This window comes from Micromonospora sp. NPDC048040 (genome assembly GCF_055587185.1).
This window is the reverse complement of the sequence record NZ_JBVJGT010000004.1, coordinates 190096-245034: the sequence shown is the minus strand read 5'-3', so window position 1 is coordinate 245034 and position 54939 is coordinate 190096. Positions and strand designations below refer to the sequence as shown.

The window sequence follows — 54939 nt, the reverse complement described above, 5'->3', positions numbered from 1 at the left end:
CGTCGACCCGCCGACGCAGGTCGCCGCCTACACGGCCGCCACCGACGAGGCGCTCGCCGCCGGGCACACCGGGCTGCGCGTGGCCGCGGAGGCCACCGAGCTGGTCCGCACCCCGGCCCAGCTGGAGAGCTTCACCCGCTACGAGCACCTCGTCGACCGCTACATGCGCACCCGGCCGTTCTCGGCCATGTGCGCCTACCACCGGCCCGGGCTGGGCGACCGGGCGGTCGCCCAGCTCGCCTGCCTGCACCCGGCCAGCAACGTCGACGACGTGCTGTTCAAGTTGTACGCCGTCGCGCCCGCCGACGGGCACGCCGCGCTGGCCGGCGAGCTGGACCTGTCCAACCACGAGCTGTTCCGCGCCGCCCTGGACCGCGCCGACCTGCGCCCCACCGACGGTGAGCTGGTGCTGTCCGCGGCCGGGCTGCGCTTCCTCGACCACCGCGCCCTGACCCACCTCGCCGAGTACGCGCGCCGCCGCGGCGCGACCGCCGTGCTGCGCACCTCCCGCTCGGCGGCGGCCCGGCTGGTCGACCTGCTGGACCTGCCGGGCATCCGGGTGGAGGTCGCGCGATGAGGACCGGCGCGGCCGCCCAGCACCACGGCTACTACCACGAGGCCGTCCGGTACGACTCCGACGACGAACTGCTCGCCGTGGTGGTGCCGTTCCTGCTCGGCGGCGTCGAGGCGGGCGAGCCCACCTACGTGGCCCTGGGCGAGCGCACCGGCGGGCTGGTCCGCTCGGCGCTGCCCGCCGGCCGCGGGGTGGAGTTTCTGCCCGGCGGCGACGTCTACACCCGGCCCGCCTCCGCCATCCGGTCCTACCGGGAACTCCTCGCGGCACAGGTGGCCGCCGGCGCCCGGCAGATCCGGATCCTCGGCGAGGTGCCCCCGGCCGCGTTCGGCGCGACGTGGGACTGGTGGGCCCGGTACGAGTCGGCGATCAACCACGCCTACGACGACTTCCCGCTGTGGAGCATGTGCGCGTACGACACCCGGTGCACGCCGCCGGAGGTGCTGGCGGACGTGGCCCGCACGCATCCCCGGTTCGCGACCGCCGACGGCCGGCACATGCCGAGCACGACCTGGACGTCACCGACGGATTACCTGCGGGAGACCCGGCGGGTCGTGCCCGACCCCCTCCAGGCGGAGCCGCCGGTCGTCGAGCTGACCGACCCGACGGCGGCCGAGGCGCGCGCCGCCGTGCACAAGGCCGACCGGGGCCAGGTGTCGGCCGACGACGTGGACGATCTCGTCGTCGCGGTCAGCGAGATCGTCACCAACGCGCTGCGCCACGGCCGGCCGCCGGTCCTGCTGCGCGTCTGGTCCGGCGACGACCGCATCGTGGCGACGGTCCGCGACGGCGGCGACGGGCCGGGGGATCCGTTCTGCGGGCTGCTCCCCGCGTCCGGCGGCGCCCCGGGCGGGCTGGGCCTGTGGATCACCTACCAGTCGTGCAGCCACGTGACCTGGCACCGCGACGGCGAGGGCTTCACGCTCCGGCTGACGGCCGGGAACCCGCACGCCGCCCGCTGACCGACCGGCGCTCTGCCGGGGGCGGCGTCACCGCCCCCAGGGCTCGGCCGGTCGGCAGTCACCGCCGGGCCGGCCGTACACCACCGTGCCGGCGGGGTCGACGTAGCAGTGCTCGAACTCGTTCGAGGGCTGGAACAACCGGCGGCGGTCGATCTCGGCGCCGGCGGCGTCGTAGCTGACCAGGCGCGGCCCGTCCTCGTCGAGGTCGGCCCCGACCGTCATGACGGCGAAGACGCCACCGGAGATCCGGGCGGTGGTGGTCTTCCCGTCGCCGTGTTCCAGCACCAGGCGGGCGACCCGGGAGCTGACCCGGCCGCTGACCGTCACGTCGCCACCGGACCGCTCCGTGGAGGTGAGCAGGAGCCGTTGCACCGGGCCGGGGAGCAGGTCGTGCGAGGGCCAGCGGTCGACGGAGCGCGCGCCCGACACCTCCGCGCCCGCCGGCCGGTCGACGTCGCAGGTCACGTAGCCCCTGTCGGTCAGGAAGAACACGACCGCGCCGTCGCCCCGCTCGGCCGCCATCGCCAGATCGGCCATGGTCGGCTGCACCTCCCCGTCCCGCGGGCCCCACTCCAGGCACTGCCGCGCGGCGGCCCGCAGGGTGGGCGACAACTCGCCGTACCCCATCGCCAGCACCTCCACCGTCTCGACGTCGGAGGGCTCCCGCACGGCGAATCCGGCCGCGACCACCGCCAGCGCGGTCAGGCCCACGGCGAACCGCAGGCGGATCCGTCCCGTCGTCGGGCGGCCGACCGCACGGAGGACGTCGGCCCGTAACCGATTCGCCACCCGGGGCGGCAGGTCCCGCTCGCCGGGCGGTTCGAGAGCCCTCGTCATCGCTGCTCCTCCTCGTTCTCGTCGGTGACCAGCCGCGCCAGCCGTTTCCGGGCGCGGCTGACGCGGGACCGGACGGCGACCTCGCTGACGCCGAGGGCCGCCGCCGCGTTCGCGTACGACACCCCCGACCAGAGGCAGAGCGCGACGGCCTCCCGCTCCGCCCGGGGCAGCCGTCGGGCGGCGGCCAGGATCGCCCTCATCCGCCGCTCGTCGTCCAGCCGCTGCGCGATCTCCTCGGCCGGGTCGTCCGCCGCCTGCCGGTCGGCCGGCAGCCGGCGCAGCAGCGCCGCCCACCGCCGCGCCGAGCGCCACTCGGTGCGTACGGCGTTGCTTGCCACCACCAGCAGCCAGGGCAGCACCGACCCGTCCACCAGGCGTGCCGCGTCCCGCCTCCGCCAGGCGACCAGGAAGGTGGCCTGGGTGACGTCCTCCGCCGTGCACCAGGAGCCGGTCAGCCGGAAGGCGTGGTTGTAGACCGCCCGCGAGTGGCGGTCGAAGAGCCGCCCGAACGCGCCCTCGTCGCCGGCGGCGACCGCCGGCCAGAGCTCCTCGTCGCAGGGCGGGGTCTCGGTCTTCACACCCCACTATTGCCGGGTCGCCCGGTGTTGTTGCGGCAGCCGCCCGCCGGCACCCGGACCGCCGACCGGGCGGTCGCCGGGCGGGGCCGCCACGCGTCCACGGGCCGCGGCCGGCACCGGTGGCAGCGGGCGGCGAGGACGGGCCGGCGGAGGTCCGGGACGCCCGGTCGGGTCACCGGCGGGCCAGCCAGCGCGGCGCGCAGCTCGCCCATGCCGGCGCCGCCGGCCATCCGGCCGCCACCGATGCGGGACATCGAGCGCCCGTCGCCGCGCAGCCGCGGCAGCTGGTACGCGATCTGCGCCAGCTCCACCTGCACGCGGCCCTCGCTGGTGCGGGCGTGCTCGGCGAAGATGTCCAGGATCAGCGCGGTCCGGTCGACCACGCGTACGCCGACCCGCTCCTCCAGGTTGCGCACCTGGCCCGGGGTCAGCTCGCCGTCGGCGATGACCAGGTCGGCGCCGGTCCGCTCGGCCAACGCCGCCAGCTCGTCGACGGTGCCGGAGCCGACGAAGGTGGCCGGGTCGGGGCGGGGCCGGTTCTGCACCACCTCGTCGACGACGGCGAGCCCGTCGGTGTCGGCGAGCCGGCGCAGCTCGGACAGCGACACCTGCGTCCCCGGCCCGGTGTCGCCCGCCTCGTGCTGGTGCACCGCGACCAGCACCGCCGTCGGCCGCTCCGCCGGCGTGCCGGAGCCGTTGCCCAGCAACCACGATCCCGCCATCACGAAACCTCGCATCACCTCGCGCCGGCCCCCGATCTACCCCGGACCGGGCGAAGCATGCCGACGCCGTCGGCCGGGGAGAGCCGGCGTGCGGCGGGCTCTGGTGGCACCCGTCACGACCGGCGGACGGCGGGCAGGCGCGGGGGTACGTTCGGCGGGCAGGCGACGATCGTTTCGGGCGCGCCGGAGCAGACCCCAGGAGGACGCGGCCGTGCCGGACGCCGAGGAACTGATCAGCGATGCCCTCGCGGCGGTACGCGGCGCCGACGTACGCCTCGCCGAGCGGCAGCTGGACCGGTTGATGATCGGCACCGGCGCGGCGGACGGCGCGGCGGACGTCGACGCCGCGCTCCTGCGCCGCCTGGTCCGCGGGGTCGGCCGGTTGGTGCCGCGCGGCTGGCAGCCGGTGGACCTGGCCCGACTCGCCACCCGCCGGCTCGGTGCCCGGTCGGCCGGGCTGGTGACCGACGCGCTCGCGGCGCACCGCCGCGACCTGACCGGGCCGGTGCCTCCGTGGTGGGACGACCAGCTCCGCGACCTCGGCGCGCGGGTGTGGTGGGACGCCGACGAGGGCCACCTGGCCGCGTGGTCGGCCCGCGCCGGGTGGGACCGGTTCACCGCGCTGCGCGCGGCGGTCGACGCGTTGGCCCTGGTCGACGGGCTCCCGCCGGTCGCCGTGCTGCGCCCGCCGCCCGGCGCCACCGGGGCGGTCGCCGCACGCGGCGGGTCGCGCGGCGGCTCGCGGATGCTCGACCGGGTGCGGGCGCTGCTGGCCAAGGCGGAGTCGACCACCTACCCGGCCGAGGCGGAGGCGCTGACCGGCAAGGCCCAGGAGCTGATCGCCCGGCACAGCATCGACCAGGCGCTGCTGGCGGGCGTCGCCGAGCGCGCCGACCAGCCCGGCGGGGTGCGTCTCGGCACCGACCCCCCGTACGCGGGCGCCAAGGCGCTGCTGGTGCAGGAGGTGGCGGCGGCGAACCGCTGCGAGGCGGTGTGGTCCGACGACCTGGGCTTCACCACCGTGCTGGGCTGGCCGGCCGACCTGGAGGCGGTCGAGCTGCTCTACACCTCGCTGCTGGTGCAGGCCACCGCCGCGATGCTGCGCGGCCGGAGCGAGCGACGGGCCAAGGGTGCCGGCCGGCGCACCCGGGACTACGACGAGTCCTTCCTCAACGCCTTCGCGCTGCGGATCGGCGAGCGGCTGCGGGCGGCCACCGAGGACGCGGACCGGCAGGCGGCCACCGAGGCCGGGCCGGAGCGGCTGCTGCCGGTGCTCGCCACCCGCGCCGAGGCGGTGCGCGAACGCCTCGACACGCTCTTCCCCGGCGTCACCCGGGCCCGGCTCACCGTCCGCGACGCCGACGGCTGGTCGTCCGGCACCTCCGCCGCCGACCGCGCCTCGCTCGGCGGCGGCCCCAGCCCGAAGCGCCAGGTACGCGGCCGGCGCTGAGAATCTTCCCGCACCGCTGTCGGATCCGGCGGGTCGGCTCCGACCCCTCACCGGAGACGCGTCACCATGGGCGCGGCCGAGCCGACGAGGAGCACCCGATGAAGTACATGCTGCTGATCTGGAACCGTCCCGGGTTCGCCGAGGAGCTGTCGGAGCAGGAACGCACCGCGCTCTTCGGCGAGGTCGACGAGATCATGCGCGAGCTGACGGAGTCCGGCGAGCTGGTCGGCGGCCAGGCGCTGGCCGACCCGTCGCAGGCGCGTACGGTGCGGCTGGCCGGTGACCGGCCGGAGGTGACCGATGGGCCGTTCATGGAGAGCAAGGAGCAGTTCGCCGGCTACCTGATGGTCGACTGCGACGGCCCCGAGCGGGCCGCCGAGATCGCCAGCCGCTGGCCGGACGTGCGGCTGGGCTTCGGCGCGCTGGAGGTGCGGGCGGTCATGAACGAGGCCGGGACGGACATGTGAGCGGACGGCACGTCGAGGACCTGCTGCGCGACCTGGCGCCGCAGGTCCTCGGCCTGCTCGTCCGCCGACACGGCCAGTTCGACGCGGCCGAGGACGCCGTGCAGGAGGCGCTGCTCGCCGCCGCCATGCAGTGGCCGGAACAGGGCGTGCCGGACAACCCCCGGGCCTGGCTGCTCACCGTCGCCGGCCGCCGGTTGACCGACGAGTGGCGCAGCGAGCGGGCCCGCCGGGACCGGGAGGTCGCGGTGGCCGTCCGCGAGCCGGCGTACGCGACGGTCGCGCCCGCGGCCGACGAGGAGCCGCCGGCCGGGGACGACACCCTGACCCTGCTGTTCCTCTGCTGCCACCCGGCGCTGGCCCGGTCCGCGCAGGTCGCGCTGACGCTGCGCGCGGTCGGCGGCCTGACCACCGCGCAGATCGCCAGGGCACACCTGGTGCCCGAGGCGACCATGAGCCAGCGCATCCGCCGGGCCAAGCAGCGGATCGAGGCTGCCGGGGCCCGGTTCCACATGCCCTCGTCCGGGGATCGGGACGAGCGGCTGCGGGCCGTGCTCCAGGTGCTCTACCTGATCTTCAACGAGGGCTACACCGCCTCCGGCGGGCCGGACCTGCACCGGGCCGACCTGACCGCCGAGGCGATCCGGTTGGCCCGCACGCTGCACCGGCTGCTCCCCGACGACGGCGAGGTGAGCGGGCTGCTGGCGCTGATGCTGCTCACCGACTCGCACCGGGCGGCCCGGACCGGGCCGGCCGGCGAGCTGGTCCCGCTCGCCGAGCAGGACCGCGACCGCTGGGACGCCGCCGCCATCGCGGAGGGGATCGCCCTGGTCACCGAGGCGCTGACGTGGTCGCCGCCCGGCCCGTACCAGCTCCAGGCGGCGATCGCCGCGGTGCACGCCGAGGCGTCGTCGGCGGAGCTGACGGACTGGCCGCAGATCCTGGCGCTCTACCGGCTGCTCGCCCGGATCACCCCGAACCCGATGATCACCCTCAACCAGGCGGTCGCGGTGGCCATGGTGGACGGTCCCCGCGCCGGTCTGGCCCTGCTCGCCCCGCTCGACGCCGACGACCGCACCGCCGGGCACCACCGGCTGGCCGCCGTCCGCGCCCACCTGCTGGAGCTGGCCGGCGAGCCGCGGGCGGCGCGGGCGGCGTACCTGGCGGCGGCCCGGGGCACGACGAGCCTGCCGGAGCAGCGCTACCTGGAGCTGCGCGCCGCCCGGCTGGCGACACCGACGAGTCCCGGCGGGCCCGGCCGAGAGCCGCGCTGACGGGCGCGCCGGCCGGCGTGCGGCACGGGGGCGCACGCCGGCCGGCGCTCCGTCAGGCGACCGGGACGGCCGGACAGCGGGTGTCGCGGGCGGGCACGTCGACCGAGATCAGATAGCGGTCGACCGCGTCCTGCACGCAGGTGCTGCGGGTGTAGTTGCCGTGCCCCCAACCCTCGTAGGTCAGCAGCACCCCCGAGCGGCCGAGCTGCCGCGCCACGTTCGTCGCCCAGTTGTGGCCGCTCGCCGGGTCGTGCCGGGTGTTGGCGAGCAGCAGCGGCACGTCGGTGCGGACCCGCAGCCGGTGCTGCGGGTTGGCGACCGGGGCCGGCGTGCCGAGGCACGTCGCGATCGCCAGCAGCCCCTGCGGGTAGCGCAGGTCGGGCGATATCCGGGCCATCCGGCGCAGGTGGGCGGCGTACTCCCGGTGGTCGCGGACCGGCAGGTGCCAGTCGGCACAGAAGACCGCGAAGGGGTGCGGCCGCACGGCGTCCTCGCCCGCGGCAGCGGCGGTGGCGGGGAGCCCGGTGGGAGCGGGCGGGGTCGCCCGCAGGGCCACGATGTCCCGGGCCAGTCCGGCCCAGTCCGGGCCGTACAGCGCGCGTTGGGCGAGCCGGCTGAGGTCGTACGGGGTCAGCGCCGCCCCGGGCCGGTCCGGGTCCGCCAGCTCGCCCCGCTCCGCGCGGGGGAACAGGCCCGCCCAGGCGGCCCGGACGTCCTCGCCGTGCAACGGGCAGCTCGGCGTACGGGCGCACCAGGCGACGAACTCGTCGAAGGAGTCCTGCGCGGCGGCGCCCTGGGTGTCGAGGAACGCCCGGGTGCCGAGGCTGTGGTCGACCACGCTCTCCAACACCATGGCCCGGACCCGGTGCGGGAACTCCTCGGCGTACTGCGCGCCGAACAGGGTGCCGTACGAGCTGCCGTGGAAGGTGAGCCGGGGCTCGCCGAGCGCCGCCCGGACGGCGTCCAGGTCCCGCGCGGCGCTGCGGGTGTCGACGTGGTCGAACAAGGGCCCGGTCCGCTGCCGGCAGTCCTCACGGAGCAGCGCGTTGTCGGCCAGGGTGGCGTCGAACCGGGCCTGGTCTGTGATGACCTGGGGCTGCCGATCGAGCAGCGCCGCCGAGCAGAGCACGGGGTTGCTCCGGCCGATGCCGCGCGGGTCGAAGCTGACGATGTCGAACCGGCGGCGCAGGTCGTCGCTGAACCGGTCGTTCCGGATGATCCGCCGGACGCCGGAGTCCCCCGGCCCGCCCGGGCCGAACACCAGCGAACCGATCCTGGCGGCCGGGTCGGTGGCGGCGCGGCGGGCCAGGTGGAGCGTGAACCGGTCGCCGTCCGGCCGGTCCCAGTCGACGGGGAGCGACAGGGTGCCGCACTCGGCGGTGCGGTCCTCCGCGCAGGGCTGCCAGGCGATGCCCGGCGCGGCGGCCGGCGCCGGTGGGGCGGCCAGGACGGGCGCGGGCGCCGGCAGGCCCGCCGCCAGCAGCGCGGCGGTCGCGCCGAGCGCCAGCGCCCGGAGCCGGAGCGGACGCCGGGGTCCGCCCTCCGCGTCCTGTCGGCCCGGGTCGCCCACGACGTCGGGCACCCGGGGTCGGTCGCCGCCACGAGGGGCGGACTTGCGTACGCGCAGCACGAGATGCTGTCCTCTCCGTCGAAGGAGCGTTGCGATGAGAACTCGCCCACGGGCGAGGTGGTGCTGCTTCCACCCGGGCTGTCGAGTTGGCGCTCGACGGCCCGGGGCCTTTCCGCTGCGCTAGTCGACGTCCTTCAGGACGCGTTCCAGCGACACCAACCGGGACTCCATCCCGCCGAGCCGGCCGTCGAGGGCCGCCAGCACCCGGGCGGAGGCCGCCTGGGCCTCGACGGCGGTCTGGGCGAGCCGCCGGTACTCCTCCTCGCGGGCCCCCGCCGCCCGGGCCCGCCGGGTCTTGGCGACCTGCACGATCGTCACCGTGATCACGCTGACGAGCAGGGCGAAGATCCCGATCGCCCCGACCACCTCGGTCCAGTCGTGCTCGCTCATGCCCGCCGTCCCTCGTCCTCGTCCGGCCCCGCGCCGGATCCGGCGGTGAGCGTGTCGGCCGCCACCGCGATGGCGGCAGGCGTGAGCGTGTACGCGAACGGACTCACCTCGTAGTACTTCATGGCCTTCCCGTCCTCCGACAACTCCAGGTGCGCGGACACGAGGCCGGCCGCCGCGAGCCTGCGCAGGTGCACCTGCACCAGCGCCCGGCTGATGCCGAGCTCGCGGGCGAGTTCGCTGACGTACGCGCGGCGTCGCGCCAGCACGGCGACCACCCGCATCCGGTGCGGGTTGGCCAACGTGGCCAGTACGCGCACCAGTTCGTCGCCGGTGGCCGTCGGACCAGCGCTCATGACCAGCCCTTGCACATGCAAACGGACGCTAGCGGGTCAGCCGCCGGCGCGTCACCAGTGGACGGTCGATCTCAGGGACGGGTGGGGGATGCCCCCTGGTCCTCCCCCGGAGCCACCGGAGATCGGCACAGGGGTCGGCTCAGGCGTGGCACTCGCGGGTCAGCCGCGCCGGGATGCCGGTGAAGGTGGTGCTCATCCACGCGGCCGGGCGGGACGCCCGGGAGCCGGCGTCGATCCGGTCTGCGGTGTCCTCGATCAGGGCGCGGATCTGCGGGTCGGCGGCCCGGCGGGCCTGGGCGCGTACGTCGTCGGCCAGGTCGGCCAGGTTGCGCCGGAGCTGGTCGGTGACCTGCTCGCCGGTGAGGTCACGGCGGACCGAGGCCGTCGAGTCGGTGGCGATCTTCTGGCTGCCGGTGAGGATGACCCGGTCCACCTGCCGGCAGACGTCGGCGGTGTTGGCGGCCGTCGTGGCGACCGGGGACGGGCTCGCGGTGGCACCCGCCGGAGCTGTCGGGCTCGCCGACGACGCGGCGGTCGGTGCGCCGGCCTCCTCCTGGGGGGCGTCCTGGCAGCCCACGGCCAGCACCCCGAGCGCCACCGTGGTGGCGGCGCGCCGCGCGTACACGACGGATCGGGACATGGGCCCTCTCGTTTCGCGGGTCTCGGCCGTCCGGCGGACGGCACGGGGTCGACCGACGCCGGGCGGCGAGACGTCGTCCTGCCAACGAGCGGGGTCGCCTCCGGGACACGTCGGCCGTCGCGCCGCGACACACGGTCCGCCGGGCCGGCGAGGGCCGGCCCGGCGGTTCGCGCGTACGAGGGTCAGCTCCTGAATGCGTCCTTGACCTTCTCGCCCGCCTGCTTCAGCTTGGCGCTGGTCTGGTCGTTGCGCCCCTCGGCCTCGAGCCGCTCGTTGTCGGTGGCCCGGCCGGCGCCCTCCTTCAGCTTGCCGGCGGCGTCCTCGGTCGCGTTGTTGATCTTGTCGTCGAAGCCCATGTCAACCTCCGATTGGCAGTGCCGGTAGGTCCTCGGGGTACCCCGCCCGGCCGGCGCCCAACCGCCCCGACCGCCCACCGTCAACGCGGCGACCCGCGTCGGGTCCGTGCCGACCGCGGCCGGTCGGCGGACAAGGGTCCTGCGAGGACCGCCCCGAACGACCGCGCCGCCGGCCCCCTTCAGGGAGGACCGGCGGCGCGGTGGGCAGGGTCAGGCGACCGGGCGGAAGCCGCGCAGCCGCAGGCTGTTGGCGACGACGAAGACCGAGGAGAAGGCCATCGCGGCGCCAGCGATCATCGGGTTCAACAGGCCCGCGGCCGCCAGCGGCAGGGCCGCCACGTTGTAGGCGAAGGCCCAGAACAGGTTGCCCTTGATGATGCCGAGGGTGCGCCGGGAGAGCCGGATCGCGTCCACGGCGGCCATCAGGTCGCCCCGCACCAGGGTCAGGTCGGACGCCTCGATCGCCACGTCGGTGCCGGTGCCCATGGCCAGGCCCAGGTCGGCCTGGGCCAGCGCGGCGGCGTCGTTGACGCCGTCGCCGACCATCGCCACGGTCCGCCCCTCGCCCTGGAGCCGTCGCACCACGTCGACCTTGTCGGCGGGCAGCACCTCGGCGATCACCTCGTCGATGCCCACCTCGGCGGCCACCGCGCGGGCGACCGTGGTGTTGTCGCCGGTCAGCAGCACCGGGGTCAGACCCAGCTCCCGGAGCCGCGCGACCGCCGCCCGGCTCGTCGGCTTGACGACGTCGGCCACCGCGAGCACGCCCCGGGCCCGCCCGTCCCAGCCGGCCAGCACGGCCGTCCGTCCCTCGGCCTCCGCCGTGGTCGCCGCCCGCGCCACCTCCTCCGGTACGTCGAGGCCGCGCTCGCGCAGCAGCCGGAGCCGTCCGACCAGCACCTCGCGGCCGTCCACCGTGCCGGTCACGCCGAGCCCCTCGACGTTGGCGAAGCCGGTCACCGGCAACAGCGCACCCTCCTCGGCCGCGCCGGCGGCGACCGCCTGGGCGATCGGGTGCTCGGACGCGGCCTCCAGCGCCCCGGCCAGCCGGAGCAGCTCCGCCCGGTCCTCGCCGGCCGCCGGGAGCACGTCCACCAGGGTCATCCGACCGGTGGTGACGGTGCCGGTCTTGTCCAGCACGACGGTGTCCACCTGCTTCGTGGACTCCAGCACCTCCGGACCCTTGATCAGGATGCCGAGCTGGGCACCGCGGCCGGTGCCGACGAGCAGGGCGGTCGGCGTGGCCAGCCCGAGGGCGCACGGGCAGGCGATGATCAGCACCGCCACGGCGGCCGTGAAGGCGGCCGTCGCGCCCGCCCCGGTGCCGAGCCACCAGCCGAGGGTGCCCGCCGCGAGGGCGATCACGATCGGCACGAAGACGCCCGAGATCCGGTCGGCGAGGCGCTGCACCGCCGCCTTGCCGGTCTGCGCCTGCTCGACCAGCCGGGCCATCTGCGCCAGCTGGGTGTCGCCACCGATCCGGGTGGCGGTGACGACGAGGCGTCCGCCGGCGTTGACGGTGGCGCCGACGACGGTGTCGCCGGGGCCGACCTCGACCGGGACGGACTCGCCGGTGAGCATGCTCGCGTCGACCGCGGAGGTGCCCTCGTCGACCACCCCGTCCGTGGCGACCTTCTCGCCGGGCCGGACCACGAACCGGTCCCCCACCGCGAGCTGGTCCACCGGGATCCGGGTCTCCACGCCGTCGCGTAGCACCGCGACGTCCTTGGCGCCCAGCTCGAGCAGGGCGCGCAGGGCCGCCCCGGCGGTCCGCTTCGCGCGGGCCTCGAAGTAGCGGCCGGCGAGGATGAACGCCGTCACCCCGGCCGCCGCCTCCAGGTAGATGTTGCCGGCGCCGTCGGTGCGGCTGATGTCGAGGGTGAACGGGTGGGTCATCCCCGGCTCCCCGGCGGTGCCGAGGAAGAGCGCCCAGACCGACCAGCCGAACGCGGCCAGGGTGCCGAGCGAGACCAGGGTGTCCATGGTCGCCGCGCCGTGCCGCAGGTTGACCCAGGCCGCCCGGTGGAACGGCAGGCCGCCGTAGACGACGACCGGGGCGGCCAGGGTCAGCGACAGCCACTGCCAGTAGGTGAACTGCCAGGCGGGCACCATCGCCAGCGCGATCACCGGCACGGTGAGCACGAGCGATACCCACAGCCGGGTACGCAGGCCGCGCAGCTCGTCCACGGGCTCGGCGGCCGGCTCCGCGCCGGCGGGTGCGGGCGGGGGCGGCAGGGCGGCGGTGTAGCCGGTCTTCTCCACCGTCGCGATCAGGTCGTCCGGGCTGACGTCGTCGGTGTACCGGACGCTGGCCTTCTCGGTGGCGTAGTTGACCGTGGCGGTCACGCCGTCCATCCGGTTCAGCTTCTTCTCGATCCGGGAGGCGCAGGAGGCGCAGGTCATCCCGCCGATCGCCAGCTCGATCTGGTTGGGTGCCATCTGCAGCGGCTTGGTGGTGGTCATCACGGTCCCGTCAGTTGTGCCCGTGACCGGGGGCGCCGTGGCCGGCGTCGGCGGTCGGGGAGCTCGTGGCGGCGGGCGTGCGCGCCGCCGGGGTGCCCGTCGCGGCCGGCGAGGCCGACCCCGTCGGGGTGCCGGCGACGACGGTGAACTCGGCGGTGCGCACCACGCCGCCGTGCTTGAAGTCCAGGTAGAGCCGGTAGGCGCCGGCCGACGGCACCTCGGCGAAGAACCTCACCTCGGGGCCGGGCTTCGTCCGCCCGTCGCCCGGCTCGCCGTCGGGGTGCACGTGCAGGTACGCCAGGTCGCCCTGACGCAGCGCCACCAGGTGGCCGTACGCGCCCAGGTAGGGCTCCAGGTCGGTGACCGGCGCGCCGTCGCGGTTGACGGTCAGGGTCAGCTCGGCGGTGCGGCCGGGCTGCGGGGCACCGGTGAGGGTGACGGTGTAGCCGTCGACCGTCGTGCTGGCCGCCGGGGCGGGCAGCGGCTGCTCGGTCAGCGCCCCGGGAACGGTCACGTCGACGCCGAGGGTCAGCGCCTCGCCCCCGGTGGGGGTGAAGTCCGCGAACGCCCGCCAGACGCCGGGCCCGCCCAGCGGCGAGTCGACCCGCCAGGTGCCGTCCGCCGTCATCTCCGGGTGCACGTGCCGGAAGCCGGACAGGTCGCGGCGGGCCACGATCAGGTGCATGCGCTTGTCGTGCGCCACGTCGTACGCGGTGACCGGCCGGCCGTCCGGGCCGGTGACCTGGAAGGCGAACTGCCCGGCCGGGGCGTCGACCGGTCGGAGGGTGTAGCCGCGGTCGGAGACGAGCAGTCCACCGGGCAGGTGGGCCGCCGCGCCGCCCTCGTCGCCCCCGTGGCCGGCCCCGCCGGTGTCCCCGTGGCCGTCCGCGGCGTCGTGGCCGGTCCCGGCGGCCGGGGCCACGGGGCCGGCCACCTGGCCGACCCCGTACGCCGCGCCGAAGACCGCCGCGAGACCGAGGACGAAACCGCTCAGTTTCGTCGCCGTGTTCATGGTGTACCTCGGTTTCCCCGTGCCCGCCGTCAGGCGCCGACGAGGTCGTAGCCGGCCTCGTCGACGGCGGCGCGCACGGTGTCGGTGTCCAGTGGGCTTTCGCTGGTGACGGTGACCCGCCCGGTGGCGAGGTCGACCTGGACGTCGCTGACGCCCGGGATGGCGCCGACCTCGGCGCAGACCGAGCTGACGCAGTGCCCGCAGGTCATGCCCTGCACCTGGTACGTCGTGGTGACCATCGAACTCTCCTCTCGACGCCTCCAGCATATACCCCCCAGGGGTAATGAGGAGGCGGACGGATGCCTGCCCTGCGTACCGATACCCGGTGGGGGTATCGGACACGGAGGACAGTACCATACCCCCGAGGGGTACGCTATCCTGGATCGCATGACCACACCGACGCCCGCCCCGACCAGGGGCTACACCGCCAGCAAGGACCAGTTGCTCGCGCGGCTGCGCCGCGTCGAGGGGCAGGTCCGCGGCATCGAGAAGATGGTCGACGACGACCGCTACTGCATCGACGTGCTCACGCAGATCTCCGCGATCCAGGCCGCCCTGGACAAGGTCGCCCTCGGCCTGCTCGACGGGCACGCCCGGCACTGCATGCACGAAGGGGCGGCCGAGGGCCGGGCCGACGAGATGGCCACCGAGATGATGGCCGCCGTCGGCCGCCTCATGAAGCGCGGCTGACCCGGCCGGCGGTGCCCCGGCGCTCGCCCGGTACGAGCGCCGGGGCGGCCCGGGTCAGAGCCGGTCGAGGATCTTCTCCATCGTGTCGATCTCGGCCTGCTGGGTGGTGACGATCTGCTGGGCCAGGGCCTTGGCCTCCGCGTTCACACCCCGGGCCAGCTCGTCCCGGGCCATGGTGACGGCACCCTCGTGGTGCGCGATCATCATGGTCAGGAACTGCCGGTCGAACTCCCGCCCGGAGGCCGCCGCCAACTTCTCCATGTCGGCGTCGGACATCATGCCGGGCATGCCGTGGTCCATGTGCGGCGTCTCGGCGCCGGGCGACGGCACCGGCCGCCCCCAGGCCGACAACCAGCCGCTCATGGTGGCGATCTCGGGCGCCTGGGCGGCCTTGATCTCCCCGGCGAGCCGCTTGACCTCCGGGTCCGCCGCCCGCGTGGCGGCCAGCTCCGCCATCTCCACCGCCTGCCGGTGGTGCGGAATCATCATCTGGGCGAACATCGCGTCGGCGTCGCCGAAGGCGGCCGCGCCGGACGCGGTGGCCGCCGGCCCGCTGGTGGCGGGCGTGCCGTGCCCCGCGCCCGGGGACGAGTGCCCGTCGCCGCCGCAGGCGGTCAGGACTAGGGCGGCGGTGACGGTCGCGCCGGCCAGGGCGGCACGGCGCGCAATGGTACGAGTAGTCACGTCTGGGCCTTTCGGTGTCAAAACGTACGCAGCAGGACGGGGACGCGGACCGGCTGACCGGGCCGCGCCGGGGCGTCCTATCTGCGCAGCACCGAGACCGTGGCGAGCCGCAGGCCGACCGGCCGGGACGGCGGGGCACGGGGCGACCGGGCCGGCCCGCCCGACCCCTGGCCCGCCAGGCCGGCGGCCTGCACGCCGGCCAGCAGCAGCACGGCGAGCAGCAGCGGAACGGCGAGCGCGCCCAGCACCGCCAGGCACACGCCCCACCAGGGCAGCTCGCCGCCCGCCCCGCCGGACGGGAGGAACCGCTCGTGCGGGCAGTCGCCCGGGCAGCCCACGACGCCGGACAGCGCCGCCGGGACGACGTACGCGATGGCGGGGTCCTGACCGAGCGGCGCGGCGGTGTCGTGGCGGGGCAGCGCGGCGGTGACCTGACTGAGCGGCGCAAAGGTGTCGTGACGGGGCAGCGCCTGCGCCGCGCCGCCGTGCGCACCGGCTGCGGCAACGGCGTGCGCGGAAACCTCGGCGGGATGGCCCACGGCGTGCGAGCCGTGGCCGAGGGTGTGCATCGCGGCCAGGCCGAACAGCGTGCCGACGAGCAGCAGCAGCCGGACCCATCGCCCCGCCGTCACTGTCGCCGCCGCCCGCACACCGACCACGGTAGCCCCCGGGGCCGGCGCGTCTGGGGGCGACCGGCGCACCCGGCGGCGAATCCACCCCGGACGAGACCGCCGTGTCGGCCACGACGGGACCGTCGACCCGCGGTGACCGGGCGGCGACCAGCGGTCGCCGGACGGGACGGCCCGCGGCCGACACCAGCCCTCACGACCTGCGGCCGGATGTCGGGATGGCTACCATTCGGCCGGTGGCCTCCGCACTCCGCGCCGCCCGCACCGCTGCCCCGACCGGGCGGCGGTATCGAGCGACCGCGACCGGCCGGGCCGGGCCGTCGCGGTGCGTGACCGGCCCGCCACCACAGGGCGATCCACGGCGGCGGCCACCCGGGCACGCCGAACCGACCGGCCCGCCGGCACGTACCCCGCCCTGGATTCGTTGGGAGACACTCGATGGGCGCCGACCACACCCGTCCCGCACCGTCCGCCCCGCCGGGGGTGCGACGGATCCTCGTCGCGACGGTGGTGCCCCTCTTCGTCGCCACCCTGATCGCGGCCCTGCTGCTCTGGCCGTGGGACGCCCCGGACGCCGCGCCCGGCACCGATCCGCCCCGCCACCACGGCACGGTGACCCGGGTGGTGACGGAGCCGTGCCCGCCCACCCCGGAGGCGCCGGAGGGCGCCCCGGGCGCCGCGGAGGGCCCCTGCGGCACCGTGACCGTACGCGTCGACGACGGCCCCGACGCCGGCCAGCAGGTGGAGACGCCCGTACCGGCAGGGCCGGGGGCGCCGACGGTCGCGGTCGGCGACGAGATCATTCTGGTCCAGCTCACCGATCCCGCCGACCCCTCGGCGAGCGCCTACAACATCGCCGAGCACCAGCGCGGCGAGCCGCTGCTCTGGTTGGTGGTGCTCTTCGCCGCCGCGATCGTCGCGTTCGGGCGGTGGCGGGGGCTCGCGGCGCTGGCCGGCCTGGCGGCGAGCTTCGCCATCCTGCTGACCTTCGTGCTGCCCGGCATCAGCGCCGGCAGCCCACCGCTGCTGGTCGCGGTCGTCGGCGCGGCACTGATCATGTTCGTGGTGCTCTACCTGACGCACGGGGTGACCGCGCAGACCTCGGTCGCCGTGCTCGGCACGCTGGGCAGCCTGGTGCTGACGGGCGTGCTCGGCACGATCGCCACCGCGGCGACCCACCTGACCGGGTTCGGCACCGAGGACGCCACCACGCTGTCGATGTTCCAGGCCGACGTCGACCTGCACGGCCTGCTGCTCGCCGGGATCATCATCGGCTCGCTCGGCGTGCTCGACGACGTCACCGTGACGCAGGCCGCGACGGTCACCGAGCTGGCGCACGCCAACCCGGGGCTGTCCCGGATGCAGCTGTACCGGGCGGCCACCCGGGTCGGCCGCGCGCACATCGCCTCGACGGTGAACACCATCGTGCTGGCGTACGCCGGGGCCTCGCTGCCGGTGCTGCTCCTGCTGACCGCCGACTCCCGGGCGGTGAGCCAGATCCTGACCAGCGAGTTCCTGGCCCAGGAGATCGTCCGCAGCGCGGTCGCCACCCTGGGCCTGATCGCCGCCGTGCCGCTGACCACCGGGCTCGCGGCCGTGGTGACCACGGCCGGCCGGCGCGGCGGTGAGTCAGCCGACCGCGGCGCACCGCCGACCCCGCCTGCTCCCCGACCGGCGGCCGACCGGTCCGAGGCGCTGGAGGCCCTCAGCGGGCCGCGCGCCGGAAACACCCCCTCCGCCGCCCCCGCCGGGTGGCCCGACCGCGACGGGAGCACGGACACCGCATGGTGAAACTCCTCAGCGTGACCGATCAGGACGTCCCGCCTGATAAACGCGTCACTGCTCACCCTCCGCCGTTACGAAATAACGCATTTAGTCGGCTTAGGGACGTAGATCCCCGGCAGGGCTCTCGGGTAACCTCGCTGCCGGTCACCGCCGAAGGCGCGCAGCGGCGCCTGCGGTGCCGCCGCCCAATCGCCGCCAGGCGAGCCGGGGACCCAGGTACGTGGGGTGAATCCGCGACAGCGGTAGGGGCCACTTCCGCCCCGAACCCGTCAGCTAACCCGGTCGGCGGTCGACGGAAGGGAAAAATGTGACGGCACCCCTACGCCGCTGGTTGACACCTGTGGTGGCCGTGATCGCCGCCCTGGCCGTCTTCGCCGGGCCCCTCCCGGCGGCGGCCGCACCCACCCCACCGCCCCAGCCCTCCGGCCACGGGGACGACGAGCCCAAGCTGCTCAACGACCTGATCGAGACGCGGAACCGCAACTACGTCCAGGCCAAGGCGAAGCTCGCGAAGTCGAAGAAGCGCCAACTGGAACTGGCCCTGGAGGTCGACCGGGCGCAGGCCGACCTGGCAGCGCTGGCCCCACAGGTGAGCCAGATCGCCGCCCAGTCCTACCGGACCGGGCGGATCGGCGCGGTGTCGATGCTGCTGGACACCGCCAGCCCCGACTCGTTCGTCAAGCGCGCCGCCGCCCTCGACGAGCTGAACCTGGTCAACTCCAAGAAACTCGCCGAGGTGAACGCGGTCAAGAACCGCGCCGAGCAGGCCAAGCTGGCGCTCGACGCCGAGGTTCGCGAGCAGACGAAGCTGACCAACGAGATGGCCCGCGGCAAGCGCGAGGCGGAGAAGGCGCTCGCACTGGTCGGCGGCAGGGGGCTGACCAGCGGCAAGGTGGTCGCCACCTCGCCGGTGGCCCGGATGGCACCGGGTCGTACTGCCGACGGCGACTGGAAGCCCCTGTCCTGCACCGAGGACGACCCCACCACCTCCGGCTGCATCACCGCGCGCACGCTGCACATGTACAAGGAGGTCAAGCGGGCCGGCTTCAACCGCTTCGTCGGCTGTTACCGCTCCGGCGGGCCGTACGAGCATCCGAAGGGCCGGGCCTGCGACTGGTCGCTGCAGAGGAGTGGCTTCTCCCCCTGGCACAACGACGACACCTACATGTACGGCAACAACCTGACCGCGTTCCTGGTCCGTAACGCCGACCGGCTCGGCATCTACTACGTGATCTGGAACCGGCAGATCTGGTTCCCGGCGACCGGCTGGAAGTCCTACAGCGGCCCGTCGAACCATACGGACCACGTGCACGTGTCGCTGCTCTGACGGCAGCCAACGACAGGGCCGCCCCGCAGTCGCGGGGCGGCCCTGTCGGCGTCTGTCGCCGTGTCGGCGTCCGTGACCCTGCTTGCGTCCACGGCCTGTGGTCGCCCGTGGCCCTGCCGACGCCTGTGGCCCTCGTCGCCGGGCGTCGTCGGGCGTCCGGGCCGGGCCGCCGGGCGAGCGCGGGAACCGGTCAGGCGAGGGCGGCGCTGGCGGCCGGCTGTGCCCCGTCGACCGCGCCCGGCCCGGTGGGCGCGGCGGCGACCCCCCGCGGCTCGCCGGTCGGCACGGCGGTGACCGCCCGCGCCTCGCCGGCGGCCAGCCGGTACGACATGCCCACGACGGCGCAGCGCCCGGCGGCAACCTCGGCGGCGAGTACGGCCGACCTGTCCAGCATCGCCTCGACGGTCTGCGCGATGTGGATGTCGACGATCCGGTCGATGTCGTCCACGCCCTCGGCGGCGGCGCGGCGCAGGCTGGGCACCACGGCGTCCACCACGGCGCGCAGGTGCCCGGCCGGGGGCGCGCCGGTGGCGTCCGCCGCACGGGCCGCCTGGACGGCCCCGCAGGAGTCGTGCCCGAGGACCACCACCAGCGGCGTGCGCAGGACCGTCACGGCGTACTCGACGCTGCCCAGCACCTCGGGGCCGACCGTGTGCCCGGCGGTGCGCACCACGAAGAGGTCGCCGAGGCCGCGGTCGAAGATGATCTCCGCGGCGAGCCGGGAGTCGGAGCAGCCGACGATCACCGCGAACGGGTGCTGCCCGTCCGCGACCGCGGCACGATGCCCGGCGTCCTGGTTGGGGTGGCGTGGAGTGCCGGTGACGAACCGGTGGTTGCCGGCCTGCAACTCGGCGAACGCCTGCTCCGGGTCGCCGGGAGTGGGGAGCGCGTCCCGCACGGCGGTCGAGCCCCCCGGTGCCGGCTCCGACGGCTTCCGCTCCGGGCCCGGCTGCGCGCCGGGAGATCCGGGACGACTCATCTCCCTCACCTCGTCCCTCACGTGAACGACCTGGTCATCCCGGCCGACGCTGGACGCGGGCAGTCCCCACGGTCACACGCACTCGAAGGTACGTCAAGGGATGCGTGATATGCATTTCATATGTTCGCGCCCGGCTGCGGACGCCGGGCGGGCCTCCCGCACGAGGGCGCGGCGGAAACCCGAAAGGCGCGCCATACGATGACGACATGGCGACGACAGGGGAGAACGGGAGCACCCGGAACTGGACGTTCCTCACGAACCACGGGCACGTGCTGCTCGCCATCGCCCGCAACCCCACCGCCCGGCTGCGCGACGTCGCGGACGAGGTGGGCGTCACCGAACGGGCCGCCCAGGCGATCGTCGCGGACCTGGAGGCCGGCGGCTATCTGAACCGCACCCGGGTGGGCCGGCGTAACGAGTACACGATCAACCCGGCCGGGCGGTTCCGGCACCCCGCCGAGGCCGACCGGCAGGTGGGTGACCTGCTCGCCCTCTTCACCGACATGACGCCCGAGAGCGCCGACCGCCCCTGACGCCGGAGGCGGCGGCCACCGCCGCCGACGCGCGACGGTAATCTCACCGCGTGCGCGAGAGTTTCCGACCGGGCGGGACCGAGCCGGCCCGCCGTCCTGGGCGCGGCGCCCGCGCCGTCCTCTGTGGAGCAGCCGCGGTCCTGCTCGGCACCGCCGTCGTCGCCCCGTCGCCCGCCGCAGCGGCGGTCCCCCGCTGCGGCCCTGCCGGCGAGGCCGCTCCCGCCGAGAAACCGTGGCCGATGCACCGGCTCGAACCGGAATCGGCCTGGCGGCTCTCCCGGGGCGCCGGCGTCACCGTCGCGGTCATCGACTCCGGCGTCTCGGCCAGCCACCCCGTCCTGCAGGGCCAGGTCAAGGTGGGCCGGGACTTCAACGGCCTGTCGCAGCAGCAGGGCCGCTGCGACCTGGCCGGGCATGGCACGATCATCGCCGGCATCATCGCCGGGCGGGACGACACCGGCGGGCCGTTCACCGGCATCGCGCCGCAGGCCAAGATCCTTCCGGTACGCGTCCTGCCCGACACCAAGACCAGGGTCGACGAGGAACTGCCCGGGCAGATCGCCGAGGCGATCGAGTGGTCGGTGCGAAACGGCGCCGACGTGATCAACCTGTCGCTGACGACCCTGGACACGGAGCGACTCAAGTCGGCCGTCGACTACGCCCTCGGCCAGGGCGTCATCGTGGTGGCCGCCGCCGGCAACCGGCAGGAGAACCAGCAGGACCGTGCCAAGTTTCCGGCCGCGTACGAGGGCGTGATCGCGGTCGCCGGGGTGGACGAGCAGGGCGGGCACGTGGACAGCTCGGTGGCCCGGGACTACGTCTCCATCGCGGCGCCCGGGCTGAACATCCTCGGTCCCGCGCCCGGCGGCACGGGCTACCTGTTCCTGCCGCAGGGCGGCACCAGCTTCGCCGCCGCGTACGTCTCCGGGGTGGCCGCGCTGGTCCGGGCCGCCCACCCGAACCTCACTCCGGCCCAGGTGAAGGATCGGCTGATCCGGACGGCCGACAGCCCGCCGGAGGGGCGGAACGCCGAGGTCGGCCACGGCGTGGTGAACCCGTACCGGGCGGTGGCGACCCTGCTCGGCACCCGTACCGACCCGCCGGCCGGCGCGATGCCGCCGCCGCCCCCCACCACGGACCCGCTGGCCTGGCAGGGCACCGTCGCGGTGTGGGTCGCCGCCGTCGGCGCGCTCCTCGCCACGCTGCTGCTGGCCGTCAAGCCGATCCTGATCCGCGGCCGGCGCCGGGGCTGGCGCCCGGGCCGCCGCCCGGCCGGGCCCGACACCGCCCCCACCGCCTGACGCCGACACATCCGACGGCGGAAACGGGAGCGGGCGGAGTACCGGACCCGGCCGCGGCGGAGACGGCCCACGTCGCCGGTCGACGGCGCGGAGGATGCCGGACAGCGCCGAGCGCCGCCCACCACGTCAGGTGGACGGCGCTCGGCAGGACGATGTCAGCGCAGGATGCCGGGCGTGCCGCCGCCGTCCGCGCCCCAGACGTCCTCGTCCTCCTCCAGCCAGGTGTTGCGGGGAAGCTCCTCCTCGCCGTAGCCGGCGCCGCCGGCGCCACCCATCCCGGCGATGCCGGCGCCGCGTACGCCGGCGCCCTTGGCGCCCGCGCGACCGCCACCACGGCCGGCGTTGCCGGCCGCGCCGCCGCCCATCATCGGCCCCATGCCGCCCGCGCCGAGCTTGCCGGCGCCGAGCTTGCCGCCCCGGCCGCCGCCCCTGTTGGCGCCGGCCGCGCCGCCGCCCATCATGGGCATCATGTTGGGGGTCACCGGGCGGCCGAGCGAGCCGCCGCCCGGGATCGGGCCCCCGCCGCCCAACCCACCACCGCCGCCGCCGCCCAACCCACCGGAGCCGAGACCCGACGTCCCCGGCAGCCCACCGCCGCCGAGGCCGGGCGTGGTCGGGGCGGCACCGGCCAGACCGCTGCCGTAGTCGTCGGGGAGGCTGTCGGTGCTCGGCGTGTAGCCGCCGCTCGGGTCGTAGCCGCCGCCGGTGAGGTCGGGGTGCGTGCTGGAGCCGATCCCCGTGTTCCCCGTGCCGGGCATGTCGGCCGAGTTGAGCGACGGCGTGCCGCCCATGCCCGGCATGCCGCCGGTGGAGGGCATCCCGCCCATGCCCGGCACCTTGCCGGTGCTGCCGGCGCCGGGGCCACCGCCGATGTTCGGGGTCTCGACCTCCGGGGTCTGGGTGCCGAGCGGGGTGGTCTGGCCGGGCGTGCCGGAGTCGATCGTCGTGTACTCGCCGCTGACCTGGTTGTAGACCTTGGCCGCGTCCTCGGACTTGTCGTTGATCCAGTCCGCGAGCGAGGTGAGCGGGTCGAGCAGGCCGAGGAAGTCGGGCTTGACCTTCATCTCGAAGAAGCCGGTGCTGATCACGAGGCGGCCGTTGCGCGCCTCCAGCACGTCGTTGACGCAACTCGCGGGGATGGGAAACTCGGCCTGCGCGGCGCTCAGCTTGTCGGCCGCGTCATTGAGCGACCGGACGATGCCGTTCTGGCTCTCGGCGTCCTCGACGATCCGGCCGGTGTCCTTCGCGATCTGCTTGATGTGGGTCTTGAAGGAGTCGTACGCCGGCCCCTTCCACACCTCACCCAGATCGGTGACGTTCTTCTCCAGGCTCTCCTTGACGGAGTTCAGGTTCTTCAGCAGTTGGTCCCAGCCCAGCGCGGCACTGGCGACGTCGCCCGGCCGGCCCGCAATGACGACCTGCTGGCACATCTCTTCCCAGCTCGGCATCCTGTCACCCTCCCCGTTCAGCCGTTGGATCCGCTGGTGGAGGCTTCGCTGAAGGCGCGCTCCATCTCGGCCGCGGACATGGCGTTGGCCTTCTCCGCCGTCTCGTAGTTCTCCTTGACCTCACGCAGCGCGTTCGCCGCCTTGTAGAGGTCCTGGGCGAGCTTGCGGACGTTCTGCTGCGTGGTGGTGAACAGGCTGGAGTGCTTGCGGGCAAGGTCTCCGGCCCGGTCGAATCCGCCGAGCGGGCTCGATCCACCGCCACCCACGGCATTCACGCCGGCGGCGCCGGTGGCGCCGCCCATCTTGTCCTGGATCTCGACCATCGTGTACGACTGCTTGTTCAGGAAGGAGGCGTGCGACTCGAGCCACTCGATGGCGCTGTCCAGGCTGGACGCGTCCCACTCGGTGTTGTCGCCGCTCTCGCCCGCCCCCGGCACCAGGCCGGAGGGCGTCTGCGCCCGGTTGACGTTGTCCATCGTGATGCCGCTGATGTGCACGGTGGGTGCCAGCGGGGTGATGGGCATGTAGGGGGTGTCCACCCGGATCTCGTCCGGCTGCTCCGTCCTGTCCACCCGTGGGCTCGTCCGGTCTTCCGTCATCGGTTCCTCCCCGTCGCCGACTGACAATCTGGCTTACTGCTGGTGCCCGCCGGGAGCCGGCGGAGGTGGCGGTGCCGCCGGTGCGGCACCCTGCGGCGGCCAGGCACCGCTCTGGGGCGACGGCGGCGCGCCGTTCGGGTGGGGTCCGCCGGTGGGCGTCGGGCCGTAGCCGGGCGGGGGACCCGCCTGGGGCGGGACCGGTAGCCCCGTCGTCAGACCGCCGGGCGGCGGATAACCGGGCGGGCCGACCTGCGGATTGGCGGGTGGCATCCCCGGTGCGCCGCCGGGTGGCGGGTAGCCGGAGGGTGGCGGGTAGCCGGGGGGTGGCGGGTAACCGGGCGGGCCGGCCTGTGGGCCGCCGGGCGGCGCGAACCCGGGCGGGCCCGGGGGCGTCGGCTTCCGCCGGGACCGGCGCACCAGCACGATCACGAGGATCAGCAGGGCGAGGGGAACAGCCAGGCAGAGCCCCGCCTGGATCAGCGCGCCGGTGCCCTTCTTCATGCTGATCGACACGGCCGGACCGTCGTCCTCCGCCGGGTCGGCCGCGCCCACCGAGGGGCCGGCGGACGGGCCGGCGCCGACGAGCAGCGGGTGCGCGTCCACCGCCGGCACGGAACGGGTCAGTGCGGCGAGCGGGTCGACCGCGCCGAAGCCGTACTGGCTGTCGCGGCCGGCCGGGCCCTTGTCGCGGGCGGTGCGGATCAGCCGGTTCACCACGTTGGCCGCGTCGAGGTCCGGGTACTTCGCGCGCACCAGCGCCGCCACGCCGGACATGATGGCGGCGGCGTCGCTGGTGCCGCTGCCGAGGCCGTAGCCGTTGGGCGAGACCGACGTGGGCCTGGGGGAAATGATCTTTTCCATCGGAGCGGCGAGCACGGCCTCCCGGCCGGTGACGCTCTCCCCGAAGAACTCGCCGTTCTTCCCCAGCCCGGTCACCGCGATGACGCCAGGGATGTTCGCCGGGCTGGTGACGATGCGGTCGTTCTGCTTCCGGTTGCCGGCGGAGGCGACCAGCACGACGTCCTTGTCCAAGGCGTACCGGACGGCCGCGATCAGGTCGGGCGGCGCTGCCGCGCCGGTGCCGACGGACATGCTGATCACGTCCGCGCCGGCGTCAGCCGCCCAGCGGATGCCCTCCGAGAGGTCACCCGAGTTGAAGGAGTCGCCCATGGAGACGGGCAGGATCTTCGCCGCCGGGGCGATGCCCAGGTGACGCATGGCGCCACCACCCTTGGACGCGATGATCCCCGCCATCGCCGAGCCGTGGGCCAACCTGGCGTCGTCGTCGCGGCGGCCATCGGGGGCCGCACCGGCCGCCACACCCTTACCCGGCAGGACCTGGCCGCGCAGATCGGGCAGGTTCGCGTTGACGCCGGTGTCGATGACGGCAACGGTGACACCCTTGCCCTTGGTGATCTTGTGGGCCTGGGGGATCTTCAGCGAGTCGAGGTACCACTGGAGGTCACGCACGGTGTTGGCGCGTGCCGGATCGGGCGCGACCAGCGGGCCGGTCCCGGCGCCGACGGCCAACGCCACCGCGGCGGCGGCCACCCTGAGCAACGGCCGTGAAGGCTTCCCCGTACGCATGAATCCCCCAGGACCTATCGGCGCACAACGCGTCGCGGCTCCGGCCCGGTCGAACCGGACCGGAGCCGCGTCGGCGTTTGCGTCAGTTCCACGCCTTGGCGTTGCTCATCTCGGTGCTGACGTAGTTCTCGCGGGCGATGCCCACCGCGCCACCGATCTCGTTCAGGATCTTGTTGATGTCCCGAACGGCGGCGTCCCACTGTGCCTGGTGCTGCTCGTACGCGGCACGGTCCTCACCGTCCCACTGGAGCTTCGACAGCATCGAACGCAGCGTGTCCAGCTTCTCGTCGATGGTCCGCGAGATGGCCTGCATCTGCTGGTTGCTGCTCTCGAGGACGGCGTAATCAACCTTGATGCTCATGAGTTCCTCCCCTGCTCGTGTCGGCGGATCACGGGTTGAGTGCAGAGTGGAACTTGTCCAGCATCTGCTGCTGCTCTTCGTCGTTGACCTGGTGCGTCGTACCCGACTTGTCGAGCAGGTCGGCGATGTTGTCCATCGCCGTCAGCAGCTTGGCCGTGTCCTCGTTCCAGCGCTGCATGAGCGACTGGAAGCCGGTGGACGCCTGACCCTTCCAGGCGATGGCCAGGTCGTCGACCACGTTCCACAGCTTCTTCAGCTCGCCGTCGACCTCGCTGCGCGTGGACCGCACGTCACTCGCGGCGGTATGTAGAGTCGCTGCTTCGACCTCGAACGCCATGCTTCACACCCTTCCGTCATCTTGTGGCGGCGCAAGTGCCGCGCCCCTCCCCCGCGGCAAGGCAATCACCCCACCGACGGACACTCCTGCGGAAGACCGTAGCGGACGTCGTCCAGTCCGCGCAGCCCTCCCCCGGGCGGCACCGACGGCCACCCGGAAACCCGCTCCCCCTTACGAGGAACGGAAGTACGAGCGGACGTGCAGCACCAGGCCCACCACGAACATGACGGCCAGCATCGATGCCAGCGCCCACTGCGTCGCGTCGTCCGCCAGGGTGCCGAGCGCGACCGCGAACGCAGCCACCCCGCTGAGCAGGACGATCTCCATCGCGCGCCTGGCAATCCGCGAACGGGACATCTGCGCGACCAGCCCGAGGACGAGGAACACCGGGATGGTCGCCAACGCGTACACGAACAAGCCTGTCTGCCACACGATGCCACCCACCTTCCGGCCTGACACTCAGGCCGTGTAAAACCCCGAATCCTGCACCCAGTCGATCTTGATGTCCTTGATGTCGGGGTCGGGCCCCGTCGCGAAGCCCGGCTTGGACTCGGCGGTGAACTGGTGCACGTCGGCGCCGCGGAACGAGCTCGTGATGGTGGAGAACAACGACCCGATGTCCTGGAAGACGAGTGCGATGATGGCCAGGCTGGCGGTGAGGCCCGCCACTCCGATCGCGTTCGCCAGCGGAACGGTCGCCGGGAACGCCTGGAGGGCCACGGCCGCGATGACCGCGATCAGGATCGTCCACAGCACCTGACACAGCGCGTCGATCACGGCGTTGTAGTGCTCCTGGATGCCCTGCAACGCATCCTTGTTGGCGGTCAGCGCCGTGGCGAGCGCCGCGACCTCCATGTTGAGCTGCTGCACGAACTTGTCGAACGCCTCGCGGTCCTCGAAGTTCCACTCCTTGTCGGACGGCGGCACGCTCTCCATCGCCTTGCCGAACTGGTCACCGCCGAGATAGGCGGCCGCTTCCTCCCAGTTCTTGACGGCCTTGGAGATCTCTTCGTTGTCGAAGGACTCCAGGTGGATGAGGGCGGCGATGACCACACCCGCACCGACCAACCAGACCCAGTTGGCCCGCGCGGCTCCGGCCAGCGTACGGACCGGCGCGGTCTGCGCGGCGACACTGTGCGTCCCCACCACCGAGCCCGAGGAATTGGCGATCAGGATCTCCGGCATCAGCGCCTCCCTGCGTCCTGTGCCCGCGCGATCACTTGACCACCCAGGGCTGGTCCGACTTCTCCCAGTTGCTTGCGGTCTTCTCGAGGTTGTCGGCGGCCTTCTGGAGGTGCTCGACGCCCTTGCTCAGGTTGTCGACGTGCTCGTCGATCACCGCGTTGTGCCGGTTGACGGCACCGATGCCCAGGATGGTCATGGACAGGCTGGAGAGCTTGACCTCGTCCAGCTTCTCCTTCGCGTTCCGCAGGAAGGCCTTCGGGCCGTCCTCGGCGGCGAGCTTCTTCGCGGCACCCTTGATCGCGCCGACATCGACCGTGTTCGCCACTGTCCTCCCCTTCCCCGTCAGCCGCGCAGCCGGCGCATCGGGTCGTTGATGTCGACCCCGAAGTGGCGGAACCACTCCTCCGGAGTCACCTTCCCGGCCTCGGCCCGCCGGACCAGGTCCGCGCCGCCGACCATCTCCTCCACCAGCTCGCGCTGCCGCTCGGCGTGCGCGGCGTAGGCGGCGTCGATCGCGGCCTGGAGCGACTCGACCAGGCCGAAGCTGTCCAGCCGCATGGCCCGGGGGTTGAGCTGGATGTCGCCGACCTTCATGTCGCCGTCGACGGTGACCTGGACCAGGCCGTCCGGGCTCTCCCCGGTGACCCGCAGCTCGGCGCGCTGCTGCTGGAAGTCCGCCAACCGACGCTGCTGCTCCTGCGCCTGCCGCAGGAGCCCCTCGAGACCGGCCGCTCCCGCGCCGGGCGTCCACGATGTACTCAACACGGTCCTCTCGTCGGCTGCGACGCTCGTGCCGCAGGTTACCGGATGCGGTCATTCCCGGCCGGCCCCGCAGCCGGCCGGCTCGTCAGCTGGGCTCCGACCAGGCGGTCTGGATGAGCTGCTGGCCGTCCCGACGGCGCACCAGGGTGCCCCGGCCCGGCGGCTGCGGGCTCGGCCGCAACGTGCCGAAGACCGCGCCCTCCTCCCGGTTGCCGGACATCAGCAGGCCGGGCTGGTCCAGCTCGCGCAGGCGCTGGAGAACCGGCTCGTAGAGGGCCCGGGCGACGCCACCCACCCGTCGGGTGATGATCAGGTGCAGGCCGATGTCGCGGGCCTGGGGCAGCAGCTCGTGCAGGGCGCTGAGCGGGTTGTTGCCGCCCGAGGCGACCAGGTCGTAGTCGTCGACCAGGATGTAGAGGTCCGGCCCCTTCCACCAGCTCCGGTCGCGCAGCTGCGCGGTGGTGACGTCCGGGCCGGGCAGCCGGTTGGACAGCGCGCTGCGGATCGAGCCGAGCCCCTGCGCGAACACCTGGTTCGAGGGCGCGTAGTCGAGCAGGTGGTCCCCCTCGACGGCACCGAGCAGGCCACGCCGGTAGTCGGCGATGACCAGCCGGGCCTGCGCCGGCGTGTACCGCTCGGTGATGCCCCGCGCGATGAGCCGCAGCACGTTGGTCTTGCCGCACTCGGCGTCGCCGAAGACCGTCAGGTGCGGCTCGTTGACGAGGTCGAGGTAGACCGGGGCCAGCGCCGACTCGTTGACGCCGATGGGCAGGCCCGGCGCCGACCGGTCGACGACCCGGGCCAGCTCGCTGGCGGGCAGCTTGCGCGGCAGCAGCCGCACCCTCGGGGCCGGCCGGCCGGGCCAGGCCGACGCGACCTGCTTGGACAGCGCGACGGACGCCTCGGTCAGGTCGTCGATGTCGCGGCGCCCGTCGATCCGGGAGATGGCGGTGAGGAAGTGCAGCTTGTCGCGGGTCAGGCCGCGCCCGGGCGAGCCGGTCGGGACGTTCGCCGCCGCCCGCCGGTCGATCTCCGACTCGTTCGGGTCACCGAGGCGCAGCTCCAGCTTCGTGCCGAGCAGGTCCCGCATGTTGATCCGGATCTCCGCCCACCGCACGGCCGTCAGCACCACGTGCACGCCGAAGCCCAGGCCCCGGTTGGCGAGGGTCGTGATGGTCTGCTCCAGCTCCTCGTACTCCTGGCGCAGCGTGTTCCAGCCGTCCACGACGAGGAAGACGTCACCGAACGGGTCGTCGGCGAACTCGCCGGCCGCCCGGCGGCGGCGGTAGCTGGCCACCGAGTCGATGCCGTGCTGGGCGAACCGGGCCTCGCGCTCGTCGAGGACGGCCACCACCTCGGCCACGGTGCGGCGCACCGCCTCGGTGTCCCGCCGCCCGGCCACGCCGGCCATGTGCGGCAGCCCGTCCAGGCTGCGCAGCGCGCCACCACCGAAGTCGAGGCAGAAGAACTGCACCTCGCGCGGGGTGTGGGTGAGCGCGAGCGACGCGAGCATGGAGCGCAGCATGGTGCTCTTGCCGCTCAGCGAGGCGCCGACGATCACCACGTTGCCGCCCGCGCCGGACAGGTTGACCAACATCGGGTCACGGCGCTGCTCGTACGGCCGGTCCACGATGCCGATCGGAGCGGCGAGCTGCCCGCGACCGCGCCACGAGGCGGTGCAGAGGCCGTACTTCGGGTCGGCGGTCAGCGGCGGAAGCAGCTCGCCCAGCCCCGGCGGCTCGGCCAGCGGCGGCAGCCAGACCTGGTGCGCGGGGCGGCCCCGCCCCTTGAGCCGGTCGATCAGCACGTCGAGCATCGCCACGGCCTTGCCCTCGCCGGTCTGCTCCGGCTCGGGCTCGGTCGGCGCCGGCAGGGTCGGGTTCTGCACCGGCACGAAGTCCACCCCGTACCGGACGATCCGGCGCTGCACCATCGCCCGCGACGACGCGACGGCCTGCCCCGGCGCCCGGTACGGCCCGGACACGTACGCCGCCCGGAACCGCAGCATGGTGCTGGTGTCGGTCTTCAGGTAGCCGTGGCCGGGCGCGCTGGGCAGCTCGTACGCGTCGGGCACGCCGAGCACGATCCGGCTCTCCACGGCCGAGAAGGTCCGCAGACCGATCCGGTACGACAGGTGGGTGTCCAGGCCGCGCAGCTTGCCCTCCTCCAGCCGCTGGCTGGCCAGCAGCAGGTGCACGCCGAGCGACCGGCCGAGCCGGCCGATCATCACGAAGAGATCGATGAAGTCGGGCTTGGCGGCGAGCATCTCGCTGAACTCGTCACAGATGATCAGCAGGCTGGGCATCGGATCCAGCGGTTCGCCGGCCGCCCGGGCCTTCTCGTAGTCGTAGCGCGAGACGTAGTTGCCGGCGGCCCGCAACACCTCCTGGCGGCGGTTCATCTCGCCGGCCAGCGCGTCCCGCATCCGGTCGACCAGCGGCAGTTCGTCCGCCAGGTTGGTGATCACCGCGCTGGTGTGCGGCAGCGCCTCCAGCGAGGCGAAGGTGGCACCACCCTTGAAGTCCACCAGGACGAAGTTCAGTTCCTCGGAGGAGTGCGTCACGGCCAGCGCGCCGACGATCGTCCGCAGCAGCTCGCTCTTGCCGGAACCGGTCGCGCCGATCACCAGGCCGTGCGGGCCCATGCCCTCGTGCGCGGACTCCTTGAAGTCCAGCTCGACCACGTTGCCGTCGGGCCCGACGCCCAGCGGGATCCGCAGCCGGTCCCGTTGGCTGCGCGGACGCCAGGTCTGCTGCACGTCGACCGCGGCGGCGTCGCCGACACCGAGCAGGTCGGGCAGCTCCATGCTGCGCGCCAGCGGCTCGTCCGACGTGGTCTGCTGCTGCGAGAGCCGGTACGGGGCGATCTGCCGGGCCAGCCCCTCGGCGGCGGCCTCGCCGAGCCGGTCCGGCGTGCCGAGGCGGGACGAGGACGTGCCGCGCACCAGGTCGAGGGAGGTGCCGTCGCCCACGTCGAGGCAGAGCAGCCAGCGGCCCGCGTCCCGGGGCACGGTGCCGGAGAGGTCGATCACGGTCGCGCCGAGCAGGCCCGGCCCCATGAGCTGGCAGGTCGCCGAGACCTCACCGCCGTCGATCACCACCACGAGGTGCGCCGCGGTGGTCAGCGGCTTCGCCTCGGGGGCGAACCGGGGCCGGCCGGCCAGGTCGCCGGCGAGCGCCTCCTCGGCCTCGGCGAGGCTGGCGAAGACCATCCGGCGGGCGCCCGCCGCGTCCGTCCGGGCGCTGTGGTGGTTGTGCGGCAGCCACTTGACCCAGTCCCAGGACGGCTGCCGGTCCGGGGCGGCCACGATCGCGATGACCAGGTCGTCCGGGGCGTGGAAGGTGGCCAGCTGGCCCAGGGCGGCCCGGGTCAGGTCGAGCACCGGCGCCCGGTCGCCGCGCAGCACCACCCGGCTGAACGCCCGCACCGAGAGCGCGGTCGGCAGGTCCGGCACGGTCGAGTGGGCGCGGACGAAGCGGCGCAGCGCGATGGCGCTCATCGGCTCCAGGTCCTCGACCGGCTTGGTCTCCGGCGGAACGATCTCCACGGCGAGGCGCTGCGGGCCGGTGGCGATCCGGGTCTCGCCGAAGTCGTCCTCGGTGATCCGGCGCTCCCACAGACGGCGGGAGGCGGCGATCGACCAGAGCGCGTCCGGTTCCGGGTGCCGCCAGGCCATCGCCGCCCGCTGCTGCTCGGCCGCGCGCCGGGTGCGCTTGCGCATCTGCGCCAGGTAGCGCATGTAGTCGCGCCGCTCGGCGTTCAGCTCGGCCTTGTCGTCGTTGCCGTGGCTGAGCGACCCGATCGCCATGCCCAGCATCGAGACGCCGAAGAGGCCACCGGCGATGTACGTCATCGTGCCGCCGCCCCGGCCCGCGTAGAGGAACGCCATCGCGCCCACGCCGCAGACCATGGGCAGGATCATCAGCAGCTGCCCCATCCCGCGTGGGGTCGGTTCGGGCAGCTCCGGAGGCGATTCCAGCACCACCTCGCCTCGCGGCAGCGCAGGCCCCGGCTGACGCGGGAGCCGGCGGAACACCACCGTGCTCACGGCTGTCTCCTCCCCAGAAGCGGCCCTGATGAAGTTTTGTGCGGGACCGGAGTCGTCGGGTGGGCATCGTACGTGCCCGCCATCGTAGGTAATCTCCCGTGGGCGTCAGGAACCCATGCGTCGGTACCGCCGGCCAGGGGCGATCGTAGAAGAGCGCGAGGAGGCCATGTGGCGACGAAGACGGCGACCGGCGGCCTGAGCCGGATCACCATCGTGGCGCCCCGTACCCGGATGGACCTCGCGCTACCGTCGGACGTACCGCTCGCCGACCTGCTGCCCACCCTGCTGCGCTACGCGGGTGAGGACCTGGCCGACGAGGGCGTCCGGCACGGCGGCTGGAGCCTGGCCCGGCTCGGCGGGCAGCCGCTGGACGGCGGTCGCACCCCGGCCCAGCTCGGCATCCGCGACGGCGAGGTGCTCTACTTCAACCCGCGGTCCGCCTCCGCACCGGAGATCGTCTTCGACGACGTCGTCGACGCGGTGGCCACCGCCACCAACCAGCGCCCGGGCGCGTGGCAGGTCGGCACCACCCGGTCCTTCGCGGTGCTGTTCGCCGCGGCGGCGCTCGGCGCCGGCGCGGTGGCGGCGCTCTTCACCGGGCCGCCGCACCTCCCGGGCGCGCTGGCCGCGCTGGTCGTCGCGGTCGCCCTGGTGGTCACCGCCGCCGTGCTGTCCCGGGCCGCCGCCGACAGCGCCACCGGGTCGGTGCTCGGGGTCGTCGGCCTGGCGTACGCGGGCGTCGGCGGCCTGCTGCTGCTCGCCGGCGACCGCCCGTTGACGGAGCTGGCCGCCCCGCACGTGCTCCTCGCCGCCACGGCGGTGGTGCTCTGCGCCGCGGTGGCCGCGCTGGCCGTCGGCGACCGGCTCCCGCTGTTCTTCGGCGCGGTCGGGGTCGGCGCCGCCACGGGCATCGGCGCGCTACTCAGCCTCGCGTTCGAGAAGGTCGACGCGCCGGAAGCCGCCGCGGTCGTCGCGGCGATCGCGTTCGGCGCGGTGCCGGCCCTGCCGATGGCGGCCTACCGGCTGGCCCGGCTGCCCGTCCCGTCCATCCCGACCGGCCCCGACGACCTGAAGTCCGACACCGAGTCGGTGGACGGCCGGCGGGTGCTCCAGCTCAGCGAGCGGGCCGACGAGTTCCTCACCGGCCTGCTCTGGACGGTGTCGCTGCTGGTGCTCGGCGCCCAGGTGATCCTCGCGTTCGACGGCCGGCTCGCCGCCGTGCTGCTCTGCCTCGTGCTGGCCCTGCTGTCGCTGCTGCGCGCGCGGCCGTTCCTCGGCCGTGCCCAGCGCACCCCGGTGCTGTTCGCCGGCACCGCGGGCCTCGGCCTGACCGCCGCGGCCACGTTCGGCAACGGCTCGACGGGCACCCGCCTCGGCCTGGTCCTCGGCGGCCTGGTGCTCGCGGCCGTGGTGAGCCTCATCTACGGGCTCACCGTGGCCGGCAAGCGGATCTCCCCGGTCTGGGGCCGGCTGCTCGACATCGTGGAGATCCTGCTGATCATCGCGCTGGTGCCGCTGGCCGTCTGGGTCGTCGGCCTCTACGGCTGGATCGTCAACCTCCGCCCCTGATCCCCGGCAACACCCGCGGAGCCAACCTCCTCGTCGACGGCCCCGACCCTTCGCCCTGGCCCCACCCCGGCCGGGCTCGCCCCTGGCCCGCCGGGCCGGCTCACCGGCCCGTGACGAGCGCCGGGCAGGCGTGGCCGGCCGGGCCGTCAGGCGGCCGGGTCGAGGGTGGTGACGACGGTGGCGACCGGGGCGGTGGCGTAGACGCCGGGGCCGTGCTGGCCGTCCACCGGGCGGGTCGGCGCGCCGGCGCGGCGCGCCACCTCCCGCACCGCCTTGACCAGCGCCTCCACGTGGTTGTCCAGCGCCGCCACGCGGAGCAGGGGCGGGGCGACCCGCCCGCCCGGCAGCACCACGGCGGCCAGCGTGTGCGACGGGGCGGACGTCGCCGTCACCGCGTCCACCAGCGGGCCGAACGGTGCGTCGCCCCGGGGCCGCAGCGCCAGGCAGCGTTGCGTCCAGCCGCCGCCGCGCAGCCCGGTCCAGGTCTCCGCCTGCGGGGTGGGTGCCAGGTCCAGCCCGGCTCCCGAGACGACCGCCGCGCGCAGCTCGTCACGGCCGAGCGGCCGGTGGACGAGCCCGGCCGCGGTCAGCGCCTTGCCCAGCCGCCCGATCCCGGCAGCCAGCGTGCGGTGCACCCCCGGCATCCCGCCACCCCGGGTGACCGTCTCGACGCGGGCGTCCCGCACGGAGAGCCGCAGCGCCACCCAGACCGTCCGGTGGGCCGCCGGCGGCGCCCCCGGCGCCGGGTACCAGACCAGGGTGTGCGAGACCACCTGGGCCCGGGTGACCGGGCCGGTGAAGTCGGCGAGCACGCGCAGCGCCCGGTCCACGACACCCGCCTCGACCGAGCCGGCGGGAGCCCCCGCGCGGCCCTGCACCGCCACCGCGGCGAACCAGCCCTGCGCGTCCTGTCCGATGCCGAGCCGGGTCCCCCGGTCAGTGAGTTCTATCACATTCAGCTCGGGGGCCAGCGCCGCCAGCCGTGGATCCGCCGCGCGGCCGGCCGTGACCGTGCTCCTGGCGGCCTCCCGGCGCCGGCCCAGCCGCCGGCGCAGCAGCAGGTCCTCGTACCACCAGCGGCCACCCCGGCGGGCGAAGGCCGCGATCACGACCACCACCGACAGCAACGCCACGGTGCCGGCGAGCCAGGGCGGCCCGCCCAGCGCCGCCCAGACGGCCAGGGCGCAGAGTTCCAGCAGCACGAGCTGGCCCACGGCCACCGGCCCGATGCGACCGCGGTCGCGCCGGTCGGCCGGGATCACCGGCCGCTGGGCGACGCCGGACGGCTGTGGTGCCGGACGACCGGGTGGCGCCTGAACCTGCGTCATCGCTGACAGTCCTCTCTGGACGGCGGAGCGTCCGCCGGTTCGGGTCGGGCGCTGGTCCCGGTGACCCGTCGACGGCCCCTTATCGTAGGGAAGCCCGCGACACCGACTCGGACCTGCTCGTCGCGGACCCACCCCCGCCGGAGGTAAGTCATGCGGACCCGCCGCGATCAGGTGCAGGCGTACCGCTTCGTCACCCGCCGGATCGTCTCGGCGCTTTTGTCGGGCGACCCGGAGACCAGCAACCTGCCGATGCGGCGGCTCGGCATGGCGGTCTTCGGCAGCGTGATCGCCGCTGCGGTGGTGCTCGGCGGCGTCGGCGCGTACGGGCAGTTCACCGGCAACACGGCGCCGCTGGAGCCGAACACCCTGGTGATCGAGCGGGAGACCGGGGCGACGTACGTGTTCGTGGACGGGCAACTGCATCCCACGCTCAACTACACCTCGGCCCGTCTGATCATCAACGAGCCGGCCCCGCAGGTGCGCACGATGTCCCAGGCGTCGATCCGCGAGCGGCCCCGCGGCCGTACGGTCGGCATCGTCGGCGCCCCGGACGCGCTGCCGGACCGGAAGTCGCTGACCGGCCTGCCCTGGTCCGTGTGCGACGTGCCCGACCCGGCCGACCCCCGCCGTTCCGGCAGCACCCAGGTCGTGATCAACCGTCCGCTCCCCGGCGGGGTGCCGCTCGGCGACCGCGCGGTGCTGGTGGAGGTGGACGGCCAGCGGCACCTGCTCACCGGGAACGCCCGGTTGCAGGTGACGGGCGGCGACTCCGCGCTCGCCGCGCTGCGGATGGCCAACGCGCCCCGTCTCCCCGTGGGCCAGCAGCTGCTCAACGCCGTGCCGGCCGGGCCGATCCTGCGCAAGCCCGCCATCGCGGGCGCGGACGAGGCCAGCACCCGGACCGAACGCCCGGCCAAGGTGGGCCAGGTGTTCCGGGCGGCGGGGCAGCACTACGTGCTCACCCGGGAGGGCCTCAGCGCGATCGGCGAACTCAGCGCGCTGCTGCTGCTGCGCGACGGCGGCGAGGTCACCGACATCACCCCCGCGCAGGCCGGCAAGCTGCTGACCGACCAGCGGGTGGAGGAGTCGGGGATGCCGCAGGCCCTGCCCACGCTGCACCAGGTCACTGTGGGCCGGACGGCGATCTGCGCGACCTACCGGGAGGGGGTCAACGGCGGTCCGCCCACCACCACGCTGGAGGTCTTCGACCGCGCGCCGCAGGAGCTGGTCGCGGCCGTTCCGGTGCGGCAGACCGGGCGCGACGGCGTGCGTACCGCCGAGGCCGTGCTGCTGCCCGGCGGCAAGGGCGTGCTCGTGCAGGCCGCTCCAGGGTCCGGCGAGAGCGGCACGCCCGCCGCCGGCGCCACCGTCTACCTGATCAGCGCCCAGGGGGTCCGCTACCCGCTCGGCATCGGCGCCATGAGCGCGCTCGGCTACGAGGGGCACAAGCCGCTGGCCGTACCCGCGTCGCTGTTGGCCCTCGTGCCCACCGGGCCGACCCTGTCGCGGGACGGCGCGCTCGCCCACTTCTCGCCCGGCACCGCGCCGTCGGCCAGGCCGGCGGCCTCCTCGGGCGGGGCGGCGAAGCCGTCGGACAGCCCGACGTCGAGCCCGTCGGGCGGGTCGGCGGAGCCGTCCGGGAGGCCGTCGTCGGGCGGGTCCACGGAGCCGTCAGGCGGGCCGTCGTCGGGGGCGCCGGCCTCGCCCGACCCGGCCGCCTCCTCGCCGGGCGCGGGCAACTGAGCCCGGACGCGACGGATCGGTACACCCGGCGGGTCGCCCGACTCGCGCCGGTCGACTAACCTGTGCGTGCCAACGGTTTATCGACGATGACGTACGGGGATGCTGCCATGACGGGGCGCACGACAGTCGACCTGATGTCCCTGGAGGACTTCCAGCAGAAGTTGGCCACCCGGCTGACCGAAGCGGAGAAGGCGTTGCGGAAGCTGCGCACCGAGATGCAGTGCCGGCCGCCGGCGCTGGGCTCGTTCGCCGACGCGACCGAGAACGCCCGTCGCTATTCCGAGATCTACCAGTCCTACGTGGACCAGGTCGATCGGCTGCGCGAGGCGGTGAAGGCGTCCCAGAGCGCGACCGCGACGATCCTGTCCAACTACCGCACCACCGAGGAGCGCAACGCGGCCAACGCCGCCGACATCGAGGCCGCGCTGGCCGGGGTCGACGACGCGCTGAAGCGGGAGGGGGAGCCGCGTGTCTGAGTACACCCAGCGCTACCAGCACGTCAGCCACCAGCAGCTCTACGACGGTGTGATGGCCGGCCAGCCGGGCCAGATCGACGGCATCGCCGCCCAGTGGACGTCCCTCAAGGGCATCCTCGACGGGCTCGTCAAGGAGCTCGACGGCGACCTCGACAAGCTGGCCAACACGTGGACGGGTTCGGCCTCGCAGGAGTTCCAGCGCCGGCTCGCCCTGGTCAGCGACTACGCCGGCAAGCTCGGCGAGGGCATGGCCGACGTCAGCCGGGGGCTGACGCTGATGGCCGCCGACCTGCGCACCGCCCGCGAGCAGGCGGAGAGCCCGGCCGAGACCGACGACCACGACAAGGCGCTCTCCGGAGCGGCCAAGGGCGCCGTCTTCGGCGTGCCGGGCGTCCTGGTCGGCGGGCTGCTCGGCCACCAGCAGGACAAGGCCGAGCAGGAGAAGGCGCACCAGCGCATGGTCAAGGTGGTGGCCGAACTGGCCGCCGGCTACGACCTGTCGGCGTACGGTCGCCTGGTCCCGCCGCCCCCGCCGGACCCGGACATCCCCGGTACCACCCAGAACAACTCCGTCACGGTCCCGCGCCTCGGCCCGGGTTCCACCACGCCGACGGCCGCGCCGACCAGCAGCGGTCTCGCGGGGCAGCCGGGCGGCGCCACCATCGCGGCCCCCGACCGGCCGTCCTCCGGGCCGGAGACCGGCTCCGGCCAGGGCTCCCCGGCGCCGGGCGGCAGCGGGCAGCCGGGCACCGGCATGACCGGCGGCGTGCCGGGCGGCGTCGGTGCCGGCACCTCCCTCGCCGGGGCCGCGCTGCTGACCGGCGCGACGGCCGGCACGACCGGCCTGACCGGGCCGGGCGGCACCGCGACGGCCTCGGCCAACCCCGGCCTGAACTTCGGCCCCCAGGGCGGCACGCCGGCCGGCGGTCTGGTCGGCACCGGCGCCCTCGCCGGGTCGAGCACCGCGCCGAGCACGGCGGCCCGGCCCGCAGGCGGCACCCCCGCGGCGGAAAACCGAGCGGCCACCGGGATGGGGCGGCGCTTCGACGCCTCGCGTCAGGGCACGGCCGGTGCCGGCAACCAGGCAGCCACCGGGGCGGGACGGCCGGGCGCGGGCCGGGCCGCGAACCGGCCCGGCATCCTGGGTGCCCGCCAGGGGCAGCACGACGACGACACCGCCGACGGCCGGCTGACCTGGCTGACCGAGGACGACATGGTCTGGCGGGACGGCGCGGACGCCGCGCCGCCGGTGCTCGGCACCGACGGCTGACAGCACGACGACGGCCCATCCGGCGGGAGGCTTCCCCCGGGTGGGCCGTCGCATGTCCGGCGGCCGGCGCTGGCCCACCCGGCCCGGACGGCACTCCCACGGCGTCGACCAGCACCTCCACAGGGGACGGCGTGGTGTCGGTCACCGAACCGGCGTGGCCGCCGCGCTGCGCCGGCCGCTCGCGGGGGATAGGTTGGAACGGTGCCGTTCGTAGCGCCCGCCGACCCGTTCTGGTCGGTCACGCTGCGCTCCCTGCGCGAGCTGACCCGGCTGGCGGTCGCCGCGCTGGTGCTCGCCGTCGGCCTCGGCGGCGTGACCGCCGCACCGGCACCGCCCGCCCCCGCCCTCGGCCCGGCCGCCGCGAGCGCCCCCGCCGCCGTTGGCGGCCCGGTCGAGCAGCCGCTTCCGGGCCGTGCCCCGGCCGCCGAGCACGTGGTCGACGCGGCCACCCCGCCGGCCGTCCGCCGGGCCGTCGTCCCGGCCGAGACCGGGGCCGAGGCGCTCGTCCGCCGGGACGTGCCGGCCCGCGACCCCGGCCGGGGGGTGCCCGCCCGGCGCGGTCCACCCACCGCCTGACCCGTCGGCCACCGGGCCTCTCCGAGGCATCGGCCCCGCCACGGACCGCCCGCGCGCCGCGCGAGGCCCGTCCGGCCGGGCCGCCTCCCGACATCCCGGCCGCCTCGGCACCCGGTCCGCCACCGCGTGGACCGGCACGCCAATTCCGGCCGCCCCGCCTCGGTACCGGCCCGTCCGGCCGTTCCCGCACCCCCCGCCGGAACGACCACCGCCGACGTACGCCCAAGCGTCCACGATGCCCGACCGCCCGTCAGACGGGCACGACCACACGTCGATTTCGCTCGATCGACCGCGAGGTGCTGACCATGCAGACCGTGCTCTCCTCCGTCCTGCTCGATGTGCCGCGGGCCGCCGTGATCTGGCTGAGCCTGCTCGGCGTCGTCGCCGTCACCGTCGCCGGCCTGTTGCTGCGGCCGGGCCGGCTCCGCTTCGACGCGGGGGGCCTGATCCGCCGCGCGGCGATGCCGAGCGAACTGGAACGGGCCGAGGAGCAGCGCGAACGGTCCCGGTACGCGGAGGAGGTCGCGGTGGCCGCGGAGCGGGCCGCCGCCACCGCCGCCCGCCTACGGGCCGAGTGGCTGACCACGCAGGAGGCGGTCGAGACGGCCTGGCAGGCGTACGAGGCCGCCGAGGCGGACGTCCGACGGCTGGCGAACGCCGAGGCGATGCCCCTGCCGCGTACCGGCCGGACCCCCGCCGAGTACGCCGAGCGCGAGCGATTCCTGCACCGGGCCGCGCTGGACGCGTACTGGCGCAAGGAGCTGTCGGTGGAGCAGCTCAGCGACGTCTTCGCGCACCGCAACGGGTGGGACCCGCGGCTGCACCCGGTCGAGCAGGAGCTGGTGCTGCGCCGGGCGGTACGGGACAACCTGTTCGCCCGGCAGCAGGCCGCCCGGGAGCGGGAGCAGGCCGCCTGGCGCGCCGCCGAACTCGCCGCCGAGTCGGCACGCAGCCTGCGGGACGAGGCGTTCGCCGCGGTCAACCGCCAGCCCGAGGAGTCGCCGTCGCTGCTGCCGCTGATCGAGGGGCCGGTGGAGCAGACCCGGGAACTTCCGGCGGTGTCCGGCCGGGAGGTTCCGCCGGCGGCCCGGGGTCGGGCGGCCGTGGCCGCGTACTGACCGGCGCGGCCGGGTGGCCGTGGCCGCGTACCGACCGGCACGGCCGGGTGGCCGTGGCCGCGTACCGACCGGCACGGCCGGGTGGCCGTGGCCGCGTACCGACCGGCCGGCCGACGGATCCGGGCGGAGCTGGCCCGGCTGGGCTAGCGTGGCCGTATGTCCAGGGAGGCGTGGGTCCTCGTCGGTGTCGTGGCGGTCGTCACGCTGGTCGGCGCGGTGCTGCTGGCCGTTCGCGTGATCCGCACCCGCCGGCTGCTCGGCACGCTCGGGGTGAAGGGCAAGGTCGCCTTCTACGGGGCGCTGCTCTACACCGTGCTCCCGATCGACGTGCTGCCCGACCCGATCTACCTCGACGACATGGCCGTGCTGACCGGCGCGCTGATCTACCTCGGTCGGCTGCTCCGGCACCGACGCGCCGGCAGTCCTCCGCTGCCCGGCCGACCGGTCGCCGGGCCGGAACCGGACCGGACCCGCCGCCGCGTTCCCTGACCCGGCACGCCCACCGCGAGACAGGGGACGGACATGCCCGACCACCGGTTGGCACCGCAGGACGAGCGGGTCGCCGCGTTCTGCCGGGAACGGCACCTGGCGACGTTGACCACCCTGCGGGCCGACGGCACCCCGCACGTCGTGCCGGTGGGCGTCACCGTCGACGCCGCGGCGGGCCTGGCCCGGGTGATCACCAGCGGCACGTCCCGCAAGGCCCGACACGTCGCCGCCGCCGGCCCCGTGGGCGCCCCGGTGGCCGTCTGCCACGTCGACGGGCGACGGTGGCTCACCATCGAGGGGCGGGCGGTCGTCCGCTCCGACCGGGCCGCCGTGGCCGAGGCCGAGCGCCGGTACGCCGAGCGGTACCGGACACCGCGCCCCAATCCCGACCGGGTCGTCATCGAGATCACCGTGACGCGCCTGCTGGGAAGTCTGTAACGGTCTGACCGGTTCGCCCGGCCTGCCGGTGTCGGCTGCGGTAGACGGCCGACCACCGCTGCCCGGGGCACCGCCGGCACTAGCCCGAGGAGCCCGTCGCACGTCGCGGGTGTGACGAGCCGCATCCGTACGCCGGAATCCTGCTGCCCCTGGCGCCGTTGCATCTCATCGTGCCGCCGGACCCCTGGCCCCTGCCCCGGAATGCCCCGTGGAGCAGGGCCGTTGGGTCCCTGGTACGCCCGGCCACGGACGCGCTCCGGGCCGTCGAATCCCTTTAGGCGAGCGCCTGTCCCGGTGCTTGCGCCTCCGGCTCCCGGAGGCGTCAACCCCCGATTGGAGCCCGACCAATGAAGCCGATCATCCACAAGAGCGGTCTCTCCGTCGCCGGCCTGCTGGTGGCGGGCAGTTGCATCGCCGGACCCGCGATGGCCGCCCAGGCCGCGCCGGTGGCCACCGCCCCGGTCGCCTCGGTGCACACCGACAAGGGCGGGCGGGCCGACAAGGCCGACAAGAACGGCCGCCCCGACAAGCGGGCCGAGCGCACGGTGGGCATCGAGTACCAGGCGCAGCCCAACTTCTACTACTGCGGCCCGGCCGCGACGCGGATGGCCCTGTCCGCGCAGGGCAAGATCCTCTCGCAGGACGAGGTCGCGAAGCTGCTGGGCACCACGGAGGCCGGGACCGACTCGGCCCTGGACACCACGCGGGTGCTCAACGAGCTGACCGGCGGCCGGTACCGGACCACGGAGATTTCGGGCCCGGTGGCCAAGCCGGAGCAGGTCGACAAGCTGCGGGCCGACGCGGTCGCCGCCCTGGACGAGGGCCGGCCGGTGGTGGCCAACGTCAAGGGCACCGCGGTCGACACCGACGGCCACCCGCAGTCGTACGAGGGCGGGCACTACCTGACCCTGGTGGGCTACCGGGACGGCGGTGACCTCATCCGGATCGCCGACCCGGCCTCTCCCGAGGGCGAGTACTGGATGACCCTGGAGAAGGTCGCCAACTGGATCGCCGAGCGCGGTTACTCGGCCTGATCGACGCACCGGCGAGGGCCGGTCTCCCCGCACGGGGGGACCGGCCCTCGCGCGTACCACCCGACCCTTGCCCGTCCCCACCGGCGCTTGCGCGCGTTCCTGCGGTGCCTCGCGCCGGGCCACGCCCGGTCCGGTGGGCACCCGGGTGCCGGCCCTGGCGCGCCCGGTGAAAACCGGTCGCTCTGTCCCCGGGGCGGCGGCAGGATCGGCCCGGTGAGGATGCATGCCGACCAGGTCGACGTCACCACCGACGTCGTCACCGCCCTCGTCGCCGACCAGTTCCCCCGCTGGCGCGGGCTTCCGGTGCGCCCGGTCACCTCGTACGGCACCGTGAACGCGCTGTTCCGACTCGGCGAGGACATCGTGCTGCGCTTCCCGCTGCAACCCGGCGTCGACCCGGAGCTCCGCGACGACCTGCGGCGCGAGCAGGAGGACGCGCGCCGCCTCGCCCCGCACGTACCGCTGCCGGTTCCCGAGCCGGTGGCCCTCGGCGAGCCGGGCGAGGGCTACCCGGGCCCGTGGACGGCGTACCGCTGGATCCCCGGGGAGACCGCCGGCGACCGGAGCATCGGCGATCCGGTCGAGTTCGCCCGCGACCTCGCCGGGTTCGTTTGTGCGCTGCACGAGGTGGACACCGGCGGCCGGGCGTGGAACGGACGCACCCGGGGCGGCCCGCTGCCCGCCTTGGACGAGCACGTCCGTAGCTGCCTGGCCGAGAGCACCCACCTGACCGACACCGCCCGGGTCGCCCGGGTCTGGGCGGAGTGCCGCGACGCGCCCGCGCACGACGGGCCGGACGTGTGGATCCACGCCGACCTGATGCCGGGCAACCTGCTGGTCCGCGACGGCCGGCTCGCCGCGGTCATCGACCTCGGGGCGGTCTGCGTCGGCGACCCGGCGGTCGACCTCATGCCGGCGTGGAACCTGTTGCCGCCCGACGCCCGGGAGACCTACCGCCGGGCGCTGCAAGCCGACGACGCCACCTGGGCGCGCGGGCGGGGCTGGGCGATCGTCCAGGCCGTCGGCGCCCTCCCCTACTACGTCGACACCAACCCGGTGATGGCCGACACCGCCCGCCGCACCCTGGAGGCGGTCCTCGGCTGAGGGCGTGGGAGCGGCCGGACGCGGGCTTGGTGGACCGGCCGCTCACGGCTCCGGTGCGATCCGGCGCAGGCTGTCCACCTCGGACACGATGACCGCCTCCATGGGGCACGAGTCCGCGGCGTCCACCAGCGCGTCGTCGGGCGCCACCCGCTCGGCCAGCGGGCGGGACAGCCCGTCCACCAGCACGAAGTGCCCCGGCGCGGTGCCCGCGCAGATCCCCGACCCGATGCACCGGGTCCGGTCCACGTGCACGCGCCACTGCTCGTCCGGCCCGCTCACCGCGTCACCAGCTCACCGGCATGGCCACCAGGCCCCGCACCAGCAGGCCACTCTTCCAGGTCAGCTCCGACTCGGGCACCGCCAGGCGCAGGCCGGGGGTGCGGGCGATCAGGGTCTCCAGGACGACCTGGAGCTCCATCCGGGCGAGCTGCGCGCCGACGCAGTGGTGCACCCCGTGCCCGAAGCCGAGGTGGGGGTTGGCCTGCCGGGCCAGGTCGAGCCGGTCGGGCTCGGCGAAGACCGTCTCGTCCCGGTTGGCCGACGGGATCGACACCACGACCGGCTCGCCGGCACGCACCAGCACGCCGCCGAGCTCGACGTCCTCCAGGGCGTAGCGGGCGAAGGCCGACGACGCGCCGAGCGGGACGAAGCGCATCAGCTCCTCCACGGCGCCGGGCACCAGCGCCGGCTCGGCCCGCAGCCGCGCCCACTCGGCCGGGTGGGTGAGCAGCACGTACACGAAGTTGGGAATCTGGGTCACGGTCGTCTCGTGCCCGGCGGCGAGCAGCCCGGCGGCCAGCCGCACGACCTCGTCCGCCGCGAGCCGGTCGTCGGCGTCCCGGGCCCGGACCATCGCGCCGAGCAGGTCGTCGGTGGGTTCGCGGTGCCGGCGCGCGATCAGCTCGCCCATGTACGCCAACAGGTTGTCGATGTACTGCTGGGCCTGTTCCGGGCTCAGCGAGGTGGTCGACACGATCGCCTCGGACCAGGTGTGGAAGCGGCCCTGGTCGGCCACGGGCACGCCGAGCAGGTCGCAGATGACCCGGATCGGCAGCGGGGTGGCCAGGTGCTCCACCAGGTCGGCCGGGGGGCCGGCGGCGAGCATGCCGTCGACCAGTTCGTCGGCGACCCTCCTGGTGCGGGGGCGCAGCTCCTCCACCCGGCGGGCGGTGAAGGCCTTCGCCACCAACCGACGCAGCCGGGTGTGCTCCGGCGGGTCCATGGCCAGGATCCCGGTGTCCTGCTGCCGTGGCGAGTTGCGGGGCTCGTCCCGGCCCACCGAGGCGGCCCGGCTGAACCGGGGGTCGCCGAGCACCATACGCACGTCGGCGTGCCGGGTGGCCAGCCAGGCCGGCTCCCCGAAGGGCATCCGGATCCGGGTGAGCGGCTCGTCCCGGCGCAGCCGGGCGTAGCGCGGGTCGAGGTTGAGCCGGTCGGGGTCGCTGAACGGATAGCGCTGGGGGACGGTCGTCTCGGGTGCCTCGGTCACCGGCTGACTTCCTCTCGTCGCGGCGTCCACAGGGCACGCCGGTCCGGCCGGGGGCGACTCGACGGTGAGTCATGTTCCGACTGCGGATAGTAGCGAGAATGGTCGATGCTTGGCTAGCGGTGACCGTCGATCCGCCGGAAACGACGCTCCCGGACCGCCGACCGCGCGGCGACCCGGGAGCGGACCGAGGAGCTTCAGCGGACCTGGTCACCCTCGCCCGTACGGGCCTGGGCCTGGTCGACGCCCTTGTCGATCTGGTCGTCGTACTTCCCGCCGGTACGCTGGTCGGCCATCTCGCCGCCCTTCTCCAAGCCCTGGTCGACCTGCTTGTCGTGCTTGTCGGCGAAGTCCTTGGCCTTGTCCATGAAGTCGCTCATCGGGTCCTCCTCGGGTCGGGTTTCGATCTCTGCCTTCCCTGGGGCCCCGGGCACAAACGCGACCGGGCAGGCCCTCACCGACCGGACGGGCGACCCGTGGAGCGCCACAGAAGGGCCGTGGAGCGGACAGGCCGGCGGGAACGCCACGCGAGGGCGCTCGGCCGCCGACTCGCCCTCCCCGGCCGGGTGCGGCATCCAGGTTGACAGGGGCCACGGGTGTCGGGAGGACGCCGGCCGGGTACCGACTCGCGGAAGATCGAGGAGGGCCGACGTGGTCGCAGACGGTGCCGGGCGGACGCCCGAGGGGACGACGGACCGGGCCTCGGGGCCCCGACAGGCCTGGGCGGCGCTGCCCTGGCCGGTCCGCTCAGCCGTGGTCTGGAGCGCCTGCCTGGTGGTGGTCGTCGCCGGGCTGTACCTGCTGGGAAAGATCGCGGTGCTGCTCGCGCCGCTGGCCATCGCGCTGGCCGCCACCGTCTTCCTCACCGCGCTGCTCGACCCGGTGCAGCTCGCGCTGCGCCGCCTCCGGCTGCCCGCGTCGCTGGCCGCCCTGCTCACCGTGCTGCTGCTGCTCGGCGTGCTGTTCGGGGTCGGCGCGCTGGTGTGGAAGCTGACCGCCAGTCAGTTCAGCGAGCTGAGCCAGGAGCTGAGCCAGGGCCTGCAACGGACCCGGGAGTTCGTGACCTCCACGCTGCCGGTCAGCGACCAGCAGCTCGACCGGCTGCTCGACCAGGCCCGGCAGGGTCTCGGGCAGGGCTCGGTCGACCCGGTGTCGGGGGCTCGGACGGCCGCCGAGGTGCTCGGCTCGGCGCTGCTCGCACTCGTGCTGCTGTTCTTCCTGCTCAAGGACGGCCGGTCGATGTGGCACTGGGTGCTGTCCCGGATGACCGGCCCGAACCGGTCGGTGACCGCCGAGGCGGGCCGGGTGGGCTGGCGGACGCTGGGCGCGTACAGCCGGGGCACCATGATGATCGCCGCGATCGACGCGATCGGCATCGGCCTGGCCCTGGTGCTGCTCCGGGTGCCGCTGGCCTTTCCGCTGGCGCTGATCACGTTCTTCGGCGGCTTCGTCCCGATCATCGGCGCGACCGTGGCCGGCGCGGTCGCGGTGCTCGTCGCGCTCGCGGCGAAGGGGCCGGTCACCGCGCTGCTGGCCCTGGCCGCCGTGATCGCCGTGCAGCAGATCGAGGGCAACCTGCTGGAGCCGCTCATCATGAAGCGCCAGGTGCGGCTGCACCCGGCGGTGATCCTGGTGGCGGTCACCGCCGGCACCCTGATCGCCGGCATCGCCGGCGCCTTCGTCTCGGTGTCGATCACCGCCGTCGTCTGGCGCGTCATCGACACCGTCCAGCAGCACCGCGAGCGCCCCGCCCCGGACGCCAGGGCCACGCCGCCGGCCCCCGCCTGAGCGGGATCCGCCAGGCCGCCGGTTCCCGTCCACCGGGCCGGCGCTCAGGCCGGGCGGGGCACGGCGAGGTGGGCGTTGAACCAGTCGGCGGCGCAGTGGGCGACCTGCTCCAACTTGCCGGGCTCCTCGAAGAGGTGCGTGGCGCCGGGGATCACCGTCAGCTCGGCGCTCTCCGGCAGCGCCTCCTGCGCCTGCTCGTTGAGGGCGATCACCTGCTCGTCCAGGCCGCCGACCAGCAGCAGCGTGGGCGCGCGCACCTCCCCGAGGGCCGGGCCGGCCAGGTCGGGCCGGCCGCCCCGCGAGACGACCGCGCCGACGAGGTCCGGTCTGGCGGCCGCCGCCACCAGCGCGGCGGCGGCCCCGGTGCTGGCCCCGAAAAGGCCGATCGGCACCCGGCCGAAGGGCCGCTCCGCCGCCAGCCAGTCCACGACCGCCGCGAGCCGGCCGGCGAGCAGTGGGATGTCGAAGCGCAGCTCGGCGGTCCGGGCGTCCACCCGGTCCTCGGCCGGGGTCAGCAGGTCGACCTGCACGGTGCCGAAGGCGTCGCGGTTGAGCACGTGCGCCACGGCGGTGTTGCGCGGACTGTGCCGGGAGCTTCCGCTGCCGTGGGCGAAGAGCACCACGCCGGCCGGCTCGGCCGGGACCAGCAGGTCAGCCGGGAGTTGCGCGTCCCCCGCCGGGATCGTCACCTCGCTGCTGCGCACGTCCATCTCCGCCTCCGTCCCGTACGTCGTCGGCCAGGACCGGTCGTCCGAACCACCGGGCCACGGCTCCTCCCCGGCGGCTCGCATACCCGCCCGCACGGCCCGCAAGCGGGCCGGCCGCCCCGGTGTTTGCCACCGGGGGCGTCGGGTAGCCGGCGGGTGACCGCAGACCGTACCGGCGCAAGACCGCGCCCCCGACGGATCGCGAGGATCGCCATGGCGCAGCAGCGAGAGTCCCGCCAGCAGACCGCCGACCGGGAACGGCGCGAACAGGACGCCGAACGCGGCCGGGACTGGGCGGACGAAGCGGCCCAGGCACGCACGGCCGACGACCCGCGGGCGATGACGCCCCGCGACGCGGCCGGCCGCCCCTCGCAGGGCAGGCCGCTCTGACCGACGCCGCCGGCCCGCCGAGCGCGGGCCGGCGGCGGGTCACGGCTCGTTCTCGGGCAGGCGGAGCAGCGGGGCCCGGCCCGGCGCCTGCTCCGGGGCCGGTCCGGAGACCTCCAGCGGCGGGATCGGCACGGTGACGGGCTCGTCGCAGGTGACCCGGACCGTCTCGCCGTGGTGCCGCAGCTCCAGCACGTCCTCCGGGTCACCGTGGCGCAGCGCGTACGTGGTCTCGTGCGGCCGGACGTCCACCCGCAGCCGCATCCCGCGCCACTGGAGCGAGAACTCCAGCCGCCCGAGCCGGCTGGACAGGCGCGGCGCGAACGACAGCGTGCCGTCGTGGTCACGCAGCCCGCCGAACCCGGCCACCAACGCGATCCACGCCCCCGCGAGCGACGCCATGTGCACGCCGTCGCGGGTGTTCTCGTTGAGGTCGTGCAGGTCCATCAGCGCGGCCTCGCGCAGGTAGATGTGCGCCAGCTCCGGATGGCCCACCTCGGCCGCCAGCACCGCCTGGGTACACGCCGACAACGACGAGTCCCGCACCGTCCGGCGCTCGTAGTAGAGGAAGTTGCGCAGCTTCTCCTCCGGGGTGAACGCGTCGCCCCGCCAGTGCATGGCAAGGACCAGGTCCGCCTGCTTGACCACCTGCTTTCGGTAGAGGTCGAAGTACGGGTAGTGCAGCAGCAGCGGGTACTTCTCCGGCGGCGTGTGCCCGAAGTCCCACTCCTGGAGCCGGGTGAAGCCCTCCACCTGCTCGTGGACGTCGACCTCCTCGTCGTACGGGATGTGCATGGAGGCCGCCGCGTCCCGCCAGGCGGCCGCTTCCTCGTCGGTCACGCCGAGGTGGAACGCCTCGTCCCGGTAGCGCATCACCGCGTCGGCGGCGGTGATCAGGTTCCGCTGCGCCATCAGGTTGGTGTAGATGTTGTCGTTCTTCACCGCCGTGTACTCGTCGGGGCCGGTCACCCCGTCGATGTGGAACTGGCCGTGCCGGTCGTGGTGGCCCAGCGACCGCCACAGCCGGGCGGTCTCCACCAGCAGCTCCAGCCCGATCTCGCGCTCCAGCTCGGTGTCCTCGGTGACCTGCACGTAGCGCCGCAGCGCGTCGGCGACGTCGGCCGCGATGTGGAAGGCAGCGGTGCCCGCCGGCCAGTACGCCGACGACTCCGGTCCCTCGATGGTGCGCCAGGGGAACGCCGCACCCTCCAGGTTGAGCATCCGGGCCCGCTCGTGCGCGGCGGCCAGCGTGCGGTGCCGCCAGTGCAGCGCGTCCCGCACGGCGGCCGGGTGGGTGTAGGTGAGCACCGGCAGGACGAACATCTCGGTGTCCCAGAACGCGTGCCCGTCGTACCCGGGGCCGGTCAGGCCCTTCGCGGCGATCGGCCGCCGCTCCGCCCGGGTGCCCGCCTGGAGGACGTGGAACAGTCCGAACCGGACGGCCTGCTGGACCTCCGGGTCGCCCTCCACCACCACGTCGGCGGCGTCCCAGAACTCGTCGAGGTATTCCCGCTGCTCCCGGTGAAGCCCGTCCCAGCCGTCCAGCCGCGCCGCCGCCAGGGCCGCGCCGACCTGGTCCCGCAGGGCCGGCAGCGAGCGGCGGCTCGACCAGCCGTAGGTGAGGTATTTGACCACCCGTAGGGTCTCGCCCGGCTTGAGCACGCACCCGATCGTGGTACGCACCCAGTCCTCGTAACCCTCGGACTCGATGGTCTTGCGCGCCGGGGCGTACACCTCGTGCTCCATCGCGGCGGCGACCCGCAGCCCGGAGAGCTTGGTCCGGTGGATCAGCAGCCCGCCGTCGTCGGTGGTGAGTTCCTCCTCGGCCTGCAACGGCGACTCCAGCACGGCCGCCACCCGGGGGTCCCGGCTCTGCGCGGGCAGCGTCTCGTTCGCGACGAGTTCCGACTGGATGATCAGCCGCAGCGGGGCGCCGACCGCCTCCACCTCGTAGTTGATCGCCGCGACGGAGCGCTGGGTGAAGGAGACCAGCCGGGTGCTGCGGACCTTGACCTCGCGGCCGGCCGGCGACCGCCAGTGCAGCTCGCGGTGCAGGGTGCCGGCGCGCAGGTCGAGGACCCGCTCGTGGGAGAGGAGTTCGCCGTACCGGACGTCGAGCGGCTCGTCGTCGACCAGCAGCCGGATCAGCTTGCCGTTGGTGACGTTGACGATGGTCTGGCCGGATTCCGGGAACCCGAACCCGGCCTCCGCGTACGGCAGCGGGCGCAGCTCGTAGAAGGAGTTGAGGTACGTGCCGGGCAGGCCGTGCGGCTCGCCCTCGTCCAGGTTGCCGCGCAGCCCGACGTGCCCGTTGGAGAGCGCGAACACCGACTCGGACTGGGCCAGGACGTCCATGTCCAGCCGGATCTCCCGGATGTGCCACGGCTCGACGGGATAGGCGCGTTCCCTGATCACGCGGGCCGCCCGGTGTCGAGCAGGTCGGCGAGGTCGGTGACCACGACGTCGGCGCCGTGGGCACGCAGCTCGGCCGCCTGGCCGACCCGGTCGACCCCGACCACGTAGCCGAACCCGCCGGCCCGGCCGGCGGCCACCCCGGCCAGCGCGTCCTCGAAGACGGCGGCGTGGGCCGGGTCGACCCCGAGCAGCCGGGCCCCGGCCAGGAAGGTGTCCGGGTGCGGCTTGCCGCGCAGCCCCTCGGCGCGGGCGAGCAGCCCGTCGACCCGGGCCTCCAGCAGCGGTTCCAGGCCGGCGGCGGCGACCACCTCCCGGCCGTTCGCGCTGGCCGTGACGACCGCGCGGCGCAGGCCGGCGGCGGCCGCGGCCTTCAGGTAGGCGACCGAGCCGGGGTAGACGTCCACGCCGCGGGTGCGCAGCCGCTCCAGCAGCAGCACGTTCTTCCGGTTGCCAACCCCGTTGACCGTGTCGGCGTCCGGGGGGTCGTCGGGCGCTCCCTCGGGCAGCACGATCCCCCGCGAGGCGAGGAAGGTGCGCACCCCGTCGGCGCGGGGCCGGCCGTCGACGTACCGGTTGTAGTCCGGCCCCGGGTCGAAGGGGCGGAACGCCTCGCCGGTGGCGGCGGCACGCTGCCGCAGGAAGCCGTCGAACGTCTCGGTCCACGCGGCGTTGTGCACCCGGGCGGTCTGCGTCAGCACCCCGTCCAGATCGAAGAGACAGGCGGTCACGTGAGCAGGCAGGCCCAGCACGGTTACGAATCTATCCAGACCTCCGCGCCGGCAAACCGATTTCGGCCCGGTTGCCCGGAACGGCTCAGTGCGGGCGCAGCGTCCAGACGACCGTCATCGCGCCGGTGGCCTTCCCCGCCTCGGTGGCGATCTCCACCTGCACCGGGAACTCCGGCCGCCGGCCGGCCTCCAGCTCGGCGACCACCTCGGCGGGAGGCCGGCCGAGCCGCGCCGTCGCCAGCACCGGGCCCATGGCGAGCTTCCGGTACGCGATCTCGGCCCGCACCGCCAGCGGCGTGGCCCGGTCGAGCAGCGGCGCGAACGCGGCCAGCACGACCGCGCCGGAGGCGGTCTCGCCGAGGGTGAACATGGCCCCGGCGTGCGGCCCGCCGACGTGGTTGTGGGTGGCCGGCGAGTCGGGCAGGCGGACGACCGCCCGCACCCCGCCCTCCGCCTCGGGGGCCACCTCGACGAATTCGAGGCCGAGCGTACGCGCGAACGGCACGGCCTCCAGCATGCCGGCCGCCACCTGGCGCGAGTCGATGGTCATGCCCCGACGTTACTAGTCGGTAACTTCACCGGCAAGGGCCACCCGGTCAGCGCCAGCCGACGTCGATGCGGTCGCCCCGCTCGTCGAAGAAGTGCAGCGCGTCCATGCGCACGGAGACGGCCAGGGGGTGACCGGCGGAGACCGCGGGGTACGGCGCGAGCCGGACCGCCAGCTCGGCCGGGCGGCGGTGGTGCCGGCCCGGGTCACTCAGCACGCTGGTCCGGGCGCTGTGGCTCGGGGCGGGCTCGTCCTCCGCCGCGCGCCCGGTCAGCCGCTGCATCATCTGGCCGAAGCGGCGCAGACCGCGCTGGTCGACCGGGGCGTCGACGGGGGTGCCCATCTCGTCCACCACGATCGCGGTGGCCCCGATGTCGACGAACGCGAGCGACTCGTGACCGTGGTGCTCCAGATAGCGGATCCGGCCGTGGAGCACGTCGCCCGGCGTGTCCGGGGCGACCGGGGTGAGCGCCTCGGCCCGCATCCCGACCACGATCCGCTCGCCGTGGTAGTGCGCGACCGCCCGGCTGCGGATGTCGTCCCAGGGCAGGCGCAGCGCCTGCTCGCCGAGGGTGAGGGTGACGTAGCGGTCCAGGTGGACGTAGACCGACGCCTCCAGCAGGTTCATCCGCGGGCTGCCGAGGAACGCGGCCACGTAGAGCGTGGCGGGACGGCCGTAGACCTGGGTCGGGGTCCCCACGTCCTGGAGGACGCCCCTGCGCATGATGGCGACCCGGTCGGCCATGGTCAGCGCCTCGGCCTGGTCGTGGGTGACGTAGATGGTGGTGACGCCCAGCTCGCGGGTGAGCCCGGAGATCTCGGCGCGCAGCTCGGCCCGGAGCCCGCTGTCGAGGTTGGACAGCGGCTCGTCCATCAGGAACAGGCCGGGGCGGCGGACGATCGCCCGCCCCATCGCGACCCGCTGGCGCTGCCCGCCGGAGAGCTGGTTGGGCCTGCGGCCGAGCACGTCGCCGATGCCGAGCGCGCTGGCCACGTCGGTGACCCGCTCGCCGCGCGGCTCCGCATCCATGCCGGCCAGCCGGAGCGGGAAGGCGATGTTGTCGCCGACCGTCATGTGTGGGTAGAGCGCGAAGTCCTGGAAGACCATGGCGATCTTCCGCTCCCGCGGCGGCAGGTCGTTGACCAGCTCACCGTCGAGCAGCACCGCGCCCGACGTCGGGTCCTCCAGCCCGGCGACCATCCGCAGCACCGTGGACTTCCCGCAGCCCGACGGGCCGAGCAGCACCATGAACTCGCCGTCGTTGACGTCCAGGTTGACGCTGTCGACGGCGAGGGTGCCGTCCCTGAACACCTTCGTGACATCCTTGAGCGCGACGGTGGTCACCGTCACCTCCCCCCAGCTCGTCGACCGAACCCCGAATGACTGTGACGAGGATCATTCGATCCGGATATCGGGTAAACGTGCCATGTTCGACTCGTGACGTCCCTGTTGCGCCCACCGGGTGCGACGGGCGGGCGACCCCGGGGGCGCGGGCGGTCGCGGTCAGCGGCAGCGGGGCTGCGACTGCTCGCCGAGGAAGACCCGGCGGACCACCCGTTCGGCGGCGTGGCCGTCCTCGAGCGCGCAGAACCGGGCCCGGAACCGCTGCCGGGCCCTCGCCGCCTCCGCCGAGTCGACCCCGCCGGCGCGGAACAGGTCGAGCAGGTCGGCGAAGCTGGTGGCCACCGCGCCGGGCGGCTCCGCGAGCAGGTCGAAGTAGACGCCGCGGGCCAGCCGGTACGCCTCCCAGTCCGGGGCGTAGACCACGATCGGCCGGTCCAGCACGGCGTAGTCGAACATCGCCGACGAGTAGTCCGTGACCAGCACGTCCGCCACGAGGTAGAGGTCCTCGACGCGCGGGTGGCCGCTGACGTCGCGCACCCGGTCCCGGTCCACCGGGCGCCGGGCCCGCCGCTCCCGGTCGTGGAAGTAGTGGCTGCGCATCAGCAACCGGCCGGCCGGGCCGAGCACGTCGAGCAGCCGCCCCGGGTCGAACGGCGGCCGGTAGCCGGGCAGGTGTTCCCGGTGCGTCGGGGCGTACAGGACGACCCGCTCGCCGAGGCCGAGCCCGAACTCCGCGCGCAGCCGGAGCACCTCCTCGGCGGTGGCGTTGACCAGCCGGTCGTTGCGCGGGTAGCCCACCTCCAGGGTGGTGTACTCCGCCGGATAGGCCCGCTCCCACATCTGGGTGGAGAAGCTGTTCGCGCTGATGCTGAAGTCCCACCGGTCCACCCGGCGCAGCAGCCCGGCGAAGTCCATCCCCACCGCGCCGATCGGATACCGCTGCTGGTCGAGCCCCATCACCTTCACCGGCGTGCCGTGGTGGGTCTGCACGTGCACCGACCCGGGCCGCTTGCGGACGTAGTCCGGGAAGTTCACGTTGTTGACCAGCCAGCGCGCCCGCGCGAGCGCCCGGTAGTAGGCGGCGGTGCCGGCCACCACGTACTCGACGCCCTCGGGCATGGTGTGCACCCGGTCGCGTCGGACGATCCACACCCCCCGGACCTGCGGCGCCAGCCGCCGCGCCGCCTCGTGGACCGCGGCCGGGTTGTCCGCGTAGCCGCGGTACCAGTAGGCCGCGTACACGGCCAGCGTCGGGTCGACGGGTCGGCGCAGCTCGGCCCGGTAGTACTCGCGCAGCAGCGTGTCCCGGGCCAGCCGGGCGGCCCGCCGGGCCCGGGGCGCGACCCGCCGCCTCGTCGTCCGGGCGGTACGCCTGGCGGTGTCCCGCGCCAGGTAGGCGGTGCGCAGGGCGCTGAACGTGCGCCAGCGGCCGGCGGCCACCAGCCGGTGCTTGAGCCCCTCCGCGCCCCCCGGGGCCGGGTAGCCGCCGGACGGCAGCCAGCGCGCGTAGTCGGCGGTGATCTGGGCGAAGAACGCGGGCCGCAGCTCCGGCGCGATCCGCTGCCCGTTGCCGAGCACGGTCAGGTAGTGCCAGATCATCCGCTCGAAGACCGCCGGGCGCACGTCGTCGACCACCGACCCCCAGGAGTCCATCAGCCGGAACACCCGGTGCCACTGCTGGAAGACCTCGAAGTGCCGGTCGCCCCGCGTCCTGGTGATCGCGCCGGACCGCCGCTGGCGGTAGTTGACGCAGACCCGGTCCAGCACGCCGATCCGCTCGGCGGCCATCAGCACCGGGTAGCTGAACGAGACGTCCTCGTACCAGCCGGGGGCGAAGCGCAGCCCCAGGTCGCGTAGGAACTGCCGGCGGACCAGCCGGTTCCAGGCGGTGTGCAGCACCCGCAGCGTCTCGGGCCGGTCCCGCAGCCGGAAGGTGCCCTCGCCGGGTGGCTCGGGGAACACCTCCGCCATGGCGCTGCGGGTGACGGCGTTGTTCCAGTACGTCCGGACGTGGTCGACCAGGAGGACGTCGGGGCGGGTGGCGCGGAGGCGCTCGGCCACCCCCACCAGGCACTCCGGGGCGAGCCAGTCGTCGCCGTCGACGAACCAGACGTACTCGCCGACGGCCCGGTCCAGCCCGACGTTGCGGGCCGGACCGAGCCCGACGTTCTCCGTCAGTCGGACGGCGTGCATCCGCCGGTCGCGGGCGGCGTACTCGGCGAGGATCTCGCCGCTGTCGTCCGGCGAGCAGTCGTCAACGCCGATCACCTCGATGTCGGCGACGGGCTGGTCGAGGATGGAGTCCAGGCACTCGCGCAGGTAGCCCTGCACCCGGAAGGCCGGCACGACGAAACTGATCAGTGTCATCCGGCCGGCCCCTCCGTCAGCCCGGCGAGCGGCCCCCCGCACCGGCCAGGCCCACCGACGCCCG

Annotated in this window: 57 protein-coding genes and 1 riboswitch (2 of these 58 cut by a window edge); of the genes, 22 read left to right on the top strand and 35 right to left on the bottom strand. The window is 74.6% G+C overall.

The window, feature by feature from the left end; all coding sequences use genetic code 11:
- Positions 1-577: the 3' portion of an MEDS domain-containing protein gene (locus ACZ6O2_RS07775; protein ID WP_350701601.1), read on the top strand. The gene continues 257 nt to the left of window position 1, outside the view; 577 of the gene's 834 nt are visible here — the last part of the coding sequence; the start codon falls outside the window, past its left edge; it ends in the stop codon at positions 575-577.
- Positions 574-1536 carry an anti-sigma factor RsbA family regulatory protein gene (locus ACZ6O2_RS07770; RefSeq protein WP_466022346.1) on the top strand — a complete coding sequence of 321 codons (963 nt, stop codon included), beginning with the start codon at positions 574-576 and terminating at the stop codon, positions 1534-1536. The genes ACZ6O2_RS07775 and ACZ6O2_RS07770 overlap by 4 nt, the downstream gene beginning before the upstream one ends.
- A gap of 27 nt (positions 1537-1563) precedes the next feature.
- On the opposite strand, the gene ACZ6O2_RS07765 is transcribed toward ACZ6O2_RS07770, so the two are convergent.
- The 3 genes from ACZ6O2_RS07765 to ACZ6O2_RS07755 are packed head-to-tail and all read right to left on the bottom strand — an operon-like array spanning position 1564 to position 3673.
- Entirely contained in the window at positions 1564-2373 is an 810-nt protein-coding gene (locus ACZ6O2_RS07765; protein WP_466022345.1) for a hypothetical protein, read from the bottom strand.
- Positions 2370-2951, bottom strand: a complete 582-nt coding sequence (locus ACZ6O2_RS07760) for an RNA polymerase sigma factor (RefSeq protein WP_350701607.1) — start codon at positions 2949-2951, stop codon at positions 2370-2372. Before ACZ6O2_RS07760 ends, ACZ6O2_RS07765 begins: the two co-directional genes overlap by 4 nt.
- The gene (locus ACZ6O2_RS07755) at positions 2948-3673 is read right to left on the bottom strand and encodes an HflX-like GTP-binding protein (RefSeq protein ID WP_466022344.1); all 726 of its coding nucleotides are present in this window, start codon (positions 3671-3673) and stop codon (positions 2948-2950) included. The genes ACZ6O2_RS07760 and ACZ6O2_RS07755 overlap by 4 nt, the downstream gene beginning before the upstream one ends.
- A 211-nt stretch (positions 3674-3884) precedes the next feature.
- Here ACZ6O2_RS07755 and ACZ6O2_RS07750 point away from each other — a divergent pair, with 211 nt between their 5' ends.
- From ACZ6O2_RS07750 to ACZ6O2_RS07740, 3 genes are all read left to right on the top strand, one after another.
- A complete protein-coding gene (locus ACZ6O2_RS07750; protein ID WP_466022343.1) occupies positions 3885-5123 on the top strand; it encodes a DUF2786 domain-containing protein in 1239 nt (412 codons plus the stop codon).
- A gap of 98 nt (positions 5124-5221) precedes the next feature.
- On the top strand, positions 5222-5590 hold the full coding sequence (locus ACZ6O2_RS07745; RefSeq protein WP_393257992.1) for a YciI family protein: 369 nt from the start codon (positions 5222-5224) through the stop codon (positions 5588-5590).
- A complete protein-coding gene (locus tag ACZ6O2_RS07740; RefSeq protein WP_466022342.1) occupies positions 5587-6861 on the top strand; it encodes an RNA polymerase sigma factor in 1275 nt (424 codons plus the stop codon). The genes ACZ6O2_RS07745 and ACZ6O2_RS07740 overlap by 4 nt, the downstream gene beginning before the upstream one ends.
- Before the next feature lie 52 nt (positions 6862-6913).
- Here ACZ6O2_RS07740 and ACZ6O2_RS07735 read toward each other — a convergent pair whose 3' ends face one another.
- From ACZ6O2_RS07735 to ACZ6O2_RS07700, 8 genes are all read right to left on the bottom strand, one after another.
- Positions 6914-8443: an alpha/beta hydrolase gene (locus ACZ6O2_RS07735; RefSeq protein WP_466022341.1), complete on the bottom strand. Its 1530-nt coding sequence runs from the start codon at positions 8441-8443 to the stop codon at positions 6914-6916.
- Between the two features lie 168 nt (positions 8444-8611).
- Positions 8612-8881, bottom strand: coding sequence for a hypothetical protein (locus ACZ6O2_RS07730; protein ID WP_350701618.1), 270 nt, complete (start codon positions 8879-8881; stop codon positions 8612-8614).
- Positions 8878-9234 (bottom strand): ArsR/SmtB family transcription factor, encoded by a 357-nt coding sequence (locus ACZ6O2_RS07725; protein WP_350701620.1) that lies wholly within the window; start codon positions 9232-9234, stop codon positions 8878-8880. Before ACZ6O2_RS07725 ends, ACZ6O2_RS07730 begins: the two co-directional genes overlap by 4 nt.
- Before the next feature lie 139 nt (positions 9235-9373).
- Positions 9374-9874: a hypothetical protein gene (locus ACZ6O2_RS07720; RefSeq protein ID WP_466022340.1), complete on the bottom strand. Its 501-nt coding sequence runs from the start codon at positions 9872-9874 to the stop codon at positions 9374-9376.
- A gap of 182 nt (positions 9875-10056) precedes the next feature.
- A complete protein-coding gene (locus ACZ6O2_RS07715) occupies positions 10057-10230 on the bottom strand; it encodes a CsbD family protein (RefSeq protein WP_350681140.1) in 174 nt (57 codons plus the stop codon).
- Positions 10231-10440: 210 nt separating this feature from the next.
- Positions 10441-12693, bottom strand: coding sequence for a heavy metal translocating P-type ATPase (locus ACZ6O2_RS07710; protein WP_350701623.1), 2253 nt, complete (start codon positions 12691-12693; stop codon positions 10441-10443).
- A gap of 10 nt (positions 12694-12703) precedes the next feature.
- Entirely contained in the window at positions 12704-13705 is a 1002-nt protein-coding gene (locus ACZ6O2_RS07705; protein ID WP_466022339.1) for a hypothetical protein, read from the bottom strand.
- A 29-nt stretch (positions 13706-13734) separates the two neighbouring features.
- Positions 13735-13944, bottom strand: coding sequence for a heavy-metal-associated domain-containing protein (locus ACZ6O2_RS07700; RefSeq protein WP_466022338.1), 210 nt, complete (start codon positions 13942-13944; stop codon positions 13735-13737).
- Between the two features lie 148 nt (positions 13945-14092).
- Between ACZ6O2_RS07700 and ACZ6O2_RS07695 the strand changes: the two genes are divergently transcribed.
- On the top strand, positions 14093-14395 hold the full coding sequence (locus ACZ6O2_RS07695; protein WP_350681148.1) for a metal-sensitive transcriptional regulator: 303 nt from the start codon (positions 14093-14095) through the stop codon (positions 14393-14395).
- A gap of 54 nt (positions 14396-14449) precedes the next feature.
- Here the strand turns inward: ACZ6O2_RS07695 and ACZ6O2_RS07690 are convergent, their stop codons facing one another.
- A complete protein-coding gene (locus ACZ6O2_RS07690) occupies positions 14450-15079 on the bottom strand; it encodes a DUF305 domain-containing protein (protein WP_466022337.1) in 630 nt (209 codons plus the stop codon).
- 77 nt (positions 15080-15156) lie between these two features.
- Positions 15157-15729, bottom strand: a complete 573-nt coding sequence (locus ACZ6O2_RS07685) for a hypothetical protein (protein ID WP_466022336.1) — start codon at positions 15727-15729, stop codon at positions 15157-15159.
- A gap of 417 nt (positions 15730-16146) precedes the next feature.
- On the opposite strand from ACZ6O2_RS07685, the gene ACZ6O2_RS07680 reads away from it, so the two are divergent.
- Positions 16147-17499 (top strand): YibE/F family protein, encoded by a 1353-nt coding sequence (locus ACZ6O2_RS07680; protein ID WP_466022335.1) that lies wholly within the window; start codon positions 16147-16149, stop codon positions 17497-17499.
- A gap of 166 nt (positions 17500-17665) precedes the next feature.
- Positions 17666-17797: riboswitch (cyclic di-AMP (ydaO/yuaA leader) on the top strand.
- Positions 17798-17800: 3 nt separating this feature from the next.
- The gene (locus ACZ6O2_RS07675) at positions 17801-18820 is read left to right on the top strand and encodes a coiled-coil domain-containing protein (protein ID WP_350701633.1); all 1020 of its coding nucleotides are present in this window, start codon (positions 17801-17803) and stop codon (positions 18818-18820) included.
- Between the two features lie 190 nt (positions 18821-19010).
- Here ACZ6O2_RS07675 and ACZ6O2_RS07670 read toward each other — a convergent pair whose 3' ends face one another.
- Positions 19011-19799, bottom strand: a complete 789-nt coding sequence (locus tag ACZ6O2_RS07670; protein WP_466022334.1) for a carbonic anhydrase — start codon at positions 19797-19799, stop codon at positions 19011-19013.
- 206 nt (positions 19800-20005) lie between these two features.
- Here ACZ6O2_RS07670 and ACZ6O2_RS07665 point away from each other — a divergent pair, with 206 nt between their 5' ends.
- Positions 20006-20332 carry a helix-turn-helix transcriptional regulator gene (locus ACZ6O2_RS07665; RefSeq protein ID WP_350701637.1) on the top strand — a complete coding sequence of 109 codons (327 nt, stop codon included), beginning with the start codon at positions 20006-20008 and terminating at the stop codon, positions 20330-20332.
- Positions 20333-20382: 50 nt separating this feature from the next.
- Positions 20383-21633: a type VII secretion-associated serine protease mycosin gene (mycP, locus tag ACZ6O2_RS07660; RefSeq protein WP_466022333.1), complete on the top strand. Its 1251-nt coding sequence runs from the start codon at positions 20383-20385 to the stop codon at positions 21631-21633.
- 155 nt (positions 21634-21788) lie between these two features.
- On the opposite strand, the gene ACZ6O2_RS07655 is transcribed toward mycP, so the two are convergent.
- The 10 genes from ACZ6O2_RS07655 to eccCa form a co-directional block, all read right to left on the bottom strand.
- Positions 21789-23081: a WXG100 family type VII secretion target gene (locus tag ACZ6O2_RS07655; RefSeq protein ID WP_350701641.1), complete on the bottom strand. Its 1293-nt coding sequence runs from the start codon at positions 23079-23081 to the stop codon at positions 21789-21791.
- A 17-nt stretch (positions 23082-23098) separates the two neighbouring features.
- Positions 23099-23680 (bottom strand): hypothetical protein, encoded by a 582-nt coding sequence (locus tag ACZ6O2_RS07650; RefSeq protein WP_466022332.1) that lies wholly within the window; start codon positions 23678-23680, stop codon positions 23099-23101.
- A 33-nt stretch (positions 23681-23713) separates the two neighbouring features.
- Positions 23714-25231: a S8 family serine peptidase gene (locus ACZ6O2_RS07645; RefSeq protein WP_466022386.1), complete on the bottom strand. Its 1518-nt coding sequence runs from the start codon at positions 25229-25231 to the stop codon at positions 23714-23716.
- Between the two features lie 118 nt (positions 25232-25349).
- The gene (locus ACZ6O2_RS07640; RefSeq protein ID WP_350701645.1) at positions 25350-25628 is read right to left on the bottom strand and encodes a WXG100 family type VII secretion target; all 279 of its coding nucleotides are present in this window, start codon (positions 25626-25628) and stop codon (positions 25350-25352) included.
- Positions 25629-25656: 28 nt separating this feature from the next.
- Positions 25657-25965, bottom strand: a complete 309-nt coding sequence (locus ACZ6O2_RS07635) for a WXG100 family type VII secretion target (protein ID WP_091592956.1) — start codon at positions 25963-25965, stop codon at positions 25657-25659.
- 171 nt (positions 25966-26136) lie between these two features.
- Entirely contained in the window at positions 26137-26397 is a 261-nt protein-coding gene (locus ACZ6O2_RS07630; protein ID WP_350701647.1) for a hypothetical protein, read from the bottom strand.
- Between the two features lie 27 nt (positions 26398-26424).
- On the bottom strand, positions 26425-27150 hold the full coding sequence (locus tag ACZ6O2_RS07625; RefSeq protein ID WP_350701649.1) for a hypothetical protein: 726 nt from the start codon (positions 27148-27150) through the stop codon (positions 26425-26427).
- A gap of 31 nt (positions 27151-27181) precedes the next feature.
- Positions 27182-27475: a hypothetical protein gene (locus tag ACZ6O2_RS07620; protein WP_350701650.1), complete on the bottom strand. Its 294-nt coding sequence runs from the start codon at positions 27473-27475 to the stop codon at positions 27182-27184.
- A 17-nt stretch (positions 27476-27492) separates the two neighbouring features.
- A complete protein-coding gene (locus tag ACZ6O2_RS07615) occupies positions 27493-27915 on the bottom strand; it encodes a YbaB/EbfC family nucleoid-associated protein (RefSeq protein WP_350701651.1) in 423 nt (140 codons plus the stop codon).
- A gap of 82 nt (positions 27916-27997) precedes the next feature.
- Complete coding sequence (eccCa, locus tag ACZ6O2_RS07610; RefSeq protein ID WP_466022331.1) at positions 27998-31960, bottom strand: type VII secretion protein EccCa; 3963 nt, start codon at positions 31958-31960, stop codon at positions 27998-28000.
- Positions 31961-32128: 168 nt separating this feature from the next.
- Here eccCa and eccD point away from each other — a divergent pair, with 168 nt between their 5' ends.
- Positions 32129-33529 (top strand): type VII secretion integral membrane protein EccD, encoded by a 1401-nt coding sequence (gene eccD / locus ACZ6O2_RS07605; protein ID WP_466022330.1) that lies wholly within the window; start codon positions 32129-32131, stop codon positions 33527-33529.
- 146 nt (positions 33530-33675) lie between these two features.
- Here eccD and ACZ6O2_RS07600 read toward each other — a convergent pair whose 3' ends face one another.
- Positions 33676-34857: a type VII secretion protein EccE gene (locus ACZ6O2_RS07600; RefSeq protein ID WP_466022329.1), complete on the bottom strand. Its 1182-nt coding sequence runs from the start codon at positions 34855-34857 to the stop codon at positions 33676-33678.
- A 150-nt stretch (positions 34858-35007) separates the two neighbouring features.
- Between ACZ6O2_RS07600 and eccB the strand changes: the two genes are divergently transcribed.
- The 9 genes from eccB to ACZ6O2_RS07555 all read left to right on the top strand — a co-directional run bounded on the left by eccB (position 35008) and on the right by ACZ6O2_RS07555 (position 43105).
- Positions 35008-36600 (top strand): type VII secretion protein EccB, encoded by a 1593-nt coding sequence (gene eccB / locus ACZ6O2_RS07595; RefSeq protein ID WP_466022328.1) that lies wholly within the window; start codon positions 35008-35010, stop codon positions 36598-36600.
- Between the two features lie 107 nt (positions 36601-36707).
- Positions 36708-37076 (top strand): hypothetical protein, encoded by a 369-nt coding sequence (locus ACZ6O2_RS07590; protein ID WP_350701661.1) that lies wholly within the window; start codon positions 36708-36710, stop codon positions 37074-37076.
- Entirely contained in the window at positions 37069-38346 is a 1278-nt protein-coding gene (locus ACZ6O2_RS07585; RefSeq protein ID WP_466022327.1) for a WXG100 family type VII secretion target, read from the top strand. The genes ACZ6O2_RS07590 and ACZ6O2_RS07585 overlap by 8 nt, the downstream gene beginning before the upstream one ends.
- A 201-nt stretch (positions 38347-38547) precedes the next feature.
- Positions 38548-38922: a hypothetical protein gene (locus tag ACZ6O2_RS07580; protein ID WP_350701664.1), complete on the top strand. Its 375-nt coding sequence runs from the start codon at positions 38548-38550 to the stop codon at positions 38920-38922.
- A 305-nt stretch (positions 38923-39227) separates the two neighbouring features.
- Positions 39228-40040, top strand: coding sequence for a hypothetical protein (locus tag ACZ6O2_RS07575; protein ID WP_350701666.1), 813 nt, complete (start codon positions 39228-39230; stop codon positions 40038-40040).
- Positions 40041-40196: 156 nt separating this feature from the next.
- Positions 40197-40529: a DUF1232 domain-containing protein gene (locus ACZ6O2_RS07570; RefSeq protein ID WP_466022326.1), complete on the top strand. Its 333-nt coding sequence runs from the start codon at positions 40197-40199 to the stop codon at positions 40527-40529.
- Positions 40530-40562: 33 nt separating this feature from the next.
- Positions 40563-40967, top strand: a complete 405-nt coding sequence (locus ACZ6O2_RS07565; RefSeq protein ID WP_350701669.1) for a pyridoxamine 5'-phosphate oxidase family protein — start codon at positions 40563-40565, stop codon at positions 40965-40967.
- A gap of 347 nt (positions 40968-41314) precedes the next feature.
- Complete coding sequence (locus ACZ6O2_RS07560) at positions 41315-42001, top strand: C39 family peptidase (protein WP_350701671.1); 687 nt, start codon at positions 41315-41317, stop codon at positions 41999-42001.
- A gap of 219 nt (positions 42002-42220) precedes the next feature.
- The gene (locus ACZ6O2_RS07555; RefSeq protein WP_466022385.1) at positions 42221-43105 is read left to right on the top strand and encodes an aminoglycoside phosphotransferase family protein; all 885 of its coding nucleotides are present in this window, start codon (positions 42221-42223) and stop codon (positions 43103-43105) included.
- Positions 43106-43147: 42 nt separating this feature from the next.
- On the opposite strand, the gene ACZ6O2_RS07550 is transcribed toward ACZ6O2_RS07555, so the two are convergent.
- From ACZ6O2_RS07550 to ACZ6O2_RS07540, 3 genes are all read right to left on the bottom strand, one after another.
- Positions 43148-43384, bottom strand: coding sequence for a ferredoxin (locus ACZ6O2_RS07550; RefSeq protein ID WP_350701672.1), 237 nt, complete (start codon positions 43382-43384; stop codon positions 43148-43150).
- A 4-nt stretch (positions 43385-43388) separates the two neighbouring features.
- Entirely contained in the window at positions 43389-44594 is a 1206-nt protein-coding gene (locus tag ACZ6O2_RS07545) for a cytochrome P450 (protein ID WP_466022325.1), read from the bottom strand.
- A gap of 194 nt (positions 44595-44788) precedes the next feature.
- Positions 44789-44971 (bottom strand): antitoxin, encoded by a 183-nt coding sequence (locus ACZ6O2_RS07540; protein WP_350701676.1) that lies wholly within the window; start codon positions 44969-44971, stop codon positions 44789-44791.
- A 271-nt stretch (positions 44972-45242) separates the two neighbouring features.
- Between ACZ6O2_RS07540 and ACZ6O2_RS07535 the strand changes: the two genes are divergently transcribed.
- Positions 45243-46379, top strand: a complete 1137-nt coding sequence (locus ACZ6O2_RS07535) for an AI-2E family transporter (RefSeq protein WP_466022324.1) — start codon at positions 45243-45245, stop codon at positions 46377-46379.
- Between the two features lie 44 nt (positions 46380-46423).
- Here the strand turns inward: ACZ6O2_RS07535 and ACZ6O2_RS07530 are convergent, their stop codons facing one another.
- Complete coding sequence (locus ACZ6O2_RS07530) at positions 46424-47089, bottom strand: dienelactone hydrolase family protein (RefSeq protein ID WP_350701679.1); 666 nt, start codon at positions 47087-47089, stop codon at positions 46424-46426.
- Positions 47090-47299: 210 nt separating this feature from the next.
- On the opposite strand from ACZ6O2_RS07530, the gene ACZ6O2_RS07525 reads away from it, so the two are divergent.
- Entirely contained in the window at positions 47300-47476 is a 177-nt protein-coding gene (locus tag ACZ6O2_RS07525) for a hypothetical protein (protein WP_350701680.1), read from the top strand.
- Between the two features lie 39 nt (positions 47477-47515).
- Here the strand turns inward: ACZ6O2_RS07525 and ACZ6O2_RS07520 are convergent, their stop codons facing one another.
- The 6 genes from ACZ6O2_RS07520 to ACZ6O2_RS07495 form a co-directional block, all read right to left on the bottom strand.
- Positions 47516-49888, bottom strand: coding sequence for a glycoside hydrolase family 65 protein (locus ACZ6O2_RS07520; protein ID WP_350701681.1), 2373 nt, complete (start codon positions 49886-49888; stop codon positions 47516-47518).
- Entirely contained in the window at positions 49885-50637 is a 753-nt protein-coding gene (locus ACZ6O2_RS07515; RefSeq protein WP_466022323.1) for a beta-phosphoglucomutase family hydrolase, read from the bottom strand. The genes ACZ6O2_RS07520 and ACZ6O2_RS07515 overlap by 4 nt, the downstream gene beginning before the upstream one ends.
- Positions 50638-50701: 64 nt before the next feature.
- Positions 50702-51166 carry a DUF4442 domain-containing protein gene (locus tag ACZ6O2_RS07510; RefSeq protein ID WP_466022322.1) on the bottom strand — a complete coding sequence of 155 codons (465 nt, stop codon included), beginning with the start codon at positions 51164-51166 and terminating at the stop codon, positions 50702-50704.
- A gap of 46 nt (positions 51167-51212) precedes the next feature.
- The gene (locus ACZ6O2_RS07505; protein ID WP_350701686.1) at positions 51213-52508 is read right to left on the bottom strand and encodes an ABC transporter ATP-binding protein; all 1296 of its coding nucleotides are present in this window, start codon (positions 52506-52508) and stop codon (positions 51213-51215) included.
- A 159-nt stretch (positions 52509-52667) separates the two neighbouring features.
- A complete protein-coding gene (locus ACZ6O2_RS07500) occupies positions 52668-54875 on the bottom strand; it encodes a bifunctional glycosyltransferase/CDP-glycerol:glycerophosphate glycerophosphotransferase (protein ID WP_466022321.1) in 2208 nt (735 codons plus the stop codon).
- A 16-nt stretch (positions 54876-54891) separates the two neighbouring features.
- On the bottom strand, positions 54892-54939 hold the end of the coding sequence (locus ACZ6O2_RS07495; protein WP_466022320.1) for a DUF5941 domain-containing protein. It continues 1965 nt past the right edge of the window; the window shows 48 of its 2013 coding nt (coding positions 1966-2013); its start codon lies off the right edge, out of view; it ends in the stop codon at positions 54892-54894.

Coding starts and splice junctions, on each gene's coding strand:
- ACZ6O2_RS07770 (WP_466022346.1), top strand. CDS start 574: ATGAGGACCGGCGCGGCCGCCCAGCACCACGGCTACTACCACGAGGCC.
- ACZ6O2_RS07765 (WP_466022345.1), bottom strand. CDS start 2,373: ATGACGAGGGCTCTCGAACCGCCCGGCGAGCGGGACCTGCCGCCCCGG.
- ACZ6O2_RS07755 (WP_466022344.1), bottom strand. CDS start 3,673: ATGGCGGGATCGTGGTTGCTGGGCAACGGCTCCGGCACGCCGGCGGAG.
- ACZ6O2_RS07745 (WP_393257992.1), top strand. CDS start 5,222: ATGAAGTACATGCTGCTGATCTGGAACCGTCCCGGGTTCGCCGAGGAG.
- ACZ6O2_RS07730 (WP_350701618.1), bottom strand. CDS start 8,881: ATGAGCGAGCACGACTGGACCGAGGTGGTCGGGGCGATCGGGATCTTC.
- ACZ6O2_RS07725 (WP_350701620.1), bottom strand. CDS start 9,234: ATGAGCGCTGGTCCGACGGCCACCGGCGACGAACTGGTGCGCGTACTG.
- ACZ6O2_RS07720 (WP_466022340.1), bottom strand. CDS start 9,874: ATGTCCCGATCCGTCGTGTACGCGCGGCGCGCCGCCACCACGGTGGCG.
- ACZ6O2_RS07715 (WP_350681140.1), bottom strand. CDS start 10,230: ATGGGCTTCGACGACAAGATCAACAACGCGACCGAGGACGCCGCCGGC.
- ACZ6O2_RS07710 (WP_350701623.1), bottom strand. CDS start 12,693: ATGACCACCACCAAGCCGCTGCAGATGGCACCCAACCAGATCGAGCTG.
- ACZ6O2_RS07705 (WP_466022339.1), bottom strand. CDS start 13,705: ATGAACACGGCGACGAAACTGAGCGGTTTCGTCCTCGGTCTCGCGGCG.
- ACZ6O2_RS07700 (WP_466022338.1), bottom strand. CDS start 13,944: ATGGTCACCACGACGTACCAGGTGCAGGGCATGACCTGCGGGCACTGC.
- ACZ6O2_RS07695 (WP_350681148.1), top strand. CDS start 14,093: ATGACCACACCGACGCCCGCCCCGACCAGGGGCTACACCGCCAGCAAG.
- ACZ6O2_RS07680 (WP_466022335.1), top strand. CDS start 16,147: ATGGGCGCCGACCACACCCGTCCCGCACCGTCCGCCCCGCCGGGGGTG.
- ACZ6O2_RS07670 (WP_466022334.1), bottom strand. CDS start 19,799: ATGAGTCGTCCCGGATCTCCCGGCGCGCAGCCGGGCCCGGAGCGGAAG.
- ACZ6O2_RS07665 (WP_350701637.1), top strand. CDS start 20,006: ATGGCGACGACAGGGGAGAACGGGAGCACCCGGAACTGGACGTTCCTC.
- ACZ6O2_RS07655 (WP_350701641.1), bottom strand. CDS start 23,081: ATGCCGAGCTGGGAAGAGATGTGCCAGCAGGTCGTCATTGCGGGCCGG.
- ACZ6O2_RS07650 (WP_466022332.1), bottom strand. CDS start 23,680: ATGACGGAAGACCGGACGAGCCCACGGGTGGACAGGACGGAGCAGCCG.
- ACZ6O2_RS07640 (WP_350701645.1), bottom strand. CDS start 25,628: ATGAGCATCAAGGTTGATTACGCCGTCCTCGAGAGCAGCAACCAGCAG.
- ACZ6O2_RS07635 (WP_091592956.1), bottom strand. CDS start 25,965: ATGGCGTTCGAGGTCGAAGCAGCGACTCTACATACCGCCGCGAGTGAC.
- ACZ6O2_RS07625 (WP_350701649.1), bottom strand. CDS start 27,150: ATGCCGGAGATCCTGATCGCCAATTCCTCGGGCTCGGTGGTGGGGACG.
- ACZ6O2_RS07600 (WP_466022329.1), bottom strand. CDS start 34,857: ATGACGCAGGTTCAGGCGCCACCCGGTCGTCCGGCACCACAGCCGTCC.
- eccB (WP_466022328.1), top strand. CDS start 35,008: ATGCGGACCCGCCGCGATCAGGTGCAGGCGTACCGCTTCGTCACCCGC.
- ACZ6O2_RS07590 (WP_350701661.1), top strand. CDS start 36,708: ATGACGGGGCGCACGACAGTCGACCTGATGTCCCTGGAGGACTTCCAG.
- ACZ6O2_RS07575 (WP_350701666.1), top strand. CDS start 39,228: ATGCAGACCGTGCTCTCCTCCGTCCTGCTCGATGTGCCGCGGGCCGCC.
- ACZ6O2_RS07570 (WP_466022326.1), top strand. CDS start 40,197: ATGTCCAGGGAGGCGTGGGTCCTCGTCGGTGTCGTGGCGGTCGTCACG.
- ACZ6O2_RS07565 (WP_350701669.1), top strand. CDS start 40,563: ATGCCCGACCACCGGTTGGCACCGCAGGACGAGCGGGTCGCCGCGTTC.
- ACZ6O2_RS07560 (WP_350701671.1), top strand. CDS start 41,315: ATGAAGCCGATCATCCACAAGAGCGGTCTCTCCGTCGCCGGCCTGCTG.
- ACZ6O2_RS07555 (WP_466022385.1), top strand. CDS start 42,221: ATGCATGCCGACCAGGTCGACGTCACCACCGACGTCGTCACCGCCCTC.
- ACZ6O2_RS07540 (WP_350701676.1), bottom strand. CDS start 44,971: ATGAGCGACTTCATGGACAAGGCCAAGGACTTCGCCGACAAGCACGAC.
- ACZ6O2_RS07530 (WP_350701679.1), bottom strand. CDS start 47,089: ATGGACGTGCGCAGCAGCGAGGTGACGATCCCGGCGGGGGACGCGCAA.
- ACZ6O2_RS07525 (WP_350701680.1), top strand. CDS start 47,300: ATGGCGCAGCAGCGAGAGTCCCGCCAGCAGACCGCCGACCGGGAACGG.
- ACZ6O2_RS07510 (WP_466022322.1), bottom strand. CDS start 51,166: ATGACCATCGACTCGCGCCAGGTGGCGGCCGGCATGCTGGAGGCCGTG.
- ACZ6O2_RS07500 (WP_466022321.1), bottom strand. CDS start 54,875: ATGACACTGATCAGTTTCGTCGTGCCGGCCTTCCGGGTGCAGGGCTAC.